Source organism: Kitasatospora sp. NPDC048540 (assembly GCF_040651175.1).
Classification (GTDB): domain Bacteria; phylum Actinomycetota; class Actinomycetes; order Streptomycetales; family Streptomycetaceae; genus Kitasatospora.
In genome coordinates, this window is the sequence record NZ_JBEZIR010000077.1 from 1 (window position 1) to 40,589 (window position 40,589).

Sequence of the window (40,589 nt, forward strand, 5' to 3'; positions counted from 1 at the left end):
GAGGCCGAGCCAACTGCCGGTGTTGGTGCCGCGCAGCTCACCCCAGACGGCGATCACGTCCTCGCCGAAGCTCATGCCCTGGTCGACGGGCACGACTCGGCCGGGATCGCGGGCGGGTTCGCACCCCGGGCGCCGATCGGCTCGCTGGTGGTGGCGGAGCGGATCGTCGCGGCCGACCTGGGCGCCGAGACGCCCGAGGGCTTCCAGGACGTCACCGAGCTGGGTTTCGGGACCGTCCGCCACACCCCGCCGCCCGCAGCCGTCCGCCTCGCCGTACGGGCCCTGGAGGCCGCCTCGGGGGCCGTGCTGACCGTCTCCACGGTCACCGGCAGCGCCGGGCGGGCACAGGAACTGACCGTGCGTCACCCGGACGCGGTCGCGGAGGCCATGGAGGGGTTCGGGGTGGCCGAGGCGGCCGCCCGGTTCGCCGTCCCCGCCTTCGAGATCCGGGCCGTGTCCAACGCCGTCGGGCCGCGCGACCGCGCCGCCTGGCGGATCGGTGAGGCGCTGGGGGCCCTGGAGCGGGCCTTCCGGACGCTGCCGTACCGAGCCCTGCTCCAGGAGGTCCGCCATGGCTGAGCCGCTCAGGGCCGCGTACTCGCCCTGCCCCAACGACACCTTCGTCTTCCACGCCTGGGCGCACGGCCTGGTGCCCGGCGCGGCCGCGCCCGAGGTCACCTTCGCCGACATCGACCTGACCAACGGCATGGCCGAGCGGGGCGAGCTGGACCTGCTGAAGATCTCCTACGGGCAGCTGCCCTGGGTCCTCGACGAGTACGCGCTGCTGCCCTGCGGCGGGGCACTCGGCCGAGGCTGCGGTCCGCTGGTGCTCACCGCCGGGGAGCGGGACGCCGCCTCGCTGGCGGGCCGGACGGTGGCGGTGCCGAGCGAGCGGTCGACCGCGTACCTGCTGTTCCGGCTCTGGGCCGCGAAGGCCGTGCCGGGCGGCTTCGGGGAGATCGTGGTGCTGCCGTTCCACGAGATCATGCCCGCCGTGCGGGACGGCCGGGTGGACGCCGGCCTGGTGATCCACGAGGCCCGGTTCACCTACCGGCGGTACGGGCTGCACAGCCTGGCCGACATGGGTGAGGCGTGGGAGCTGGAGACCGGCCTGCCGATCCCGCTCGGCGCGATCGTGGCCCGCCGCTCGCTCGGCGCCGAGCGGCTGCGCGAGCTGGCCGCGACCATCCGCACCTCGGTGACCATGGCGTGGGACGACCCGGCGGCCTCCCGCGGCTACGTGCTGGCGCACGCCCAGGAGATGGACCCGCAGGTGGCGGACAGCCACATCGGGCTGTACGTCAACGAGTTCACCGCCGAGCTCGGCGAGGAGGGCTACGCCGCGGTGCGGGCGCTGCTGGCCCGGGCCGCCGAGGAGGGGCTGGTCCCCGCGGTCGACCCGGGCGCGCTGGCGTTCTGAGCACCGGCCGCGGACACCGCGGCGGCGGCGCTCAGACGTCGAACTGCTCGGCCACCGCGCGCAGCAGGACCGCGAGCTGCTGGCCGGTCGGCTTGGCCGGGTAGCGGCCGCGCTGCAGGCCGGGCAGGACCGCGTCGAGGGTGGAGATCAGGTCCTGCACGATCGGGGCCATGTCGTCCGCGCTCTTGCGCTGGGCCGCCGCCACCGAGGGCAGCGCGTCCAGCAGCGTGACGCCCATCGCCTGGTCGCCGCGGTGGCCCGCGGCGATGCCGAACTCGACCCGCTGCCCCGGCCGAAGCGTGGTGACGCCGGTGGGCAGCGCCTTGGTGTGCACGAAGACCTCGCCGCCGTCGTCGCGCGACAGGAAGCCGTAGCCCTTCGTCTCGTTGAACCACTTGACCTGGCCGGTGGGCATCTCGGAAGTCCTCGGGTGGGTGTGGGAGCGGCCCCGGCATCGCCCGGGGCCCGCTGGACGGGGAGCCGGACCGACCACGCGCGGCGGGTCGGCCGGACAGCGGATCAATGATCTCTCAGCTGCTCACTCATGCGCTGCAGCAGATCCGGATCGGGGCCTGGCCGGGCCAGGGTGCGACATGGCGCTGACCACTGGCTCTCACCCCCGATCGGTAGGGCGGGGCGTCCGCCGGACCCCGCGCGATGGCTGCATACCCCGGCCGGGGCGCGGTCGAAACTCCCCGCTGCCAGGAAACTCCGGGCAGTGACCGATGCCTGGTCACGGCGGGCGCCGGAGGGCGGGCGGGGCCGCGCGGGCCGGTTCGGCCGGGGCGGCCGTCAAGGGGTGGGTCAGGAGGGGGCGTTGAGGTGTTCGGACAGCCAGCCGAGCGAGGCCGGCAGCATCCGGTTCCAGGTGTTGAAGTTGTGGCCGCCGGTCTCCAGCGTGATCGAGGACACCTTGGTCGGGCCGCCCTTGGCGGCGGCGACGAACCGCCGGGTGTTGTCGTAGTAGTCGCCGTCGCCCTCCTTGCTGCCGCCGACCAGCAGGGAGACCGCGGGATGCGGCAGGTTGGCGAGGCGCCAGCCCAGGTCGGCCTCGTCGCGGCGCTGCTGGCGGCCGTCGAAGAGGTCGCCGGTGGTGGGGTCCTCGGCGGCGCGGTAGTAGCCGGACAGCGACACGGCGGCCGAGTACACCTCGGGGTGCTTCATGGACAGCTTCAGCGCGCAGTAGCCGCCGGTGGAGTTGCCGATCAGGCCCCAGTCGCCGGCCCCGTCGCCGACCCGGTACGAGGCGCGGATCGCGGCCGGCACGTCCTTGGCGAAGTACGACTCGGCCTGCGGGCCGCCCGGGACGTCCTCGCACTCGGTGTCGCGCGGCATCGCCGGGGAGGGGCGCATCAGCACCAGCACGGCGGGCTTCATCCTGCCGTCGCGGATCTGCTGCAGCTCGGTGGCCGGGTAGTTGAGCTTGCTGACCAGGTTCTTGGCGTCGCCGGGGAAGCCGGTGATGGCGATCACGGCGGGGAACCTGCGGTCCCGGTAGTCGGGCTGGAAGTACTGCGGCGGCAGGTAGACGTAACCCTCGGTGGACAGGCCGGTGGTGGCGCCCGGGATCCGGATCCGCTCCAGCTTGCCGACCAGCGCCGGGTCCCGGCCGACCGACTTCGCGCCGCGCACGTTCTCGTCGGAGATCTGCTGGATGCCGGCCGTGCGGCGGCCGTCCGCGAACTGGTTCTCGATGGTCACCGGGCCGTTGTCACCGGTGCCCAGCAGGTCGTCCCAGCTGCTGTAGAAGGCGAAGGAGTTGTTGGCCAGCAGGCCCAGGGTGCACATCACGGTCAGCTGGGTGGCGATGATCGTGCCGATCCGGCCGCAGATCGCGGCCCAGCCGCTGCGGGCCAGCCGCGGCCACAGCCAGACCGTGCCGGCCACCATCAGGAGCGAGACCAGCGCGGACAGCGCCAGCACCTTGTGACTGGTCAGACCCATGCGTGTGTAAGCCCCTGTATCCCGATGGCCCGGTCTCCGGGATTCCCCCCGCAGAAACCGCAGTACGACAATCACCAGGGTGCCTGAGAGTTCCCTGGGAAACCTGAGCGTACAGACGGACCCCGCCCCCGCCGATCGGCGGGGGTCGGGACGTTCTGCGACACTGGGCCGTCGAGGCGAGAAGGAGTCAGTTGTGAGCAGTCAGCGTGCGGACCGGGGCGATGCGCTGGTCAGGACCGGGGGCCTGGTCTTCGGCGCCGGGGCCGTGGCCACCCTGGTGACCTTCGTACCGCTCTTCTTCGACCTCCCGCGCTTCCCCAGCTTCGCGTACTGGCTGTGCATGCTGATGCCGCTCGGTTTCCTGCTGTCGGTGACCGGGCTGCTGCTCTCCGCCCGGGCGCAGCGGCGCCGGGTCACCGAGCGGGCGGCACAACCGGCCGCCGTGGGTACTCAGGCGCCCGCGGCGGTGGCCGAGGCCAGGTAGCCGGCCAGCCAGGCCGGGAAGCCGGTCAGGTCGTCGAGCACCACGTCCGCCCCGGCCTCGGCCAGCTCCGCCGCGCCGTACGGCCCGGTGGCCACGCCGACCGCGACCGCGTCCGCCGCCCGGGCCCCGGCGATGTCGCCGAGGTGGTCGCCGACGTACACGGCCGCGCCGTGCTCGCGCAGCGCGGCGCCCTTGGTCTCCGCCCACAGGTCGCCCACCAGGACGTCCGCGTCGAGGCCGGCCGCGGTCAGGTGCAGCCGGGCGTTGGGCTCGTGCTTGCCGGTGATCACCGCGACCCGGCCGCCGCACTCGCGGACCGCGCGGACCGCCTCCAGGGCGCCGGGCAGCAGCAGGGCGCGCTCCACGGCGTGCTCCGGGTACAGCGCCCGGTAGCGGTCGGCGGCCGCCTGCACCCGGGCGGGCGGGAACCACTCGGCGATCTCCCGGGCCAGCGGCGGGCCGAGCCGGCTGACCGCGAGGTCGCTGTCGATCCACACGCCGGTCTCGGCGGACAGCACGTCGTACGTGGCCTTGATGCCGGGACGGGTGTCGAGCAGGGTCATGTCGAGGTCGAAGCCAACGGTGAGCGCCATGGCCGCCAGCCTATGCGGTGGCCGACAGGCCACCCCGGGAGCGGCGAAATGAACCGGACCGACCCGGCAAACCGGACATAATCGCTGAGAGCCGGCCGCGTCGACCCCGAGCACGGGCCGGGCACCGACCGCGATCCGGAGGTCCGCGCGTGCCGCCCCAGCCGTCCCGCCGCGCCGCCCTGGCCGGGCTCGGCGCCGCCCTGCTGGCCGGGTGCACCGGCTCCGGCGGTCAGCCGCAGTCCCCGCCGGCCGGCACCGCGGCGGGCCGGGCCCCCGTACCGACCCCGGGCGGCACCGTGCAGGCGGGCAACGGCCCGGTGGTGGTGCCCGCGCACCCGGTCCGGGTGATCGCGCTGGACACCGCCGAGCTCGACTCGGCGATGACGCTGGGCATCACCCCGGTCGGCGCCCTCAAGGCCCCGCTGGACGCCGGGCTGCCCTCGTACTGGCCGCTCTCGCGGCTGGAACAGGTCGAGGTGGCCGGGGACATCGGCGACCCCGACCTGGCCCGGATCATCGGCCTGACCCCGCAGCTGATCCTCGGCAACCTCGCCCGGGACGACGGCCGTTACGACGCGCTGGCCCGGATCGCCCCCACCGTCCTCAGCCGGACCACCGGCGCCCCCTGGCGGGACAACTTCCAGCTGCACGCGGCCGCGCTCGGCCGCCGGGAGCAGGCGGCCGCCGTGGTGGGCGCGTACAACCGGCACGTCGCCCAGGCCGTGCAGGCGATCGGCGCGGCCGGCTCGGGCGGGCGGCGGATCAGCGTGGTGCGGTTCGTCGAGGGCTCCCCGGGGATCCGGCTGTACGGGCGGCAGAGCTTCATCGGCACGGTCCTGACCGACCTGCAGCTGAACCGGCCGGACCCGCAGAACACCGACCGGCTCGACGTGGAGGTGACCCTCGACCAGCTCGCCCTGGCCGACGGCGACTTCCTGTTCCACTCCACCTACGGCGACCCCGACCGGGCGGGCGCCACCACCGCCCTGAGCAGCTCCGCCTGGCAGGCGCTGGGCGCGGTCAAGGCCCACCGGGCGTTCCCGGTCGAGGACCAGCTCTGGTTCGAGGGCATCGGGTACACCGGCGCCAACCTGGTCATCGCCGAACTCCAGCGCGCCCTCGGCGGGTAGTGCGGCGGGTGCTGCCGGGCGCCGGGAACCGCCTGGCCGCTCTTGCCCGGCGGCCACCCGGCGGGCGAGCATGACGGCATGCCCGACGCCCAGCAGCGCCCGCCCGAGGCCCGCGACCGCGCGCCCGAGGCCCGGGACCGCACGCCCGACACGCGGCGCGGCGAGGACCCCGCCCGCCGGCGCAAGGACGAACTCGCCCACACCTTCTCGCTGGTCGCCGACGACTACGAGGCCCGCAACGGCCCGTTCTTCAACCCGGTCGGGGCCCGGCTGGCCGCGCTGGCCGCGCTGCGGCCGGGCCGGCGGGTGCTCGACCTCGGCTGCGGTCGGGGTGCGGTGCTGTTCCCGGCGGCCGAGGCGGTCGGGCCCGGGGGGACGGCGGTCGGGATCGACCTGGCGCCCGGGATGGTCCGCCGCACCTCGGCCGACGCCGCCGCCCGCGGGCTGGCGCAGGTCTCGGTGCGGCTCGGCGACGCGGAACGGCCGGGCTTCCCCGACGGCTCCTTCGATGCCGTGCTGTCCTCGTTCGCGGTCATCCACACCCCCGATCCGGCCGCGGCGGCGGCCGCGGCCCACCGGCTGCTGGCGCCGGGCGGGCTGTTCGGGTTCACCGCCTTCGGCGCGGAGGACCCCCGCTGGGCCGAGCCCTCGGCGGCGCTCGCCGCCTTCGCCGCCGACCCGCCGCCCGGCGCCCTGCGCGGCGGGCGCACCGGCGGCTCCAACCCGCTCGCCCGGGACGCGGACGGCGCGGCCGGGCTGCTCACTGCGGCGGGCTTCACCGAGGTCCGCAGCGTCGAGCACGAGGCCGTCACCCACTACCCGGACCCGCAGGCCTGGTGGGACGCACTGTGGGCGAGCGGACGCCGCAGCACCCTGGCCGCGATCCCCGCCGACCGGATGCCGCAGGCCAGGCGGGCGGCGTTCGCCGCGCTCGCGCCGCTGGCCGGTCCGGACGGCGACCTGACCCGCCGCACCTCGATCCGCTACACGACCGCCGTACGGGCACACTGACGATCCGTCACCGTGCGCGTTCCGCCGTCGACGGCGCCGCGCCGTCCGGCCGCTCGTCCGCGGCCTCCCGGCCCGTCCTGGCGCCCACCGCGCGTCTGCCGCCCCGGCGGGGGCGGGCCGGCCCGGGCGCGGCGCCGGGCGTCCTCAGGCCTCCTTGCGCCGGCGCAGGGTGAGCGCCAGCAGGAACACCGCCGTCAGCACCGCCGCCAGCCGCAGCACCCCCGGCGCCGCGTCCCAGGTCACCTTGCCCATCGAGGTGCCCGCGTCGACCGGCGTACCCCAGCGCCCCTGGGCCCGGCCCCAGAACCAGACCGACGCGCCGGTCATGCAGGCCAGCGGGATCCCCAGCACCGCGAACTTCTTGGTGGTGTCCCCGAGCCCCCGGGACAGGTACGCCGCGCCCCAGCCGCCCAGCATCGCCAGCAGCACGCCCGTGTACGCCCCGGCCAGCAGCGCCGCCGACGCCACCAGCAGCAGCGGCGCGGGCCGCCGGCCGGCCAGCAGCCCGGCGCCCCGGGCCGCCACCGCCGCGCCGGCCTCCGCCGCCGGGGCCGGGGCCTCGGCGGCCGTGACGGGCACCTCGGCGGTCTCCCGCGGCGGCGGCACCGGCGCCGGGGCGGGTTCCTCGAACGGGTAGAACCTGACGGTGTCCCAGCCCGGGAACCGCGCCGTGACGTCCTCGCCGCCGAGCGGCCGCGCGGGCCGGTCCACCGCCCCGCCGCCCTGGACCGGTACGGCCCCGGCCCCTTCGGCGACGGCCGGCGGCTTGGCCCAGCCCGGCGGCGCCGGCACCTCGGCCGTGTACACGCTCTCCTCGGGCCGCCCGGCCCCGTCGCCACCGCCGGAACGGACCGCGCCGAGCACCCGCTTCCCCGCCCGCCACCACTCGCCGCCCGTGGGGCTGTCGCCACCCGTAGGACTGTCCGCCATCGCCCCTGCCACCCCGTATCGCACCGCCGGCCCACCTGCGCTGACGGTACCCACTGCCGGGCTCCCCAAGCGAGCCGTTCGCCCCCGCACGCCCCGTCCCGGTGCCGCGTGCCCGTCACGCGCCCGTACCCCGCGCCCGTACCCCGTGCCCGCTGCCGGGCCACCGCCGGGTCGCCGCCGCGGCCGCCCCGCCCACCCGGCGACGTCCGGGCCTTGCCTTCTCTTGGTCCGGGCCGACTAACCTGGGTCGGATGACCACAACGCAGAGCGGGTCTCGCCCCGGCCGGGCCACCGCCCCCCGCACGCTCGCCGAGGAGCTCCGCGCCCGGAGCGACCAGGCGCTCACCGGCCTGCTCCGCGCGCGGCCCGATCTGCTCAACCCGGTCCCCGGCGACCTCACCCAGCTCGCCGCCCGGCTCTCCAGCCGCGCCTCCGCCCTGCGCGCCCTGGAACGCCTGGACCGCTTCACCCTCCAGGTCGCCGAGGCGCTCGCCGCCCTCCCCGACGGCGGCCCGGACACCGCCGTCCGCAACCTGCTGACCGGCCCGGCCCGGGTCAAGCCCCACCCCGCGGCCGACCCCGCCGACCGCGAGGCCGTCACCGCCGCGCTGCCCGCCGCCCTCACCGAGCTGCGCGAACAGGCCCTGCTCTGGGGCCCGGACTCCGCCCTGCGGCTGGTCATCGCGGTCCGCGAGGCACTCGCCCCGAGCGCCGCCAACCCCGGCCGCACCGGCCTCGGCCCGACCCTCGCCGAGGCGACCGTCGGCATGTCCCCGGCGCGGCTCCAGCAGCTGCTCACCGGCGCCGGACTCCCCCCGACCGCCGACCCGGTGACCGCGGTGGCCGCCCTCGGCGCGCTGCTCACCGACCGCAGGCGCTGCGCCGCGCTGCTCGCCGAAGCGCCCGAACCCGCCCTGGCCCTGCTGGAACGGCTGGTCTGGGGGCCGCCCACCGGCACCGTCCCGGACGCGGCCCGCCCGGTCACCGCCGACGAGGTCCGCAGCCCGGTCGAGTGGCTGCTGGCCCGCGGCCTGCTGCTGCCCTCCAGCGCCGGCTCGGTGGTGCTGCCCCGCGAACTGGCCCTGCACCTGCGCGGCGGCCGCAGTCACCGCACCGTCGAACCGGCGCCACCGGCCCTCACCGCCACCACCGCCCACGACCCGCAGACGGTGGACGCCGCCGCCGCCGGCCAGGCCCACACCGCCGTCGCCACCGTCGAGGAACTGCTGGAGGCCTGGGGCCTCACCCCGCCCGCCACCCTGCGCGCCGGCGGCCTCGGCGTACGCGACCTCAAGCGGGCCGCCCTGATCCTGGAGTGCCCCGAGCCCACCGCCGCGTTCTGGCTCGAACTCGCCTACACCGCGGGCCTGCTCGCCCCGGACGGGGAGGCCGACGAGCGCTGGGCACCCACCCCCGGGTACGACACCTGGCGCCAGCAGCCGACCGCCGACCGCTGGGCCCACCTGGCCCGCAGCTGGTTCACCGCCAGCCGGGTGGCCGCACTGACCGGCACCCCCGACGGCAAGGGCCGTACCCGCGCCGCACTCGGCCCCGAACTCGACCGCACCCTCGCCCCGGTGGTCCGCCGCGCGGCCCTCACCCTGCTCGCCGACCTGCCCGCCGGCTCGGTCGCGGGCGCCGAGGCCCTGCTGCCGGTACTGCGCTGGCAGCGCCCGCTGCGCGGCGGCCCCACCGGACCGGACGGCCGCGACCTGCGCGACCAGCTCACCGGCTGGACCCTCGCCGAGGCCGAACTGCTCGGCGTCACCGGCCGCGGCGCCCTGGCCGGCCCGGCCCGCGCCCTGCTGACCGGCGCCGACCCCGCCCCCCTGCTGGAGCCGCTGCTGCCGCAGCCGCTCGACCACGTCATCCTGCAGCCCGACCTGACCGCCATCGCGCCGGGCCCGCTGCTCACCCCGCTGGCCCAGGCGCTCGCCCTGTGCGCCGACGTCGAGTCCAAGGGCGGCGCCACCGTCTACCGCTTCACCCCCGAATCGGTACGCCGCGCACTGGACGCCGGTCGCACCGCCGCCGACCTGCACACCTTCCTCGGACGGCACTCCCGCACCCCGGTGCCGCAGCCGCTCAGCTACCTGATCGACGACGTGGCCCGCCGGCACGGCGTGCTGCGGGTCGGCGCCGCCTCCTCGTACCTGCGCTGCGACGACCCGGCGCTGCTCGCCGAGGTGATCGCCGACAAGCGGGCGGCCGAACTGCGGCTGCGGCTGCTCGCCCCCACCGTGCTCGCCGCCCAGGCCGGGCCGGAGACGCTGCTCGGGGTGGTCCGGCAGATGGGGTACGCGCCGGTCGCCGAGTCCGCCGAGGGGGACGTGCTGATCACCCGCCCGGACAGCCACCGGACGCTTCCGCGGACCGCCCCCGTACCGCTCCCGGACGGCCCGCCGCGGCCGGACGCCACCCTGCTGGCGGCCGCGCTGAAGGCGATCAGGGCCGGTGACCGGGCCGCCACCGCGGTACGGCGGGAGACCGTGGCCGGCCCGGCCGCGACCGTCCAGCAGAGCGGGCCGGCCCGCGCCGACCTGCGGCAGCTGCCGCGCACCGCCGCCGCCGACACCCTCGCCGCGCTGCAGACCGCGGTGCTGCTGGGCGAACGCATGTGGATCGGGTACATCAACGCGGAGGGGCTGTCCTCGCAGCGGGTGGTCGACCCGGTCAAGGTGGAGGGCGGCTTCGTCACCGCGTACGACCACCTCTCCGACGAGGTGCGCACCTTCGCCCTGCACCGGATCACCGGCGTCGCCGAGGTCGACGAGGACTGACCGCCGGCCCGGACCACCACCCACCCCTGGGGGAGACCAGATGGAACTCGCACCCGGCATCCGGTACGCCGTCGCCGACCGCCACGGCGGCGTCAGCGCGCCGCCGTTCGACACCCGCAACCTGGGCGGCACCACCGCCGACGACCCGGCCGCGGTCCGCCGCAACCGTGAGCTGACCGCCCGTGGACTCGGCCTGGACCCGGCCCGGGTGGTGTTCATGCGGCAGGTGCACAGCGCGGAGGTCCGGTACGTCACCGAGCCGTTCGGCACCGACGCGCCGCCGCTCGACGCCGTCCACACCGACCGGCCCGGCCTCGCGCTCGCCGCGCTGGCCGCCGACTGCGCGCCGGTACTGCTGGCCGACCCGGTCGGGCGGCGGATCGGCGCCGCGCACTCCGGGCGGGTCGGCACCGTGTCGGGGGTGGTGCCTGCCCTGGTCGCCGCGATGGCCGAGCACGGCAGCAACCCGGCCGACCTGGTGGCCCTGGTCGGGCCGCTGGCCTGCGGCCGGTGCTACGAGGTGCCCGCGGCGATGCGCGAGGAGGCCTGCGCCGGGTTGCCGGAACTGTGGTCCACCACCCGCCGGGACACCCCGGCGCTGGACGTCCGGGCGGGGATCACCGCCCAGCTCACCCGCGCCGGGGTGACCGGAATCCGGCACGACGACCGGTGCACCATGGAGGACCGGGACTTCTTCTCGCACCGCCGCGAGCAGACCACCGGCCGCTTCGCGGCGTACGTCTGGCTCACGGACTGAGCGGAGGCGCCCGCGGCCCGGCGGCCTCGGTGCTGCTGCGGCGGCCTCAGTGCTGCTGCTGGGCCTTCTGGGCGTCCTGCTCCTGCTTCTGCTTCTTCGCCTGGTCGACGATCGACTGCGGGTCGGGCACCTTGGGCTCGACCCCGGTCAGCAGCCCGGTCACGGTGAAGGCCGCGGTGCCGAACAGTCCGCCGGGCTGGCCGATGTCGGCCACCTGGTCCAGGCCGGGGGTCGGGGCGGCCTGCGCGGGGGTCGCACCGACGGCGGTGGCGACGGCGGCACCCGTGAGGGCGAGGCCGGCCAGGAAGCGGTTGCGCGTGTTCATGGCCTGCCCAACGAGCCCGCCCGCGTCCGGTCACCCACCACCACCCGCGCGGGGGGCAGCCGCCGTCCCGCCCCTGCCCCCTGCCGCCGTACGGCACACTGGATGTTTGGCCTCATCGAAAGGGCACAGGCGTGAACGACGGACCGCTCATCGTCCAGAGCGACAAGACGCTGCTGTTGGAGATCGACCACCCCCGGGCCGCCGACTGCCGCCGTGCCATCGCGCCGTTCGCCGAGCTGGAGCGGGCCCCTGAGCACATCCACACCTACCGGGTGACCCCGCTGGGGCTGTGGAACGCTCGCGCCGCCGGGCACGACGCCGAGCAGGTGGTGGACGCCCTGGTGAAGTACTCCCGCTACCCGGTGCCGCACGCGCTGCTGGTCGACGTGGCCGACACCATGGCCCGCTACGGCCGGCTGCAGCTGCAGAAGCACCCCGTGCACGGGCTGGTGCTGTCCACCACCGACCGGCCGGTGCTGGAGGAGGTGCTGCGCTCCAAGAAGATCGTCCCGCTGGTCGGGGCCCGGGTCGACCCGGACACGGTCGTGGTGCACCCCTCCGAGCGCGGCCAGATCAAGCAGGTGCTGCTGAAGCTCGGCTGGCCGGCCGAGGACCACGCCGGGTACGTGGACGGCGAGGCGCACCCGATCGAGCTGGAGCAGGACGGCTGGCACCTGCGTCCGTACCAGCAGCAGGCCGTCGAGGGGTTCTGGCACGGCGGCAGCGGCGTGGTGGTGCTGCCCTGCGGCGCGGGCAAGACGCTGGTGGGCGCGGCGGCGATGGCCGAGGCCAAGTCGACGACGCTGATCCTGGTGACCAACACCGTCTCGGCCCGGCAGTGGAAGCACGAGCTGGTCAAGCGGACCTCGCTGACCGAGGACGAGATCGGCGAGTACAGCGGGACCAGGAAGGAGATCCGTCCGGTCACCATCGCCACGTACCAGGTGATGACGACCAAGCGGAAGGGCGTGTACGCGCACCTGGAGCTGTTCGACGCCCGCAACTGGGGTCTGGTGGTCTACGACGAGGTGCACCTGCTGCCCGCACCGGTCTTCAAGTTCACCGCCGACCTGCAGGCCCGGCGCCGGCTCGGGCTGACCGCCACCCTGGTGCGCGAGGACGGCCGGGAGGGCGACGTGTTCTCGCTGATCGGCCCGAAGCGCTTCGACGCGCCCTGGAAGGAGATCGAGGCGCAGGGCTACATCGCGCCGGCCGACTGCTGCGAGGTGCGGGTCACGCTGTCCGACTCGGAGCGGCTGACCTACGCGACCGCCGAGCCGGAGGAGAAGTACCGGTACTGCTCGACCACCGCCACCAAGCGCCGGGTGGTGGAGTCGCTGGTCCGCAAGCACGCCGGTGACCAGACCCTGGTGATCGGCCAGTACATCGACCAGCTGGACGAGCTCGGGGAGACCCTGAACGCCCCCGTGATCAAGGGCGAGACCAGCAACGCCCAACGCGAGAAGCTGTTCGAGGCGTTCCGGACCAAGGAGATCAGCGTGCTGGTGGTCTCCAAGGTCGCGAACTTCTCGATCGACCTGCCGGAGGCGACGGTCGCCATCCAGGTCTCCGGGACCTTCGGTTCGCGCCAGGAGGAGGCCCAGCGCCTCGGGCGGGTGCTGCGGCCCAAGGCGGACGGGCACTCGGCGCACTTCTACTCGGTGGTCGCCCGCGACACGGTCGACCAGGACTTCGCGGCGCACCGGCAGCGCTTCCTGGCCGAGCAGGGCTACGCGTACCGGATCATCGACGCCGACGACGTGTAGCCGCCGGCGCCGCGGGGGTCGTGGGTCCGGCCCCCGCGGGGGTCAGAGTCCGACGCCGTCGCGGCCGAGGAAGACCACCCGGGCGGCGGTGTCGAGCGCGATGCCGACGTTGCGGACCGCCGTGGAGACCGGGTTGCGGCGGCGCGGGCCGGTCGCCGAGGTGGCTCCGGCGGCGGTCCGCTGGGTGGGGACGGAGGGGTGGGGGTTGCGCACCCGGGGGGCCGAGGCCGCGGCCCGGGGCGCCGTGATGTGGGCGGTGCTCATGTCTTCCACAATAGGTTTCCGACGGGGCGGACGGCATCGGTCCAAAGGCCGTAGTCGGCGGGGTCCGGATCGTCCTTCCGGCGTACGGGGGTCCCCGGGCCCCTCAGGGGTGCCCCTCGGGGTGCGGACCGGCCGACGGCGGCGCCCGGCGGGCCGTGGACGCCGTGGACCGGGCCGTGGACGCCTCGGATAAGGATTCGCGCCGTCCCACGGGCGGGTCTATGATCTCCGGTCTGTCCCCTCCCGAACCGTGGTGCCCGTGTCGTCGGCAGCCGTGGGAGGTCCCGACCGGTCGGCAACCGGCGGTACCCCTTTCACCGTGAGCTACGACGAGTCCGCTGCCCCGCCCCACCCCTTCCGAGCGGCCGGGCAGCCGGGAAGGTTCGCTGTGCCATCTGCCACCCCCACCGACGATCCGCTGCGCCGCGAGCGGGACCACCTGGCCGCTTCGCGGGCGGCGCTTCGCGTGATGCGCGAGGACGTCGAGTCGCTGGACCTGCGGGACGTGACCGGCACCTGGGTGTCCGCCGCCGTCCTGCGCAACCAGATCGAGCTGCGGATCGCCGCGCTGGCCGATCTGGCGCACACCCCGCTGTTCTTCGGCCGGCTGGACTACCTGCACGCGGTCGGCGGCGAGGACGCCGAGGGCGCCTCCGGGGAGCGGTTCTACATCGGCCGCCGGCACGTCCACGACGCCGGCGGCGACCCGATGGTGATCGACTGGCGGGCACCGGTCTCCCAGCCGTTCTACCGGGCCAGCCGCAAGGAGCCGATGGACGTCGAGCGGCGCCGCCGGTTCGGCTACACCGGCGGCGAGCTGACCGCGTACGAGGACGAGCACCTGACCGACCCGGCGGAGACCGACACCCGCTCGGCGCTGCTGGCGGCCGAGATCGAGAAGCCCCGCGTCGGGCCGATGCGCGACATCGTGGCCACCATCCAGCCCGAGCAGGACGAGATCGTGCGGGCCGACGTGACCGGCACCGTCTGCGTCCAGGGCGCCCCCGGCACCGGGAAGACCGCCGTCGGCCTGCACCGGGTCGCCTATCTGCTGTACGCGCACCGGGAGCGCCTCGCCCGTACCGGCACCCTGGTGGTCGGCCCGAACCGCTCGTTCCTGCACTACATCGAGCAGGTGCTGCCCGCGCTCGGCGAGGTGGACGTCGCCCAAGCGACCGTGCAGGAGCTGGTCTCCCAGGTCGAGGTGCGCGGCGAGGACGGCGCCGAGGCGGCGACAATCAAGGGCGACGCCCGGATGGCCGAGGTGCTGCGGCGGGCCGTGCGGTCCGGGATCAGTCTGCCGACCGAGCCATGCGTGGTGGTCCGCGGCTCCCGCCGCTGGCGCGTCCCGGCGTACGAACTCACCGAGATCATCGAGGAGTTGAAGGGGCGTGAGATCCGCTACGGGGCGGCCGGGGAGGCCCTGCCGCAGCGCATCGCGCACGCCGTGCTGGTGAAGATGGAGCAGGGCGGCGAGGCCCCCGACGACCGGGTGCAGGACGCGGTCGCCCGCAACCCGGCGGTCAAGGCGGTGGTCCGGGCCTGCTGGCCGGCCGTGGACCCGGTCAAGCTGGTGCACCGGCTGCTCGGCGACGCCGACTTCCTGGCCGCGTGCGCGGACGGGATCCTCACGCCCGAGGAGCAGCTGGCGGTGCGCTGGCCGAAGGCGCCCCGCTCGGTGAAGTCGGCCCGCTGGTCGGCGGCGGACGCCGTGCTGGTCGACGAGGCCGCGGATCTGGTGCGGCGCACCCCGTCGCTGGGGCACGTGGTGCTGGACGAGGCGCAGGACCTCTCGCCGATGCAGTACCGGGCCGTGGGGCGGCGCTGTTCGACCGGTTCGGCGACCGTCCTCGGCGACCTGGCGCAGGGCACCACCCCGTGGGCGACCGGCAGTTGGCCGGAGGCGCTGCACCACCTGGGCAAGGCGGGCGCGCACGTGGAGGAGCTGACCCAGGGCTTCCGGGTGCCGGAGGAGGTGATCGTGTACGCCTCGCGGCTGCTGCCCACGATCGCCCCGGGGCTCGCGCCGGCCGGCTCGGTCCGCGAGCTGCCGGGCTCGCTGGCGGTCCGCCACGTTCCGGACGGGCTGGTCGGGGAGGTGGTGGCGGCCTGCCGGGCGGCGCTGGCGTTCGAGGGCTCGGTCGGTCTGATCGCGGCCGACGCCCGGATCCCGCTGTTCGCCGAGGCGCTGGCCGGGGCGGGGCTGCCGTTCCTGGAGCCGGGTGCCGAGACCACGGCGCAGGCCCGGCTCACGCTGGTGCCGGCCTCGCTGGCCAAGGGTCTGGAGTACGACTACGTGGTGCTGGACGAGCCGGCCGCGGTGGTGGCCGGGGAGCCGGACGAGCGGACCGGGCTGCGCCGGCTGTACGTGGCGCTGACCCGGGCGGTGTCCGGGTTGACCGTGCTGCACGGTGAGCCGCTGCCCGAGCAGTTGCGCTGAGCGGCGGGCGGGCCCGGCCCGGGGCGGCTCAGGCGTCCAGCAGGGTCCGCCACCGGGCGACGGCGGCCGCGTCGACGGGGCCGCGCCAGCCGTCCGGGCGGACGGCCCCGCCGATGTGGAAGGCGTCGAAGCCGGCGGCGCGCAGGGCCGGGAGGTGCTCGGCCCGCAGGCCGCCGCCGACCAGGATCTGCTGCCGGTAGCCGGGGTCGCCGGCCTTGGCCAGTTCGCCTTCCAGGACGCTCTGACCGTGGTCGACGCCGGCGGCGGCGCCGGAGGTGAGGTAGGTGTCGAGGCTGGGCAGGCCGTCAAGGGCGGCGCGCAGGGCGGCCCGGTCGGTGCTGTGGTCGATGGCCCGGTGGAAGGTCCACCGGCAGCCGGCCACGGCTCCGGCGACGGCCAGGGTGGCGGGCAGGTCCAGGGTGCCGTCGGCGGCGAGGAAGCCGAGTACGAACTCCTCGGCGCCTTCGGCGCGCAGGGCGGCGGCGCGGGTGAGCAGCCCGTCGAGGTCCCCGGGGGTGAAGCCGTCGCGCAGGCGCAGCATGACCCGCAGCGGGAGGTCGACGGCGGCGCGGATCTCGGCGAAGGCGGCCACCGAGGGGGTGAGCCCGTCGGCGGCCATGTCGGTGACCAGTTCGAGGCGGTCGGCGCCGCCGGCTGCGGCGGCCTGGGCATCCTGCGCGGTCAGCGCGATGACTTCGAAGACTGGTCTAGACATGTCGCTACCTTGCCACACCGTCCGCCGCCGCGGCGAGCCCCCTGCGGGTCCGCGCTCAGCCGGCCGTCGGCGGGCGGTCCGGCTCGGCGTCACCGCGTCGCCGCAGCCACCGGGCCGCCAGTACGGCCAGCACCGCGAACGCCAGGAAGCCCGCCGCCCGCCGGGCGCCGCCGAGCTCGAAGTCGATCCAGTACCAGAGGTCGTCGTCGAACAGCAGCGGCAGCGCGCCGACGGCCGCCGCGGCGAGCCGGATCCGGCCGCGGGCCAGGCCCAGCAGCGGCAGCGCCACCAGGGCGAGCCGGTACGGGTGCCAGCTCGGGTCCCACAGCAGCGGGGTGTGGACGACCTCCTTGCCGGCCGTGAGCAGCAGCGCCACCGCGACGCCGGCGAGGGCGCTCCACGCGGTCCGGCGGGCCCGCCCGCCGAGCAGGTCCGCGGGCGCCGACAGCAGCAGCACCAGCCAGGCGAGCGGGCCGAGGCCGGCCCGTACGGCCTGGCCGAGGTAGTACGACAGCGGCAGGTGCTGGTACGGCGGGCTCTGGATGCTCCAGCCGACCAGCAGCGCGATCCCGCCGACGGTCGCCGCGGCCGCGGTCCAGCGGGCCGCCGTCCAGCGGCCGGAGAGCCCGGCCGCCAGTGCGAGGGCCCAGGCGGCGGCGAGGCCGACCCCCCAGAAGCGCAGCGGCCCGTGCCAGGCGAAGTCGAACGGCGACACCTGCCACGCCGAACCGGCCTGCCGGCCGAACCCGGCCCCCACGACGAACGGCACCGCCGCCGCGAGCACCTGGCCGGGCAGCCCGCGGGAGGTGAGCCCGGCCCGCAGCCGCAGGCCGTGGCCGGCCAGGCCGGCCAGCTCGCGGGCGCGCGCGAGGCGGCCGGTGTCGGCGGCCAACGAGTCGTAGACGTCGGCGAGTTCGGCGCCGCGGTCGGTCCGGTAGCCGACCGGGTAGAGCCTCAGGACCGCGTCGATCATCCGGCCGCTCATGCGAAGGCTCCGTTCAGTCGGGGGCGGGCGGGTGCGGCGAGCCGGCGCTCGGCCTCGGCGGCGACGGCGCGCAGCCGTTCGGCCTCGGCGGCCAGCACGGCCCGGCCGCTGTCGCTGAGCGCGTAGGTGCGGCGGGCCCGGCCGTCCACCACCTCCTCGCTCTCGACGCGGATCAGGCCCTGTCCGAGCAGCCGGTCGAGCGCGCCGTACAGGGTGCCGGCCCGCATCCGGACCCGGCCGCCGGAGATCGCGGCGATCTCCTGGATCAGGGCGTAGCCGTGGCGCGGGGCGTCGGCGAGGGCGGTGAGCAGGAGCAGCGTGGGCTCCTGCATCGAACGTTCTGTCATGTCACCTAGATATACCGGTCATCGGTATATGCCGTCAGGCGAAACCGAAAATCCGTACCCTCCCTGACGGCCCGTCGCCGTGCCGGGGCCACAATGACCCCATGACCGCCCTGCTGCTGGACCACTGGAACGACCTGCTGCGGCGCTGCGGCGCGAGCGCCGACCCGCAGCCGTACGGCGAGGACCTGCTGCGGCGCTGGGCCGAACCGCAGCGCCGGTACCACACCACCGACCACCTGCGGGCGGTGCTCGGCCACACCGACACCCTGGCCGGGCAGGCCGAGGACCCGGACGCGGTCCGGCTGGCCGCCTGGTTCCACGACGCCGTCTACCGGCCGGACCGCTCCGAGAACGAGGAGCGCAGCGCGGCCCTGGCCGTCCGCGCGCTGCGTGAGGCGGGGCTGGCCGAGCCGCTGGTGGCGGAGGTGGCCCGGCTGGTCCGGCTCACCGTCACCCACGACCCCGCGCCCGGGGACCGCAACGGCGAGGTGCTCTGCGACGCGGACCTGGCCGTCCTCGGCGGCTCCCCCGAGCAGTACGCGGCCTACGCGGCGGCCGTCCGCGCGGAGTACGGCTTCGTCCCCGAGGACGCCTTCCGGGCCGGCCGCGCGGCGGTCCTGCGCCAGCTGCTCGGCCTGCCCGCGCTCTACCGCACCGAGGCGGCCCGGGCCCGCTTCGACGCGGCGGCCCGGGCCAACCTGGCGGCCGAGCTCAGCTCGCTCGAAGGGTAGCCCTGCGCCGCCGCAGCCCGGCGGCGGTCAGCCGGGCGACCAGTTCCCTGCTGGAGACCGGCCGGGCCCCCTGCGCGACGGCCCGGTCGTACCGGTCGCCGGGGAGGTCGTAGTGGTCGCGGTCGAAGCCCCTCGCGGGAACGCCCAGTTCGGCCGCGAACGCGTGCAACTCGTCGTACGAGACATCGCTGACCAGGTGCGACCAGAGCCGGCCGTGGCCGGGCCAGGCGGGCGGGTCGATCAGGATCACGAGAGCTTGCCGACCGGCGCGACGACCCGGCCCTCCTTGCCGCACACCCAGTGCGGGTCCGGGCCGAGCTCGGGCTCCACGCCCAGCGCGTGCGGGTCGCCGTCGGCGGCGCACTCCTCGCACAGCGGCCAGCGGCCGTACGCCTCCAGCAGCGCGTCCTGGACGTCCTGGGCGACCAGCCCGAGCACGTACGCGGTGCCGTCCGGCCACTGCTCCAGCCACCACCGGCGGTGCGTCACGGCGTCCTCGACCAGCGAGACCACGGCGGCGTCCGCCACGTCCCGGGCGGTCAGGTCGGCGAGGATCAGCGCCCGGGCGCTGTGCAGTGCGGCTTCGATCTCAGGGCTGGCCATCCGCCCATTGTCCCAAATCCCGCTGGGCCGCGAACGCCGCGAGGGCGGTCTCCCTGGTGTGGGGAGACCGCCCTCGCGGACGATCCGAACTCGCCGATCCTAGAAGGAGGATCAGAAGTCCATGTCACCGCCCGGCATGCCGCCGCCGGCCGGCGCGCCGGCCTTCTCGGGCTTGTCGGCGATGACGGCCTCGGTGGTGAGGAAGAGCGCCGCGATGGAGGCGGCGTTCTGCAGCGCGGAGCGGGTGACCTTGGCCGGGTCGATGATGCCCGCGGCGATCAGGTCGACGTACTCGTTGGTGGCGGCGTTCAGGCCGTGGCCGGCGGGGAGGTTGCGCACCTTCTCCACCACGACACCGCCCTCGAGGCCGGCGTTGGTCGCGATCTGCTTGATCGGGGCCTCCAGCGCGACCTTGACGATGTTGGCACCGGTGGCCTCGTCGCCCTCCAGCTCCAGCTTGTCGAACGCGACACCGGCCTGCAGCAGCGCGACGCCACCACCGGCGACGATGCCCTCCTCGACGGCGGCCTTCGCGTTGCGGACGGCGTCCTCGATGCGGTGCTTGCGCTCCTTGAGCTCCACCTCGGTGGCCGCGCCGGCCTTGATGACGGCCACGCCGCCGGCCAGCTTGGCGAGGCGCTCCTGGAGCTTCTCGCGGTCGTAGTCCGAGTCGCTGTTCTCGATCTCGGCACGGATCTGGTTCACGCGGCCGGCGACCTGGTCGCTGTCGCCGCCACCGTCGACGATGGTGGTCTCGTCCTTGGTGATGACCACCTTGCGGGCGGTGCCCAGCAGGTCGACGCCGGCGTTCTCCAGCTTGAGGCCGACCTCCTCGGAGATGACGGTGCCACCGGTGAGGATGGCGATGTCGCCGAGCATGGCCTTGCGGCGGTCACCGAAGCCCGGGGCCTTGACGGCGACCGACTTGAAGGTGCCACGGATCTTGTTCACGACCAGGGTCGACAGGGCCTCGCCCTCGACGTCCTCGGCGATGATGACGAGCGGCTTGCCGCTCTGCATGACCTTCTCCAGCAGCGGGAGCAGGTCCTTGACCGAGGAGATCTTGGAGTTGGCGATCAGGATGTACGGGTCCTCGAAGGACGCCTCCATCCGCTCCAGGTCGGTGGCGAAGTAGGCGGAGATGTAGCCCTTGTCGAAGCGCATGCCCTCGGTGAGCTCGAGCTCCAGACCGAAGGTGTTGCTCTCCTCGACGGTGATGACGCCTTCCTTGCCGACCTTGTCCATCGCCTCGGCGATGAGCTCGCCGATCTGGGTGTCGGCGGCGGAGATGGAGGCGGTGGAGGCGATCTGCTCCTTGGTCTCCACGTCCTTGGCCTGCGCGAGCAGCTGGTCGGAGACGGCCGCGACGGCCTTCTCGATGCCGCGCTTCAGGGCCATCGGGTTGGCGCCGGCGGCGACGTTGCGCAGGCCTTCCTTGACCAGGGCCTGGGCGAGCACGGTGGCGGTGGTGGTGCCGTCACCGGCGACGTCGTCGGTCTTCTTGGCGACCTCCTTGACGAGCTCCGCGCCGATCTTCTCGTAGGGGTCCTCGAGCTCGATCTCCTTGGCGATGGAGACACCGTCGTTGGTGATCGTGGGGGCGCCCCACTTCTTCTCAAGGACGACGTTGCGGCCCTTGGGGCCAAGCGTCACCTTGACGGCGTCGGCAAGCTGGTTCATCCCGCGCTCAAGGCCGCGGCGAGCTTCCTCGTCAAACGCGATGATCTTTGCCATGTGAAGTGGTCCTCCGGGACGCGATCGACTGCACCGGACCGAAGGGTGCCCGCGACGGACGGCCCTGCGAGCGGGGGTCCTGTCCCCTACCGCTCCCGGGAGGCCTCACCGACCCGATCCGTTGTCACTCTCATGCTGTGAGTGCTAACGCCAATGATTAGCACTCTCGGGTGGCGAGTGCAAGCCCGTTCGCGGGGTGTCCCGACATGGCGGCAGGCCCGCACGGGGGTGCCGTACGGGCCTGCTGCCGTTGATCTGTGGCCGCCAGCTCGTTGACCGAGCCGAGGTTCCGCAGGTCGAAGAGGTCACGCAACCAGCGCGCGGACCATGTCCGCCTGCGGACCCTTCTGCCCCTGGGAGATCTCGAACTCGACCCGCTGGCCCTCCTCGAGGGTGCGGTAGCCGTCCATCTGGATCGCGCTGTAGTGGACGAAGACGTCCGCACCACCGTCGACCGCGATGAAGCCGTAGCCCTTCTCGGCGTTGAACCACTTGACGGTGCCCTGAGCCATTCCGAACTCCCCTTGTGCTGTGCTGGCCCTTCACGGACCCGCACGGTGCGGGTCCAGAGGTCTGGAAGGCCGGCCCGGGGAACCCCCCCTGGGCGCAGCCGTGCACGCCGCAGACCACCACCCGGAGGCCCGCGGAGGGCGACCGGAACGCGGGTGAATGCGTCGACCGCGGCTGAATGTATCCGGACATGCGCCCTCTGCAACAGGCCCAACTTTTGGGCAGAAGCTACGGACTGCAGGGGATATGACGGGATGAAAGCGGCACTTGCGAGCAATTGACGCCGGACATCGCGGACCAATGCCGCAAATTGCCGAAATAATTATGACGGCGGCCTGACAGATCGGCCTCACGTTCGATGCGGCGGGTCTCAACGAGCGGACAGGCGCTGCGTATCCGACCGGCGGGCGGGTACAGGCCCCCTCGAATCGGCCTCGAACACCCCGGTGCCCCGCACTCTATACCCAGCCACATGCGGAAATGTCCGCCGCAATGGCCGCGGGCCGCCGCCGGGGCGGAATTCGGGGATTCCGTTCCCGGCAGCGGCCCGGGGCTGCTGCGTGCGGGTATTCGCGGCCGCGGCCGCCGTGGTGCGGACGGGGTCAGCAGCCGCCGGCCACGGCGGGGATGATCGAGACGGCCGCGCCGTCCTTGACCACCGCGTCCAGGCCGCCGTCGAAACGCACGTCGTCGTCGTTGACGTAGACGTTGACGAAGCGCCGCAGCTGGCCGGCGTCGTCCAGGATCCGGGCGGAGATGCCCGGGTGGTTGCGCTCCAGGTCCTTGACCACCTCGGCCAGGGTGGCGCCCTCGGCGGTGACCTCGGCCCGGCCGTCGGTGTAGGTGCGCAGGATGGTGGGGATGCGGACGGTGGCGCTCATGGGCGGCTACTCCTTGCTGCGGGGTGGGGGGAGGGCTCAGGCGGAGGCGAGACCGGCGGCGCGGAACGACTCCAGGGTCGGCCGGATGGTGGCGGTCAGGCCGGCGTCGGCGACCGCGTCCAGGGTCTTCAGGCCGTCGCCGGTGTTGATCGCGACGGTCTCCTTGGCCGGGTCCAGCTGCCCGGTCTCCACCAGCTTCTTCAGCACGCCGATGGTCACCCCGCCCGCGGTCTCGGCGAAGATGCCCTCGGTGCGGGCCAGCAGCTTGATCGCCTCGACCACCTCGGCGTCGGTGACGTCCTCGACGGCGCCGCCGGTGCGGCGGGCGATGTCCAGCACGTACGGGCCGTCGGCCGGGTTGCCGATCGCCAGCGACTTGGCGATGGTGTCCGGCTTGACCGGGCGGATCACGTCGTGGCCGGCCTTGTACGCGGCCGAGACCGGGGAGCAGCCCTCGGCCTGGGCGCCGAAGATCTTGTAGGGGCGGTCCTCGACCAGGCCGAGCCCGATCAGCTCCTGCAGCCCCTTGTCGATCTTCGTGAGCTGGGAGCCGGACGCGATCGGGATGACGATCTGCTCCGGCAGCCGCCAGCCGAGCTGCTCGCAGATCTCGTACGCCAGGGTCTTGGAGCCCTCGCCGTAGTAGGGGCGGAGGTTGACGTTGACGAAGCCCCAGCCCTCGCCGGCCGGGTCGCCGATCAGCTCGGAGCAGAAGCGGTTCACGTCGTCGTAGTTGCCCTGGATGCCGACCAGTTCGCCGCCGTACACCCCGGCCATCACGACCTTGCCCTGCTCCAGGTCGTGCGGGATGAAGACGCAGGACTTGAAACCGGCCCGGGCCGCCGCCGCGCCCACCGCGCCGGCCAGGTTGCCGGTCGAGGAGCAGGACAGGGTGGTGAAGTCGAAGGCGCGCGCCGCCTCGATGGCGCAGGCGACCACCCGGTCCTTGAAGGAGTGGGTGGGGTTGCCGGAGTCGTCCTTGACGTGCAGCTGGGCGGTGAAGCCGAGTTCGCGGCCCAGGTTGTCGGCCTTCACCAGCGGCGTCCAGCCCGGGTTCAGGTTCGGCTTGGACGCGACGTCGGCGGGCACCGGCAGCAGCGGGGCGTAGCGCCAGATCGAGGCCGGGCCGGACTCGATCCGCCTGCGCAGCTCCTCGGCCTCGTACGAGCCGAAGTCGTAGGCGATCTCCAGCGGGCCGAAGCACTCGGCGCAAGCGAAATGCGGGCCGAGCGGGGTGCGGGCGCCGCACTCCCGACAGGACAGCGCGGCGGCGGGGCCGAGGTCGACTGCGGGGGCGGCAACGGGGATAGCGGTAGCCATGGTGGCGGAGGCCTCTCTCCTCATCTTCCCCGTGGTGCGGGCGCGCCACGGGCCGGAATTGGCACCTGTCCCGCCCGGAGCCTCGACCTGACGGTCAGTTGGCCGGACGGGAAGGTTGCCGGGACTTCAACGGGCCGTTCCCTCAGTCCCTCTGGATGAGCAATGTGGCGCGCGGTGTTGCAACCGGCAGCGCGTTTGTGGTCGTGCACAGCGACCCACCCCGACGTGCGAGGGTCGGATCGCATTACCAAGACTGTATCCGAAGGCCCCGGTACCACCTCATGCCGTCCGGTCCCCGAGACGGCGCCGCCCATTCCGAGGAGCGAGACCTTGCCCGACCAGCCCCGGCCCGACGTTCAGCCCCAGGTGGCGTCCTGGCTGCGCCGCCGCAGTTGGCGGGCGGCCGACCGACCGGTGGGGACGCTGGTCGCCGCCAAGCGCGCGGCGGGCCCGGCGGGCACCGTCAGCGTGGTGCTGCCGGCCCTGGACGAGGAGCCGACCGTCGGCGAGATCGTCAGCACGATCCGCACCGAGCTGATGGAGCGGCTGCCGCTGGTGGACGAGCTGGTGGTGGTGGACTCCGGCTCGGTGGACCGCACCGCCGAGCGGGCCGCCGCCGCCGGGGCGCGGGTGGTGCACCGGGACGACATCCTGCCGCGGCTGCCCGCCGAGCCCGGCAAGGGCGAGGTGCTGTGGCGCTCGCTGCTGGTCACCCGCGGCGAGATCGTCTGCTTCATCGACGCCGACCTGCGCGAGTTCGACCCCGCCTTCGTCACCGGGATCATCGGCCCGCTGCTCACCGACCCGGGGATCCAGCTGGTCAAGGCGATGTACGACCGCCCGCTGGAGACCGCGGGCGCCGTCGTGCCGGCCGGCGGCGGCCGGGTCACCGAGCTGGTCGCCCGTCCGCTGCTCAACCTGCACTGGCCGCAGCTGGCCGGCTTCGTCCAGCCGCTGGGCGGGGAGTACGCGGCCCGCCGCTCGCTGCTGGAGCGGCTGCCCTTCCCGACCGGGTACGGGGTCGAGCTGGGCCTGCTGGTGGACGCCCTGGACGCGGTCGGGCTGGACGCGCTGGCACAGGTCGACGTCGGGGTCCGGCACCACCGCCACCAGGACGGCCAGGCGCTCGGCCGGATGGCCGCCACCATCTACCGCACCGCACTGGAACGCCTGGACCGCACCCACCGGCTGAAGGCCGAGGACGGCTTGGTGCACCCGATGCTCACCCAGTTCTCCCGCGATCCGGCGACCCGCGACTTCACCGCCCACACCCACCCGGTGGGGGCGGTGGAGCGGCCCCCGGTGCGGACCCTGCCCGAGTACCGGGACCGCCCCCGCTGACGGCCGGGACCGGCCGCCGGCGGCGGCTCGCCGCGTGCTGAGTGGTTTGCACCCGGGGTCGCGCGGCAAGCTTGGCAGTATGGCCGATCACGCGTCCGCACGTTCGAGTCAGCCCGGTGCCGCCCCCATCCTGGTGGCCTCCAACCGCGGCCCGGTGTCCTTCAGCAGTGAGGACGACGGTTCGCTGACCCTGAAGAGAGGCGGTGGCGGCCTGGTCTCGGGCCTGTCCGCGATCGAGGACCCGTCGGCGGTCTGGGTCTGCGCGGCGCTCGGCGAGGCGGACCGGACGGCCGCCCGCCAGGCCCCCGACGGCCGGCTGGACCTGGCCGGGCACGACGTCGGCGGACAGGCCGTCCGGATGCTGGACATCGATCCCGGCACCTTCGCCCGCGCGTACAACGGCGTGGCCAACTCCACCCTCTGGTTCGTCCACCACCTGCTCTACGACACCCCGGTCTCCCCCAACTTCGACGACCGCTTCCGCCGCGAGTGGGAGTCCTACACCGCGTACAACACCGCCTTCGCCGAGGCGCTGGCCGCCGAGGCCGCCCCGGGCGCCGCGGTGCTGGTGCAGGACTACCACCTCTCGCTCGCCCCGGCGCTGCTCCGGGCGCTGCGCCCGGACCTGCGGATCGGGCACTTCTCGCACACCCCCTGGGCGCCGCCCGAGTACTACCGGATGCTGCCCGACGACGTCGGGACGGCCGTGCTGGAGGGCATCCTGGGCGCCGACCGGGCGGGCTTCCTCACCCGCCGCTGGGCGCTCGCCTTCGCCGACTGCTGCGCCGACCTGCTCGGGGCCGGGGTCGACCGCGAGCGGCTGACCGTCACGCACGCGGGCCGCACCACCCGGCTCGGGGTGCACGGCCTCGGCGCCGACGCCGACTTCCTGCGCGAGCGGGCCCACCGGCCGGACGTCGACGCCCGGCTGGCCGCCCTGCGGGAGGCGGTGGGCGAGCGCCGGACGATCGTCCGGGTCGACCGCACCGAGCTCAGCAAGAACATCGTCCGCGGCCTGCTCGCCTACCGGCACCTGCTGCGGACCCGTCCCGAGTGGCAGGGCCGGGTGGTGCACATCGCCTTCGCCTACCCGTCCCGGCACGACCTGCCCGAGTACCGCGAGTACACCGCCGCGGTGCAGCGGGTCGCCCACGAGATCAACGACGAGTTCGGCACCCCCGCCTGGCAGCCGCTGATCCTGCACGTCAACGACGACTTCCCGCGCTCGCTGGCGGCCTACCGGCTGGCCGACGTCGCCCTGGTCAACCCGATCCGGGACGGCATGAACCTGGTCGCCAAGGAGATCCCGGTGGTCTCCGACGACGGCTGCGCGCTGGTGCTCTCCCGGGAGGCGGGCGCCTTCGCCGAGCTCGCCGAGGACTCGATCACGGTCAACCCGTACGACGTGATCGCCACCGCCGAGGCGCTGCACCAGGCCCTGACCATGCCGGCCGGGGAGCGCGCGGACCGCACCAAGCGGCTGGCCGCGGCGGCCACCGCGCTGCCCCCGCAGCAGTGGTTCCTGGACCAGCTCAACGCGCTCGGCTGAGCCCGTCCGCGAGGGCGGCGAGCAGCTCCACCACGCCGGCCGGGCCGGGGACCACCAGGTCCGCCCGGTCGGCGAGGGCGCCCACCGGGGCCTCGCCGCCGGTGGTGGCACTGCACACCAGCAGCCCGGGCAGGCCCTCGCCGCGGCGCCGCTCGACGGCCTCGTACGCGGGCAGGTCGCCGAGGTCGTCGCCGACGTACAGCACCGTCCGCAGCGGCCGTCCGGCGAGGAAGCCGGTGAGGGCGGCACCCTTGTCCACCCCGGGCGGGCGCAGCTCCAGCACCATCCGGCCGGGCTCGACCATCAGGCCGTGCGCGGCGGCGAGCGCCGCCAGGGGCGCGCGGAGCAGTTCAAGTGCCTCGTCGGGCCGGTCGGCGCGCCGGGTGTGCACGGCCAGCGCGCGGCCCTTGTCCTCGGTCCAGGTGCCCGGAGGGGCGCTGGCCGCGGCCAGCACCGCGGGCAGCTCGGCGCGGACCGCCGCGACCCCCGCGGGCGGCTCGGGCGCGGTGGTCTCCTTCGTCGCGGCGTCCCACCGCTCGGCGCCGTAGTGGCCGAGCACGGTCAGGTGCTCCAGGCCGGGTGCGTCCGCGAAGCCGCCGTACTCGACCGCGACGGCCGCGGGCCGGCCGGTCACCACCACCACCGCGCCGACCAGCGGGGCCAGCGCGGACAGTGCGGGCACCACCCCGGGGTGGGCCCGCGCCCGCGCGGGGTCGGCCACGATCGGCGCCAGCGTCCCGTCGAAGTCCAGGCCCACCACGCTCTCGCGGGGGGCGGCGAGCAGCGCGGCCAGCGCGTCCCGTCCGGCGGCCGTGCGTGGCGTCAGCAGCTCAGGCATACCCATGCCCTCGACCGTACCCAGGCTCCGCCGCCCGATGCCTGCCGTCGTCCGGCGGCACCCGGGTGCCTCAGCGGGCCTCGCGGCGGGCGTCGCGGATCCGGCGCAGGCGGTTCACCAGGACCGGGGCGTGCGCCAGCGCCTCCGGCCGGTCCAGCAGCGCGTTCAGCAGCTGGTAGTACCGGGTGCCGGAGATCCCGAGCTCCGCGCGGACCGCCCGCTCCTTCGCCCCGGCCGTCCGCCAGGCCCGCGCCTCCAGCGCCAGCACCGCGAGATCGCGCTCACTCAGCTCCGCCACACCGGCCACCTCCCTACGCTGTGTCATTCTGCCGCGCCCGTCCGACACACTGTGCCGTCCCCGGCGCGGCTCCGGCCCGGCTAGCGTCGGGGCCATGACCAACAGTTTCGCCGTACACATCCCCGACGCCGACCTCGAGCCGGACCCGCTGGACCCGGCCCAGATCGTCTCCGGCACCCCGGAGGTCTCCGGCAAGGTGCTCTGGGAGTCCCCCGACGGGCGGCAGATCCGCGGGATCTGGCAGATCACCCCGGGCGTGGTGACCGACACCGAGGCGGACGAGCTGTTCGTGGTGGTGAGCGGCCGGGCCACGATCGCGTTCGAGGGCGGCCCGGTGCTCGAGGTCGGTCCGGGTGACCTGGCCGTCCTGCGCGAGGGCGACCGCACCACCTGGACCGTCCACGAGACGCTCCGCAAGGCCTACTGCATCAACCTCTGACCCGGTCCGGCCTGCGGCTCAGTGGGCGGCCGCCGCGCGGGCCCGGCTCGCCTCCTGGGCGGCGGCGGACTGGAGCTGGGTGAGCACCTCGTCCCCGCCGGGCTTCACCGCGCTGCCGATCCTCTCCTTCAGCATCCCGCTGACCTTGTCCCAGGACGGGTCGCCGAGCGGGTAGAAGTTGGCGCTCGACAGCGCATTGAGGAACTCGGTGAGGTCCTGGTGCTTGCCGCTGCCGGTCATCTCGTCCTTGGTGTCCTGGGTGACCGGCAGCAGGTTGTACTCCTCGTCGAACTTGAGGGTGTTCTCCTTCAGGTACACGAAGTTGAGGAACTTCTTGATCTCGGTCTTGTGGCCGTTGGCCTTGAAGGCCATCATCCAGTCGGCGACGCCCAGGGTGCTCGGCTTGGCGCCGGCGTCCTTGCGCGGGATGGCCGCGGTGCCGTAGTCGACCTTCGATTCGATCGCCTTGGCGACCAGCCCGGGGTGGCCGTTGAGCATCGCCACCTTGCCGCTGGCGAAGTCGGAGAAGGCGGTCTTGCGGTCGACCGTCGACGGGTCCGGATAGGTGAGGTGACGGTCCACCAGGTTGGTGCGCAGCCACTTGAAGGTGTCCCGGTTGGGCTGGCTGTCGACGGTGTAGTTGCCCGCGTTGTCGGCCAGCGTGCCGCCGCCGCTCATGGTCCAGATCATCGACTCGCCCTGGGCCTCCTCGGGCCCGAGCGGCAGCGCGTACGGGACGGTCCCGGGCATCTTGGCCTTGATCAGCTCGGCGTCCTTGCGCAGTTCCTCCCAGGTGGCGGGCGGGCCGCCGATGCCGGCCTTCTGGAACATCGTCCGGTTGTAGACGAACACCCGGGTGGAGGCGACGAACGGGATGCCGTACTGGCTGCCGAGCACCTGGCCGGCCTTGGCGAAGGCGTCGATCATGTTCGCCTGGGTGTCGATCGACAGCACGTCGCCGGCGGGGTAGAGCCGGTCCGCGGCGACCTGGTCGGCGTAGCCGCCGGTCTGCACGACGTCGGGGACCTTGCCGGAGGCGATCAGGTCGGCGACCCGCTTGTCGATGTCGGTCCAGGGGACCACCTCGACCGAGACCTTGAAGCCCGGGTTGGTGGCGTGGAAGCGGGCCACCAGGTCGTCCCAGTAGTGCGTGGTGCTGGTGGCCTCGGTGTCGCCGTAGTCCGCGGCGACCAGCTTGAGGGTGACCGGGCCGCCGCCCCCGCCCTCGACGGTGCCGCAGCCGGTGAGCAGCAGCGCTCCGGCCAGTGCGGCGGCGAGGGCCGAGCCGCGGAAGGTGCCGAACGGTCGTGCGGTGGTGCGGGCCGGTCTTTCAAGGGCTGCGCTGTGCAAGTCGGTTACCGCCTTCGAAGGAGGAAAACGGCGCCACCCTGGCAGGCATTGCCCGGGTGGTCCATACCTCTTGCGGTGTTAGTTACCGAGTTGTCTCTTGACGTTGCATCAGATGCAACCGGAAGCCGACTTATCCGGACATCACGGACGGGCGGTCCGGCGCGCGCCGGCGCCCGTTCAGGCGGTGATCACCTCGACGCCGGCCTCCGTGAAGGCGGCGGCCAGCGCGGGGTCGACCCCGCCGTCGGTGACCAGGGCGCCGACCTGGTCCAGCCCGCAGATCCGGGCGAAGGCGCGGTGTCCGAGCTTGGAGGAGTCGGCGGCCACCACCACCCGCCGGGCCCGTTCGGCCAGCAGCCGGTTCACGCTGGCCTCGCCCTCGTGGTGGGCGGTGGCGCCGTGCTCGACGTCGATCGCGTCCACGCCCAGCACGGCGATGTCCAGGGCGAGTTCGCCGAGCACCAGGCCGGCCAGCGGGCCGATCAGTTCGTACGACTGCGGGCGGGCGACCCCGCCGGTGACGACGATCTTCACCTGGGGGCGGACGGTCAGCTCGTTGGCGATGTTGAGCGCGTTGGTGACGACGGTGAGGGTCTGGCCCGGGCCGTTCTCCGGCCGCTCGGTGAGCTCGGGCCGGACGGCCAGCGCGCGGGCCACCTCGGTGGTGGTGGTGCCGCCGTTGAGGCCGACCACCTCGCCGGGGGCGATCAGCGCGGCGACCGCGGCGCCGATCCGCTGCTTGGCGTCGGCGTGCCGGGCCGACTTGTAGCGCAGCGGCAGGTCGTAGGAGACGTTGTGTGCCACCGCCCCGCCGCGGGTACGGGTGACCATCTGCTGCCTGGCCAGCTGGTCGAGGTCGCGCCGGATGGTCGCCGCAGACACGCCGAGCGCCTCGGCGGCCTCCTCGACCTCCAGCTTGCCGTGCTCGGTGAGCAGCTCCAGCAGTGCGTTCCAACGCTCGTACCTCGACACGCCGTGTCGCCCCTCCTCGCCCGCTCGTCCCGCTCCCGGCGCGCGGGCCGCGCGCGTGAAGCGGGGGACAGCTTGTCACATCTGCGCGGATCGGTGCGGGATCTTCGCGCAGGGTCCGGGCAACGCACCCCATTGCGCAATCGTGCGCGAAAAAGCTATAAATCAATCAGCTTCACGCACCACTGTTGCCGTGGACCGGAGTGCCGACCCGAGGAGCCCACCCGATGCCCCATCCGTCCCTGACCGGCGAGGAACTCGCCACCCAGCCCGCCGACTGGCGCACCGCCGCCGCCCTGGCCGCGCAGACCGGTGACGCGCTGCCGCGGCGCGGCGAGCGCGTCGCCGTGGTCGGCTGCGGCACCCCCTGGTTCATCGCGCAGTCCTACGCGGCGCTGCGCGAGGCGGGCGGCCACGGCGAGACCGACGCCTTCGCGGCCTCGGAGTTCCCGTACGGGCGCCGCTACGATCGGGTGGTGGTGATCAGCCGTTCCGGAACCACCACCGAGGTGCTCGACCTGCTCGGGCGCGTCAAGGCGCCGACCACCGCGATCACCGGCGACACCTCGCAGCCGATCGCGCGGCTGGCCGGGCAGCTGGTCGACCTCGGGTTCGCCGACGAGCGCTCGGTGGTGCAGACCCGCTTCGCCACCACCGTGCTCGCCCTGCTCCGCGCCCACCTGGAGGTGGAGGACGCCCGGCCGGCCGGGGTCGGCACGGTGGCCCGCGCGGCCGACGACGCCGAGCGGGTCCTGGCCCGGCGGATCCCGGCCGAGCTGGTCGCCTGTGAGCAGTTCACCTTCCTCGGCACGGGCTGGACCAACGGCCTGGCCCTGGAGGCGGGGCTGAAGATGCGCGAGGCGGCGCTGGCCTGGACCGAGTCCTACCCGGCGATGGAGTACCGGCACGGGCCGATCAGCATCACCGCGCCGGGGCGCGCGGTGTGGGGGTTCGGGCCGTTGCCCGAGGGGCTGGCCGAGCAGGTCGCCGGGGTCGGCGGGCTGCTGGTCGCCGAGTCCGGGGAGGGCGGCATCGACCCGCTGGCCGACCTGGTGCGGGTGCACCAGCTGGCCCTCGCGCTCGCCGAATCGCGTGGTCTCGACCCGGACCGGCCCCGCAACCTGACCCGGTCCGTCATCCTGGCCTGAGCCCGGCCGCGGCGCCGGGCCGCCGGCCCGCCCGCGGCACCCGCACCGGAAGGAAGGCCGCCCCGGGATCCGCAAACCGCCCAGCAGGCACCAAGTACGACAAACCTCACCCCCCATGGACCAGACCAATCGGGTAACTGGACTAGACCTCTTCGACCTGGGCAAGGGAAACTGTCCCCCGTGAAGCACGTCATCGCACTCGATGTAGGCGGCACCGGCATGAAGGCCGCGCTGCTCGCCCAGGACGGCTCCGTGCTGTTCGAAGCACGCCGACCGACCGGGCGGGAGCACGGCACGGACGCCGTCGTCGCCACCATCCTCGACTTCGCCGCCGACCTCGCGGACGAGGGCCGCAGCCGCTTCGGCTGCGCCCCGCTCGCGGCCGGCGTCGCGGTGCCGGGCACGATCGACGAGAAGAACGGGATCGCGGTCTTCTCCGCCAACCTCGGCTGGCGGGACCTGCCCATGCGGCGGCTGCTCGGCGAGCGGCTCGGCGGCCTGCCGGTCGCGCTCGGCCACGACGTCCGCTCCGGCGGGCTGGCCGAGGGCCGGATCGGCGCCGGCCGCGGCGTCGACCGCTTCCTGTTCATCGCGCTCGGCACCGGCATCGCCGGGGCCATCGGCATCGGCGGACGGATCGAGGCGGGCGCCCACGGCTACGGCGGCGAGATCGGCCACGTGGTGGTCCGCCCCGGCGGCCCCACCTGCGGCTGCGGCGCCCGGGGCTGCCTGGAGACGCTGGCCTCGGCCTCCGCGGTCTCCCGGGCCTGGGCCGGGGCCAGCGGCGACCCGGCCGCGGACGCCGCGGCCTGCGCGCTGGCCGTCGACGCCGGCGACGAGCGGGCGGCCCGGATCTGGCGCACCGCCGTCGAGGCCCTCGCCGACGGGATCGTGCTGGCGCAGAGCCTGCTCGACCCGTCGACGGTGATCGTCGGCGGCGGGCTGGCGGAGTCCGGTGACACCCTCTTCACGCCACTGCGCGACGCGGTCGCCGAGCGGCTGACCTTCCAGATGCCCCCGAAGGTCGTTCCGGCCATGCTCAAAGACACCGCCGCGTCCCTGGGCGCAGGCCTGCTCGCCTGGGATCTGCTCTCCATGGAGGTGACCGCGTGACAACCGCGGACCGTACAGCACTGGCCGGCGCCCGACTCGTCCTGCCCGACGGCGTCGTCGACCAGGGCCGGATCACCGTCGAGGGCCCGCGCATCGCGGCGCTCGGCGGCGCGGGGCTCCCCGGTGACCTCGACCTGACCGGCTGCACCGTGGTGCCCGGCTTCGTCGACCTGCACGTGCACGGCGGCGGCGGTGCCTCGTACGCCTCCGGGGTGGCCGAGGAAGCGCTGCGGGCCGCGCGCACGCACCTGGAGCACGGCACCACCACCACGGTCGCCTCCACCGTGACCGGCGAGATCGACGAGCTGTGCCACCAGGCGGCGGTCCTCTCCGAGCTGGTCGAGGACGGGGTGCTGGCGGGCATCCACTTCGAGGGCCCGTTCATCTCGCCGGGCCGGTGCGGCGCCCACCGACCCGACCTGCTGCGGGAGCCGGATCCGGCGCTGGTGCGCAAGCTCGCCGACGCGGCGCGCGGCCACGCCAGGATGTTCACCCTCGCCCCCGAGCTGCCGGGCGGCCTGGAGTCGGTCCGGATGCTGGCCGAGCTCGGCATCATCGCGGCGGTCGGCCACACCGACTCCGACTACGCGAAGACGCTGGAGGCGATCGACGCCGGAGCCACCGTCGCCACCCACCTGTTCAACGCGATGCCGGGCATCCAGCACCGCGCGCCCGGCCCGATCGTCGCCCTGCTGGAGGACGAGCGGGTCACCGTCGAGCTGATCAACGACGGCGTCCACCTGCACCCCTCGGTGCTGGACCTGGCGTACGGCACGGCCGGCGCCGACCGGGTCGCGCTGATCACCGACGCGATGGGCGCGGCCGGCATGGGCGACGGGCTCTACCCGCTCGGCCCGCTGGAGGTCCGGGTGCAGGACGGCGTCGCCCGGCTGGTGGAGGGCGGTTCGATCGCCGGCTCCACGCTCACCCTGGACGTCGCGCTGCGGCGTTCGGTCACCGTCAACGGCCTCGGCATCGAGCAGGCCGTGCGCTCCCTGTCCACCGTCCCGGCCCGGCTGCTCGGGCTGAGCGACTCGATCGGATCCCTGGAGGCCGGCAAGTACGCCGACCTCGTCGTCCTCGACTCCGCCACGTACGAACTCATCGCGGTGATGCGCCGCGGCGAGTGGATCACCGGCGCGGACCGGCTCACCAAGGCCCGCACGGCCTGACTCCCCCGTCCCACCGGGGGTGTGAGCAGTGGTTCTGCGTCCCGCTTCTCACACCCTCTGGGGGACTGCCATGCCCGTTGCCCGTACCGCCGACCTGCTGGCCGCCGCCGTCGCCGAGCGGCGCGGCCTGCCCGCCTTCAACGTGATCACGCTGGAGCACGCCGAGGCCATCGCCGCCGGCGCCGAACGCGCCGGCACCCCGGCCGTCCTGCAGATCAGTCAGAACGCGGTCGCCTTCCACGGCGGGCGGCTGCTGCCGCTGGCCCGTGCCTGCGCCGAGGTGGCCGCCGCCGCCCGGGTACCGCTGTCGCTGCACCTGGACCACGTCGAGGACCCGGACCTGCTGCGGGCCGCCCCCGGGGCCGGCTTCTCGTCGGCGATGTTCGACGCCTCGGCGCTGCCGCACGCGGAGAACGTCAAGGCGACCGCCGAGGCCGCGGCCTGGGCGCACCGGCACGGCCTGCACCTGGAGGCCGAACTCGGCCGGGTCGGCGGCAAGGACGGCGAGCCGCCGCTCGGCCCGCACGCCCCCGGCGCCCGGACCGACCCGGACGAGGCCGCGGCGTACGTCGCCGACACCGGAGTGGACGCGCTGGCGGTGGCCGTCGGCAGCTCGCACGCGATGACCACCCGCTCCGCCGCGCTGGACCACCCGCTGATCCGGCGGCTCGCCGGGGCGGTGCCGGTGCCGCTGGTGCTGCACGGCAGTTCGGGCGTACCGGACGCCGAGCTCGCCGCCGCGGTCGCCGCCGGCATGGTCAAGATCAATATCGGGACGGCGCTGAACCTCGCCTTCACCCCGGCCGTCCGGCGCCACCTGGCCGCGGACGACCGGGTCACCGACCCGCGCAAGTACCTCGCCCCGGCCCGCACCGCGATGTCCGAGGTGGTCGCCCACCTCGCAACCGTGGTCCACTGACCCGCCCGACGGGCCCTGGGCCCGCGCTATCGCAGACCGTCAGCGCCGCGGGTAGTCACCGCTGACGGACATGTCGGTCAGGGTCACCTGGTCGAGCAGCACCGTCCCCGAGCCGCCGGCCGGGACCGTCACCGTCAAGGTGTTCGGCCCGGCCTGCAGCTGCGGCCACACGTTGGTGTAGGTCCAGGAGTGCTCGGGGTCGACGGCCTTGGAGTAGACCTTGAAGTTGACGCCGCCCTGGTGGTCCTTGCCGTTGGCCGTGACGGAGGCGGGCATCTCGGCGCCGGTGTTGTTGTAGTGGAACCAGAGCTTGTACTGCCCGGCGGTCGGCACCGAGATCGTCCACGTGACCGAGGAGCCGGGCTGCAGCGTGAGGTAGCTGCCGTCCGCGGAGATCGCGCCCTTGACCGAGTTCCCGGCCGGGGCGTTCTGGCCCTGGAGCTTGGAGGCGTCGGCGACCGGGTTGGTGTCCGCCGTCGGGCTGGGCGAGCCGGACGAGGACGGCGCGGCACTCCCGGCCGTCGCCGGCGCCCCCGCCGGTGCGCTGGCGTGGGTGCTCGCGGCAGCGTCCGGCTTGCCCGCGTCGCCGTTGGACAGGGCGATGCCCGCGCCGATCGCGATGGCGGCGATCACCGCTATCGCGCCGATCACCGCGGCCTTGCCGCGCCCGCCGCTCGGCCGCTCCTCGCCCGGCTGCGGGCGCGAACGCTCGGCGTACCGGGTCTGCTGGGGGACCGGCGTGGTCGGGGCGGTCGGCGGAGCGGACTGGTACTGCTGCGTGGGCGCCGCGGGTGCGCCGTACTGGGCCCGGCCGACCTCCATCGGCCTGCTGTACCCGCTGCGCGGCTGCGGCTTGGGGGCCGTCTCGCCCTCGGCGGGACGGTAGAGGTAGGCGAACGGGTCGTCGTCGCCCGCGCTCTCGGGTGTGCCGTTGCTGCCGGCCGTGGTCACGGTGGTTCAACTCCCCATCGCGGCGGGCCGCACGGAGCTTGCCGTACGGTCAAGTGGTGGACGCTCGTACCCAGGGCACCCTACCTGGCGCCCGGGACAACGGGGAAAGGCGGCCTGATCTGCGGTTAGCCCGCTCGGCGGTGCGAGCGTTCGCCGCGTGCGCCCCGGACGGCGCTCCCCCGGGCCCGCTTCTCGTCGTACATCCGCTCGTCGGCCGCGTGCAGCACCTCCTCGATGCTCATCCCGCAGCCCGCCCAGCCGATGCCCAGGCTGACCCCGACCCGCATCGCACGGTTGTCGATCCGCATCGGCGGGATGATCGCGTTGCGCAGCCGTCCGGCCAGGTCCTTGGCCTCCTCGCGGCCGATGCCGTCGGCCAGCACGACGAACTCGTCGCCGCCCATCCTGGCCACCGTGTCGCCCTCGCGGACCACCTGCTGCAGCCGCCGGGCCACCTCGATCAGCACCGCGTCGCCGGCGTTGTGGCCGAACCGGTCGTTGACCGACTTGAAGCCGTCCAGGTCGCAGAAGAGCACCGCGAGCCCCTTCTCGCCCGGTGCGCCGGGCCGGCGGGCGGCGCCCCAGGCCTCGCCGCCGGGCGGCGGCTCGAGCGGGACCACGGCGTGCACGTGGTCGGCGGCGGGCTCCCGGGTGCGCGGCAGGTACCCGCCGTCGAAGGCCTCGACCTCGCGGTGCAGCGACTCCTCGGGGTGGCCGTAGCCGTGCGCCGGGACGCCCGCGTCCAGGCCCTCGAAGCCGCCGTGCGCGCCGTAGGAGGCGCTGTACGGGGGCTCGTCGAACGCCGGCTCCCAGGCCGTGCCCCAGGACGCGCCGTGGGCGAGGTCCGGGGCGCCGTGGACGGCCTCCCCCGCCGAGGGCCCGTGCCCGGCGGCGACCGCCCCGTAGCCGCCGCCGAAACCGTCCGTGAACCCGTCGGTGAACCCGCCCGCGTAGCCGTCGCCGTAGCCCGCCCCGTACGCCGCGCCGTGGGCGGCCGCGCCGCCCGGGCCCTGGGGGGCGGCGCACAGCCGGCGGCCGAGCCGGGCCCGCAGCTCGGAGCCGTTGGGCAGGCCGGTGAGCGCGTCGTGGCTGGCCCGGTGGGCGAGCTGGAGCTCGTGCTTCTTGCGGTCCTCGATGTCCTCGACGTGGGTGAGCAGGAAGCTCGGCCCCTCGGCGGCGTCGGCGACCACCGAGTTGCGCAGGCAGACCCACTGGTAGCCGCCGTCGCGGCGGGAGAGCCTCAGCTCGGCCCGGCCGCCCTCGGCGCTGGTGCGCTGGAGCAGCGCCAGGTCCTCGGGGTGCACCAGGTCGGCGAAGCGCTGCTGGCGCAGGGTGGCCCGGGGGCGGCCGAGCAGCCGGCAGAGCGCGTCGTTGACCCGGGTGAGCTGGCCCATCGCGTCGCCGTGCAGTTCGGTGATGGCCATCCCGCTGGGCGCGTACTCGAAGGCCTGGCGGAAGCTCTCCTCGCTGGCGCGCAGCGCCTGCTGCTCCTTCTCCAGCCTGGCCAGGGCGCGCTGCATCTCCGCGCGTAGTCTCGCGTTCCCGATGGCGATGGACGCCTGCAGCGAGAACATCTCCAGCGCCTCGCGGGTCCAGGCGCCCGGGCGCTTGCCGCTGCGCGGGCGGTCCACCGACAGCACGCCGAGCAGGTCGCCGCCGGCGCTGTACATCGGGGCGAGCAGGCCGTCGTTGGGGTGCCAGTCGTTGGCGTACACCGGCAGCGGGCCGTCGCCGGTCCAGGTCGGCACGTCGGAGGCGACCGCCCAGCCGCGGTCGTGCGGCAGGAAGCGCAGGGTGCCCCAGTGGTCGCAGACGCCCAGCAGCCGCTCCCAGGACTCCCGGGAGCCGACCTGGCCGAGCAGCACGGCGGGCCCGCCGAGGGCGCTCTCCTCGATCTCCCAGACCGCGGCGACCACCAGGTCGCCGTCCGGGCGGACCAGGCTGACCGCGGCGGCGTCGAATCCGAGCCCGTGCACGGCGCCCTCGACCACGGCCTGGAGCGTGCCGGCCAGGCTCCGGGCAGCGTTGAGGTCCGCCACGACCCGGTGCAAGGTGCGGAGGGTCGCGAGGCGGACGTAGGGCTCCGACTCGGCTTCCATGCGGGGGCTCCCCGGCTGCTTCGGATTGTTCGTGACTGGTTATCGTCCGATTGCCAGAAGAACTGAATCACAGGGAGCACTGCGATAGGCACGCTCGGTCAGCAATAGGTAGCGACTGTGACCCAAATCACAAGCGGATGGCCCGGTTCGGGCGCTTTGAGTCATCCGATACCAGGACATTCCCTGTCTCCGGACCGTCCGGCGGTCGGCCCGCGACGGGTGCGGCCGTGCTCCGGGCCTCGGTCGGGCGGCCCGGCGGACCTACGACCAGGGCCCGATACCGGCGGCGGGACGGGACGACTACCGTGCCGTACGTGCACACCTCCCCACAACCCGCAGCCACTCCCGCCACCGCACCGGTCGCCTCCGCCGAGGACTTCCGGGCCGCGCTGGCCCAGCTCGCCGCCGGCGTGTCCCTGGTGACCGCCAACGACCCCGAGGACGGCGAGGACGTGGGCATGACCGCCACCTCGTTCCTCTCCGTGTCGCTGGAGCCGCCGCTGGTTCTGGTCTCGGTGCGCACGGAGTCCCGGATGGACGAGGTGCTGGAGCGGGCCGGGGTGTGGGCGGTGTCGCTGCTCGGCGAGGACCAGCGGGCGCTCGCCTCGCGGTTCGCCATGAAGGGCCGGCTCAGCGACCGGCTGCTGTTCGCCGACTCCCCGCACCGGACCGGGCCGCACTCCGGGGCGCCGCTGGTGGACGGGGCGCTGGCCACCGTCGAGTGCCGCACCGAGCAGCGGATCGCGGCCGGCGACCACGTCCTGGTGGTCGGCCGGGTGCTGGAGGCGCGGGTGACCGGGCCGGCCGAGCGGCCACTGCTGTACTTCCGCGGCGGCTACCGCGGGATCGGCTGAGCGGCGGCCCGAACGGCCGCGCGAGAAAACGTCACTCCGGGCGGAGCCGGCTGCGGCCCTGCTTGAGTTCGGCCCGGCGCCGCTTGTTGTCGAGCCGCCGCTCGACCATCCCCCGGCTGGGCTTGGTGGCCCGCCGGGCCTTCGGCGGCGGCGCGGTGGCCTCCCCCAGCAGCGACGCCAGGCGGGCCGCGGCCACCTCCCGGTTGCGCCACTGCGAACGGTGCTCGGAGGCCCGGACCACCAGCACCCGCCCGTCCACCAGCCGGCCGGCCAGCCGCTCCAGGGCGCGGGCCTTCCAGACCTCGGGCAGCGCGGCGCTGGCCGCCAGGTCGTAGCGCAGCTCGACCTGGGTGTCGGAGGTGTTGACGTGCTGGCCACCGGGGCCGGAGGAACGGGAGAAGCGCCAGACGAGCTCGGCGTCGGGGACGACCACCGACCCCCGTACGCGGATGGGCTCAGGCATGCGCCCATCATCCCGCGCCGCCGGGCCCCCGGTCACGCGGTTAATCGGCCCCGGCCGGTCGGGGGCGGCCCGCCGGTGCCGGACAATGGCGTACGTGATCGAGCTCGGCTACGCCCTCTCCAACCGGTTCCCCGACCCTCCGCAGACCGACTACCGGGACGCGTCGGTGCGCAGCCTGCGGTACGACCTGTTCTGCGGCGACGTCTACCTGGACCTGGACGGTGACGAGCTGTCCACGGCCTGGGGCTGGGTCCCGGTGCTGGACTTCGCCTGGGCGCTGTGCGACATCGTCGAGCAGCTGGACGCCGACCCGCAGGGCAGCCGGGCGGCCGCCGTGCAGACCGCCGACCTGGACTTCACCCAGAACACCGAGCTGCTGAGGTTCGCCCGCCGCTTCGGCTGGGTGGAGATCAGCGCCACCTGGCGCCGGGACGCCGAGCCGCTGGTCGTCCGCCACGCAGAACTGCGGCGGGAGGCCCGGGACTTCCTCCAGGACGTGCTCGCCGACCTGACCGACCTGCACGACGGGCTGGCCGACAACCCGGCGATCTGGACGGTGCAGGGACGCTTCCCGCGGGTATGAGCGGCCGTGCGGCGCTGCCCCGGGCGGCGCCCCACGGGCACCCGTACGGGGGCCCGGCCGGGCGGTTCACGCGATGGTTCGTGACAGAACTCGCCGCCCGGATGGAACCATGGACGGGCCGGTCCGCGTTCTCCCGGCAAAGCGACCGAAGGGACACCGAAAAAGCATGCCAGTGAGCCTCTCCAAGGGTGGCAACGTCTCGCTGACCAAGGAGGCCCCGGGCCTGACCGCGGTCACCGTCGGCCTCGGCTGGGACGTCCGCACCACCACGGGTGCCGAGTTCGACCTGGACGCCAGCGCGATCGTCCTCAACGAGGGCGGCAAGGTCTACTCCGACCGCCACTTCGTCTTCTTCAACAACACCAGCACCCCGGACAACAGCGTCGTCCACACCGGCGACAACCGGACCGGCGAGGGCGCCGGCGACGACGAGGCGATCAACGTCAACCTCGCCGCGCTGCCGGCCGACGTCACCAAGATCACCTTCCCGGTCTCGATCTACGACGCGGTCACCCGCGGCCAGAGCTTCGGCCAGGTCCGCAACGCCTACATCCGGGTGCTGAACGCCAACGGCGGCGCCGAGATCGCCCGCTACGACCTCTCCGAGGACGCGGCCACCGAGACCGCCATGATCTTCGGCGAGCTGTACCGCAACGGCGCCGAGTGGAAGTTCCGCGCGGTCGGCCAGGGCTACGCCTCCGGCCTGGTCGGCATCGCCCAGGACTTCGGCGTCAACGTCTGACCCGACGCCACGGGCGGTGCCGTCCCATCGGACGTGCCAGCCCGCGTATCACGTAGGCGGAGTCCGGTCGGCGGGCAGGGTTTTGCCCAGG

Annotated in this window: 42 protein-coding genes and 1 riboswitch; of the genes, 20 read left to right on the plus strand and 22 right to left on the minus strand. The window is 74.4% G+C overall.

The genetic code is table 11. From position 1 onward, the window contains the following. Both AB0D08_RS26175 and AB0D08_RS26180 read left to right on the plus strand, forming a co-directional pair. Nucleotides 1–579 (plus strand): futalosine hydrolase (locus tag AB0D08_RS26175; protein WP_359892082.1); only part of this gene is annotated, 579 nt, incomplete at its 5' end. Beyond that, a complete protein-coding gene (locus AB0D08_RS26180) occupies nucleotides 572–1,420 on the plus strand; it encodes a 1,4-dihydroxy-6-naphthoate synthase (RefSeq protein WP_033819572.1) in 849 nt (282 codons plus the stop codon). The genes AB0D08_RS26175 and AB0D08_RS26180, both read left to right, overlap by 8 nt. A 31-nt stretch (nucleotides 1,421–1,451) precedes the next feature. Here AB0D08_RS26180 and AB0D08_RS26185 read toward each other — a convergent pair whose 3' ends face one another. Both AB0D08_RS26185 and AB0D08_RS26190 read right to left on the minus strand, forming a co-directional pair. Continuing rightward, a complete protein-coding gene (locus AB0D08_RS26185; protein WP_033819571.1) occupies nucleotides 1,452–1,835 on the minus strand; it encodes a cold shock domain-containing protein in 384 nt (127 codons plus the stop codon). A 389-nt stretch (nucleotides 1,836–2,224) separates the two neighbouring features. Continuing rightward, the gene (locus AB0D08_RS26190) at nucleotides 2,225–3,364 is read right to left on the minus strand and encodes an alpha/beta hydrolase-fold protein (RefSeq protein ID WP_033819570.1); all 1,140 of its coding nucleotides are present in this window, start codon (nucleotides 3,362–3,364) and stop codon (nucleotides 2,225–2,227) included. Nucleotides 3,365–3,557: 193 nt separating this feature from the next. Here AB0D08_RS26190 and AB0D08_RS26195 point away from each other — a divergent pair, with 193 nt between their 5' ends. Further along, a complete protein-coding gene (locus AB0D08_RS26195) occupies nucleotides 3,558–3,848 on the plus strand; it encodes a hypothetical protein (protein ID WP_051812088.1) in 291 nt (96 codons plus the stop codon). On the opposite strand, the gene AB0D08_RS26200 is transcribed toward AB0D08_RS26195, so the two are convergent. Further along, the gene (locus AB0D08_RS26200) at nucleotides 3,815–4,441 is read right to left on the minus strand and encodes a haloacid dehalogenase-like hydrolase (protein ID WP_359892086.1); all 627 of its coding nucleotides are present in this window, start codon (nucleotides 4,439–4,441) and stop codon (nucleotides 3,815–3,817) included. The genes AB0D08_RS26195 and AB0D08_RS26200 overlap by 34 nt on opposite strands. Nucleotides 4,442–4,590: 149 nt before the next feature. Between AB0D08_RS26200 and AB0D08_RS26205 the strand changes: the two genes are divergently transcribed. Together AB0D08_RS26205 and AB0D08_RS26210 are read left to right on the plus strand one after the other, a co-directional pair. Next, nucleotides 4,591–5,571, plus strand: coding sequence for an iron-siderophore ABC transporter substrate-binding protein (locus AB0D08_RS26205; protein WP_033819567.1), 981 nt, complete (start codon nucleotides 4,591–4,593; stop codon nucleotides 5,569–5,571). 78 nt (nucleotides 5,572–5,649) lie between these two features. Beyond that, complete coding sequence (locus AB0D08_RS26210; RefSeq protein WP_359892088.1) at nucleotides 5,650–6,582, plus strand: class I SAM-dependent methyltransferase; 933 nt, start codon at nucleotides 5,650–5,652, stop codon at nucleotides 6,580–6,582. A gap of 144 nt (nucleotides 6,583–6,726) precedes the next feature. Here AB0D08_RS26210 and AB0D08_RS26215 read toward each other — a convergent pair whose 3' ends face one another. Further along, nucleotides 6,727–7,512: a hypothetical protein gene (locus AB0D08_RS26215; protein ID WP_359892091.1), complete on the minus strand. Its 786-nt coding sequence runs from the start codon at nucleotides 7,510–7,512 to the stop codon at nucleotides 6,727–6,729. A 251-nt stretch (nucleotides 7,513–7,763) separates the two neighbouring features. Here AB0D08_RS26215 and AB0D08_RS26220 point away from each other — a divergent pair, with 251 nt between their 5' ends. Continuing rightward, nucleotides 7,764–10,292 (plus strand): helicase C-terminal domain-containing protein, encoded by a 2,529-nt coding sequence (locus AB0D08_RS26220; protein WP_359892093.1) that lies wholly within the window; start codon nucleotides 7,764–7,766, stop codon nucleotides 10,290–10,292. 40 nt (nucleotides 10,293–10,332) lie between these two features. Continuing rightward, the gene (gene pgeF, locus AB0D08_RS26225; protein ID WP_359892096.1) at nucleotides 10,333–11,049 is read left to right on the plus strand and encodes a peptidoglycan editing factor PgeF; all 717 of its coding nucleotides are present in this window, start codon (nucleotides 10,333–10,335) and stop codon (nucleotides 11,047–11,049) included. 46 nt (nucleotides 11,050–11,095) lie between these two features. Here the strand turns inward: pgeF and AB0D08_RS26230 are convergent, their stop codons facing one another. Continuing rightward, nucleotides 11,096–11,374, minus strand: a complete 279-nt coding sequence (locus AB0D08_RS26230; RefSeq protein ID WP_033819579.1) for a hypothetical protein — start codon at nucleotides 11,372–11,374, stop codon at nucleotides 11,096–11,098. 131 nt (nucleotides 11,375–11,505) lie between these two features. On the opposite strand from AB0D08_RS26230, the gene AB0D08_RS26235 reads away from it, so the two are divergent. Then, on the plus strand, nucleotides 11,506–13,140 hold the full coding sequence (locus AB0D08_RS26235; protein WP_359892099.1) for a DNA repair helicase XPB: 1,635 nt from the start codon (nucleotides 11,506–11,508) through the stop codon (nucleotides 13,138–13,140). 42 nt (nucleotides 13,141–13,182) lie between these two features. Here the strand turns inward: AB0D08_RS26235 and AB0D08_RS26240 are convergent, their stop codons facing one another. Continuing rightward, nucleotides 13,183–13,404 carry a hypothetical protein gene (locus AB0D08_RS26240; protein WP_033819582.1) on the minus strand — a complete coding sequence of 74 codons (222 nt, stop codon included), beginning with the start codon at nucleotides 13,402–13,404 and terminating at the stop codon, nucleotides 13,183–13,185. Nucleotides 13,405–13,792: 388 nt separating this feature from the next. Here AB0D08_RS26240 and AB0D08_RS26245 point away from each other — a divergent pair, with 388 nt between their 5' ends. Then, nucleotides 13,793–15,844 (plus strand): ATP-binding domain-containing protein, encoded by a 2,052-nt coding sequence (locus AB0D08_RS26245; RefSeq protein WP_359892102.1) that lies wholly within the window; start codon nucleotides 13,793–13,795, stop codon nucleotides 15,842–15,844. A gap of 28 nt (nucleotides 15,845–15,872) precedes the next feature. Here AB0D08_RS26245 and AB0D08_RS26250 read toward each other — a convergent pair whose 3' ends face one another. From AB0D08_RS26250 to AB0D08_RS26260, 3 genes are read right to left on the minus strand one after another with little or no spacing between them, the layout of a single operon-like run. After that, nucleotides 15,873–16,559 (minus strand): copper homeostasis protein CutC, encoded by a 687-nt coding sequence (locus tag AB0D08_RS26250; RefSeq protein WP_359892105.1) that lies wholly within the window; start codon nucleotides 16,557–16,559, stop codon nucleotides 15,873–15,875. A 55-nt stretch (nucleotides 16,560–16,614) separates the two neighbouring features. Further along, the gene (locus AB0D08_RS26255; RefSeq protein WP_359892107.1) at nucleotides 16,615–17,544 is read right to left on the minus strand and encodes a hypothetical protein; all 930 of its coding nucleotides are present in this window, start codon (nucleotides 17,542–17,544) and stop codon (nucleotides 16,615–16,617) included. Beyond that, nucleotides 17,541–17,891 carry a PadR family transcriptional regulator gene (locus AB0D08_RS26260; protein ID WP_051812089.1) on the minus strand — a complete coding sequence of 117 codons (351 nt, stop codon included), beginning with the start codon at nucleotides 17,889–17,891 and terminating at the stop codon, nucleotides 17,541–17,543. Before AB0D08_RS26260 ends, AB0D08_RS26255 begins: the two co-directional genes overlap by 4 nt. Nucleotides 17,892–17,992: 101 nt before the next feature. Here AB0D08_RS26260 and AB0D08_RS26265 point away from each other — a divergent pair, with 101 nt between their 5' ends. Beyond that, nucleotides 17,993–18,622 carry a hypothetical protein gene (locus AB0D08_RS26265; protein WP_033819586.1) on the plus strand — a complete coding sequence of 210 codons (630 nt, stop codon included), beginning with the start codon at nucleotides 17,993–17,995 and terminating at the stop codon, nucleotides 18,620–18,622. Here AB0D08_RS26265 and AB0D08_RS26270 read toward each other — a convergent pair. The 6 genes from AB0D08_RS26270 to thrC form a co-directional block, all read right to left on the minus strand. Next, on the minus strand, nucleotides 18,603–18,872 hold the full coding sequence (locus AB0D08_RS26270) for a DUF4031 domain-containing protein (RefSeq protein WP_033819587.1): 270 nt from the start codon (nucleotides 18,870–18,872) through the stop codon (nucleotides 18,603–18,605). The genes AB0D08_RS26265 and AB0D08_RS26270 overlap by 20 nt on opposite strands. Next, nucleotides 18,869–19,225: a hypothetical protein gene (locus AB0D08_RS26275; protein ID WP_033819588.1), complete on the minus strand. Its 357-nt coding sequence runs from the start codon at nucleotides 19,223–19,225 to the stop codon at nucleotides 18,869–18,871. Before AB0D08_RS26275 ends, AB0D08_RS26270 begins: the two co-directional genes overlap by 4 nt. A 111-nt stretch (nucleotides 19,226–19,336) precedes the next feature. After that, nucleotides 19,337–20,959, minus strand: coding sequence for a chaperonin GroEL (groL, locus tag AB0D08_RS26280; protein WP_033819589.1), 1,623 nt, complete (start codon nucleotides 20,957–20,959; stop codon nucleotides 19,337–19,339). A gap of 305 nt (nucleotides 20,960–21,264) precedes the next feature. Beyond that, nucleotides 21,265–21,471, minus strand: a complete 207-nt coding sequence (locus AB0D08_RS26285) for a cold-shock protein (protein WP_033819590.1) — start codon at nucleotides 21,469–21,471, stop codon at nucleotides 21,265–21,267. 600 nt (nucleotides 21,472–22,071) lie between these two features. Continuing rightward, nucleotides 22,072–22,350 carry a MoaD/ThiS family protein gene (locus AB0D08_RS26290; protein WP_033819591.1) on the minus strand — a complete coding sequence of 93 codons (279 nt, stop codon included), beginning with the start codon at nucleotides 22,348–22,350 and terminating at the stop codon, nucleotides 22,072–22,074. A 36-nt stretch (nucleotides 22,351–22,386) separates the two neighbouring features. Next, nucleotides 22,387–23,670, minus strand: a complete 1,284-nt coding sequence (gene thrC, locus AB0D08_RS26295; protein ID WP_033819592.1) for a threonine synthase — start codon at nucleotides 23,668–23,670, stop codon at nucleotides 22,387–22,389. Nucleotides 23,671–23,687: 17 nt separating this feature from the next. After that, nucleotides 23,688–23,832: riboswitch (SAM riboswitch) on the minus strand. A 168-nt stretch (nucleotides 23,833–24,000) separates the two neighbouring features. On the opposite strand from thrC, the gene AB0D08_RS26300 reads away from it, so the two are divergent. Both AB0D08_RS26300 and AB0D08_RS26305 read left to right on the plus strand, forming a co-directional pair. Continuing rightward, a complete protein-coding gene (locus AB0D08_RS26300) occupies nucleotides 24,001–25,011 on the plus strand; it encodes a glucosyl-3-phosphoglycerate synthase (protein ID WP_033819593.1) in 1,011 nt (336 codons plus the stop codon). Nucleotides 25,012–25,090: 79 nt separating this feature from the next. After that, nucleotides 25,091–26,560 (plus strand): trehalose-6-phosphate synthase, encoded by a 1,470-nt coding sequence (locus AB0D08_RS26305; protein ID WP_051812090.1) that lies wholly within the window; start codon nucleotides 25,091–25,093, stop codon nucleotides 26,558–26,560. Here AB0D08_RS26305 and otsB read toward each other — a convergent pair. Next, a complete protein-coding gene (otsB, locus tag AB0D08_RS26310; protein WP_359892115.1) occupies nucleotides 26,544–27,404 on the minus strand; it encodes a trehalose-phosphatase in 861 nt (286 codons plus the stop codon). The two genes, AB0D08_RS26305 and otsB, sit on opposite strands and share 17 nt — an antisense overlap. A 64-nt stretch (nucleotides 27,405–27,468) precedes the next feature. Next, a complete protein-coding gene (locus AB0D08_RS26315) occupies nucleotides 27,469–27,696 on the minus strand; it encodes a DUF3263 domain-containing protein (protein ID WP_033819595.1) in 228 nt (75 codons plus the stop codon). A gap of 94 nt (nucleotides 27,697–27,790) precedes the next feature. Between AB0D08_RS26315 and AB0D08_RS26320 the strand changes: the two genes are divergently transcribed. Beyond that, nucleotides 27,791–28,135 (plus strand): cupin domain-containing protein, encoded by a 345-nt coding sequence (locus AB0D08_RS26320; RefSeq protein ID WP_033819596.1) that lies wholly within the window; start codon nucleotides 27,791–27,793, stop codon nucleotides 28,133–28,135. Between the two features lie 18 nt (nucleotides 28,136–28,153). On the opposite strand, the gene AB0D08_RS26325 is transcribed toward AB0D08_RS26320, so the two are convergent. Together AB0D08_RS26325 and AB0D08_RS26330 are read right to left on the minus strand one after the other, a co-directional pair. Further along, nucleotides 28,154–29,485: an extracellular solute-binding protein gene (locus AB0D08_RS26325; protein WP_359892118.1), complete on the minus strand. Its 1,332-nt coding sequence runs from the start codon at nucleotides 29,483–29,485 to the stop codon at nucleotides 28,154–28,156. Between the two features lie 177 nt (nucleotides 29,486–29,662). Next, on the minus strand, nucleotides 29,663–30,457 hold the full coding sequence (locus AB0D08_RS26330; protein WP_359892121.1) for a DeoR/GlpR family DNA-binding transcription regulator: 795 nt from the start codon (nucleotides 30,455–30,457) through the stop codon (nucleotides 29,663–29,665). 224 nt (nucleotides 30,458–30,681) lie between these two features. Here AB0D08_RS26330 and AB0D08_RS26335 point away from each other — a divergent pair, with 224 nt between their 5' ends. The 4 genes from AB0D08_RS26335 (at nucleotide 30,682) to AB0D08_RS26350 (ending at nucleotide 34,806) form a co-directional block, all read left to right on the plus strand. Further along, nucleotides 30,682–31,602: a sugar isomerase gene (locus AB0D08_RS26335; protein ID WP_359892124.1), complete on the plus strand. Its 921-nt coding sequence runs from the start codon at nucleotides 30,682–30,684 to the stop codon at nucleotides 31,600–31,602. Between the two features lie 180 nt (nucleotides 31,603–31,782). Beyond that, the gene (locus AB0D08_RS26340; RefSeq protein ID WP_359892127.1) at nucleotides 31,783–32,715 is read left to right on the plus strand and encodes an ROK family protein; all 933 of its coding nucleotides are present in this window, start codon (nucleotides 31,783–31,785) and stop codon (nucleotides 32,713–32,715) included. Further along, nucleotides 32,712–33,887, plus strand: a complete 1,176-nt coding sequence (nagA, locus tag AB0D08_RS26345) for an N-acetylglucosamine-6-phosphate deacetylase (RefSeq protein ID WP_033819600.1) — start codon at nucleotides 32,712–32,714, stop codon at nucleotides 33,885–33,887. Before AB0D08_RS26340 ends, nagA begins: the two co-directional genes overlap by 4 nt. A 70-nt stretch (nucleotides 33,888–33,957) precedes the next feature. Then, nucleotides 33,958–34,806: a class II fructose-bisphosphate aldolase gene (locus AB0D08_RS26350; RefSeq protein WP_033819601.1), complete on the plus strand. Its 849-nt coding sequence runs from the start codon at nucleotides 33,958–33,960 to the stop codon at nucleotides 34,804–34,806. A gap of 39 nt (nucleotides 34,807–34,845) precedes the next feature. On the opposite strand, the gene AB0D08_RS26355 is transcribed toward AB0D08_RS26350, so the two are convergent. Continuing rightward, complete coding sequence (locus AB0D08_RS26355; RefSeq protein WP_033819602.1) at nucleotides 34,846–35,757, minus strand: hypothetical protein; 912 nt, start codon at nucleotides 35,755–35,757, stop codon at nucleotides 34,846–34,848. Between the two features lie 125 nt (nucleotides 35,758–35,882). Next, complete coding sequence (locus AB0D08_RS26360; RefSeq protein ID WP_359892131.1) at nucleotides 35,883–37,856, minus strand: diguanylate cyclase; 1,974 nt, start codon at nucleotides 37,854–37,856, stop codon at nucleotides 35,883–35,885. Nucleotides 37,857–38,170: 314 nt separating this feature from the next. On the opposite strand from AB0D08_RS26360, the gene AB0D08_RS26365 reads away from it, so the two are divergent. Next, complete coding sequence (locus tag AB0D08_RS26365) at nucleotides 38,171–38,710, plus strand: flavin reductase family protein (RefSeq protein WP_051812092.1); 540 nt, start codon at nucleotides 38,171–38,173, stop codon at nucleotides 38,708–38,710. Nucleotides 38,711–38,741: 31 nt separating this feature from the next. Here AB0D08_RS26365 and arfB read toward each other — a convergent pair whose 3' ends face one another. Further along, complete coding sequence (gene arfB / locus AB0D08_RS26370; protein ID WP_033819605.1) at nucleotides 38,742–39,173, minus strand: alternative ribosome rescue aminoacyl-tRNA hydrolase ArfB; 432 nt, start codon at nucleotides 39,171–39,173, stop codon at nucleotides 38,742–38,744. Between the two features lie 85 nt (nucleotides 39,174–39,258). Between arfB and AB0D08_RS26375 the strand changes: the two genes are divergently transcribed. Together AB0D08_RS26375 and AB0D08_RS26380 are read left to right on the plus strand one after the other, a co-directional pair. Next, entirely contained in the window at nucleotides 39,259–39,756 is a 498-nt protein-coding gene (locus AB0D08_RS26375; RefSeq protein ID WP_199520298.1) for a hypothetical protein, read from the plus strand. Between the two features lie 166 nt (nucleotides 39,757–39,922). Continuing rightward, nucleotides 39,923–40,498, plus strand: a complete 576-nt coding sequence (locus AB0D08_RS26380; RefSeq protein ID WP_033819606.1) for a TerD family protein — start codon at nucleotides 39,923–39,925, stop codon at nucleotides 40,496–40,498. Nucleotides 40,499–40,589 lie beyond the last annotated feature (91 nt).

Bases quoted from the DNA above. Each gene is read 5' to 3' on its own strand.
- AB0D08_RS26305 (WP_051812090.1), top strand. From the start codon at position 25,091: ATGGCCGATCACGCGTCCGCACGTTCGAGTCAGCCCGGTGCCGCCCCC.
- AB0D08_RS26190 (WP_033819570.1), bottom strand. From the start codon at position 3,364: ATGGGTCTGACCAGTCACAAGGTGCTGGCGCTGTCCGCGCTGGTCTCG.
- AB0D08_RS26220 (WP_359892093.1), top strand. From the start codon at position 7,764: ATGACCACAACGCAGAGCGGGTCTCGCCCCGGCCGGGCCACCGCCCCC.
- AB0D08_RS26240 (WP_033819582.1), bottom strand. From the start codon at position 13,404: ATGAGCACCGCCCACATCACGGCGCCCCGGGCCGCGGCCTCGGCCCCC.
- AB0D08_RS26230 (WP_033819579.1), bottom strand. From the start codon at position 11,374: ATGAACACGCGCAACCGCTTCCTGGCCGGCCTCGCCCTCACGGGTGCC.
- AB0D08_RS26210 (WP_359892088.1), top strand. From the start codon at position 5,650: ATGCCCGACGCCCAGCAGCGCCCGCCCGAGGCCCGCGACCGCGCGCCC.
- AB0D08_RS26200 (WP_359892086.1), bottom strand. From the start codon at position 4,441: ATGGCGCTCACCGTTGGCTTCGACCTCGACATGACCCTGCTCGACACC.
- AB0D08_RS26335 (WP_359892124.1), top strand. From the start codon at position 30,682: ATGCCCCATCCGTCCCTGACCGGCGAGGAACTCGCCACCCAGCCCGCC.
- AB0D08_RS26285 (WP_033819590.1), bottom strand. From the start codon at position 21,471: ATGGCTCAGGGCACCGTCAAGTGGTTCAACGCCGAGAAGGGCTACGGC.
- AB0D08_RS26360 (WP_359892131.1), bottom strand. From the start codon at position 37,856: ATGGAAGCCGAGTCGGAGCCCTACGTCCGCCTCGCGACCCTCCGCACC.
- AB0D08_RS26255 (WP_359892107.1), bottom strand. From the start codon at position 17,544: ATGAGCGGCCGGATGATCGACGCGGTCCTGAGGCTCTACCCGGTCGGC.
- AB0D08_RS26185 (WP_033819571.1), bottom strand. From the start codon at position 1,835: ATGCCCACCGGCCAGGTCAAGTGGTTCAACGAGACGAAGGGCTACGGC.
- AB0D08_RS26180 (WP_033819572.1), top strand. From the start codon at position 572: ATGGCTGAGCCGCTCAGGGCCGCGTACTCGCCCTGCCCCAACGACACC.
- otsB (WP_359892115.1), bottom strand. From the start codon at position 27,404: ATGGGTATGCCTGAGCTGCTGACGCCACGCACGGCCGCCGGACGGGAC.
- AB0D08_RS26275 (WP_033819588.1), bottom strand. From the start codon at position 19,225: ATGGCCAGCCCTGAGATCGAAGCCGCACTGCACAGCGCCCGGGCGCTG.
- arfB (WP_033819605.1), bottom strand. From the start codon at position 39,173: ATGCCTGAGCCCATCCGCGTACGGGGGTCGGTGGTCGTCCCCGACGCC.
- AB0D08_RS26250 (WP_359892105.1), bottom strand. From the start codon at position 16,559: ATGTCTAGACCAGTCTTCGAAGTCATCGCGCTGACCGCGCAGGATGCC.
- AB0D08_RS26260 (WP_051812089.1), bottom strand. From the start codon at position 17,891: ATGACAGAACGTTCGATGCAGGAGCCCACGCTGCTCCTGCTCACCGCC.
- pgeF (WP_359892096.1), top strand. From the start codon at position 10,333: ATGGAACTCGCACCCGGCATCCGGTACGCCGTCGCCGACCGCCACGGC.
- AB0D08_RS26215 (WP_359892091.1), bottom strand. From the start codon at position 7,512: ATGGCGGACAGTCCTACGGGTGGCGACAGCCCCACGGGCGGCGAGTGG.
- AB0D08_RS26290 (WP_033819591.1), bottom strand. From the start codon at position 22,350: ATGAGCGCCACCGTCCGCATCCCCACCATCCTGCGCACCTACACCGAC.
- thrC (WP_033819592.1), bottom strand. From the start codon at position 23,670: ATGGCTACCGCTATCCCCGTTGCCGCCCCCGCAGTCGACCTCGGCCCC.
- AB0D08_RS26350 (WP_033819601.1), top strand. From the start codon at position 33,958: ATGCCCGTTGCCCGTACCGCCGACCTGCTGGCCGCCGCCGTCGCCGAG.
- AB0D08_RS26265 (WP_033819586.1), top strand. From the start codon at position 17,993: ATGACCGCCCTGCTGCTGGACCACTGGAACGACCTGCTGCGGCGCTGC.
- AB0D08_RS26375 (WP_199520298.1), top strand. From the start codon at position 39,259: ATGGCGTACGTGATCGAGCTCGGCTACGCCCTCTCCAACCGGTTCCCC.
- AB0D08_RS26320 (WP_033819596.1), top strand. From the start codon at position 27,791: ATGACCAACAGTTTCGCCGTACACATCCCCGACGCCGACCTCGAGCCG.
- groL (WP_033819589.1), bottom strand. From the start codon at position 20,959: ATGGCAAAGATCATCGCGTTTGACGAGGAAGCTCGCCGCGGCCTTGAG.
- AB0D08_RS26380 (WP_033819606.1), top strand. From the start codon at position 39,923: ATGCCAGTGAGCCTCTCCAAGGGTGGCAACGTCTCGCTGACCAAGGAG.